This is a genomic window from Petrotoga sp. 9T1HF07.CasAA.8.2 (assembly GCF_002895585.1).
GTDB lineage: Bacteria > Thermotogota > Thermotogae > Petrotogales > Petrotogaceae > Petrotoga > Petrotoga mobilis.
Genome location: NZ_AZRI01000007.1, coordinates 1 through 42,565, shown reverse-complemented (window position 1 = coordinate 42,565; position 42,565 = coordinate 1). Strand labels below are relative to the sequence as shown.

Below are 42,565 nucleotides of genomic sequence, written 5' to 3'. Positions count from 1 at the left end.
TTCAAAAAAACCTTGGGGATGCATACTCCCACCTAGCTAAACTAGAAACGACATCAAGAAATTGGGAGAATGCAATCAAAGCCTATGAAGAAGCACTGAAGGTTGAAATTCTAGAGCGCTTCCCAGAAGAGTATGCAGGGGTTCAAAAAAATCTTGGGGATGCATACTCCTACCTAGCTAAACTAGAAACGACATCAAGAAATTGGGAGAATGCAATCAAAGCCTATGAAGAAGCACTGAAGGTTGAAATTCTAGAGCGCTTCCCAGAAGAGTATGCTGGGGTTCAAATAAATCTTGTAGATGCGTACATCAAGCTAGCCGATATTGAAACGAAATCAGAGAATTGGAGGATTGCAATCAAAGCCTATGAAGAAGCGCTAAACGTAGGAATTCTTGAGCAATTCCCAAAAGATTATGCAATGGTTCAAAAAAATCTTGTGGATGCATACATCAAACTTGCTGGGATAGAGGCAACAAAAGGGAATTGGGGGAATGTGGTCAAAGCCTATAATGGTGCTCTGAAAGTTGGGACTCTTAAACGATACACAGAAGAGTATGCAATCACACAGAAAAACCTTGGAGATGCGTACATCAAGCTTGTCGACGTTGTGACGACATCAGAGAATTCGAAGAATGCAATCAAAGCCTATGAGAAAACACTTAATTTTTATACTTTTGAGCAATTTCCAGAAGAGCATGCAATTGTGCAAAAAAATCTTGTGGATGCGTACATCAAGCTAGCCGATATTGAAACGAAATCAGAGAATTGGAAGAATGTAATTAAAGCCTATGAAGAAGCGCTGAAAGTACAGATTCTTGAGCGATTCCCAAAAGATTATGCAATGGTGTTAAAAAATCTTGCGGTTGCCTACAACAAACTCGCTGGGGTAGAGGCAATAAGAGAGAATTGGGGAAATGCAATCAAAGCCTATAAAGAAGCGCTGAAGGTTGGACCTCTTGAGCGTTTTCCAGAAGAGTATGCTATCACACAAAAAAATCTTGGAGATGCGTATTTCAAGCTTGCAGGAGTAGAGGAAACAAAGGAGAATTGGGAGAATACAGTCAAAGCCTATAAAGAAGCGCTGAAGGTTGGACCTCTTGAGCGTTTTCCAGAAGAGTATGCTATCACACAAAAAAATCTTAGAGATGCCTACATCAAGCTTTCTGATATTGAAAAGGAATCAGAGTATTGGAAGAATGTAATCAAAGCCCATGAAGAAGCACTTAAGGTGTATACTCCTCAACAGTATCAAGGAGATTATGCAACGGTTAAAGAAAACCTTGGGGATGCATATTCCCAACTAGCTAAACTAGAAGCCACATCAGAAAATTGGAAGAATGCACTCAAAGCATACAAGGAAGCACTTAAAATATTTAAAGAAGAAAAATTTCCTTGGGAAATAATTGATTTAATAGAGTCGAAAATTTCCAAAGTGCAGGAAATTTTATATGAAAAATAGTCTTAGTTTTAACTAAAATTCACATTTAGGGGCTGAAAACTAAAGAATACAATTACAGTTTACAAGGAAGCACAAAATATATAAAGATAAGCTTTTTTGGAGGTTAGAGCTATAGGACATGAGGAAAAAATTGTTGGAAAATAAAGGAAGTTGGAAGTACAACATAAGAGCTAAAAGAATTGTGTGTCTGTTAGAGAAAAACTCTTTGATGATTTATCGAAAAGCACTAGCATTCGTCCTTTTGAAGCACACATTTCAGCGGAAGGTGTAGAATCAGGAGTTAATCAATCTAATGTACATAAAATATATTTAGGTTATGAAAAACCTCAAAAAGGAGTCGTTGTTAAATTCAAACTACCTAACGGCGAGAAAAAATACATTAGGGGTGAATAGATGATTCTATTTCATTCATAATTTCACTAATATCTATTGGAGAGAAGTGTAATATCTCCTCTTTTATATTTTTAAAGGTATCGATAAAATATTTATTTTGGTTTCCGGTACTTATTTCTAGTGAACATTCTATTAGTGCAGCCATTAGATCAGATGTTTTCACGTATGCTCCATAATCATTTTCGAATGGAGCATATATGTATTTTTCGTATTTTTTAATTTTCTCTTTCATAGCAATTTTATTATTGTACCAGTCTTTAATGAAGTCTTTTTCTATTTCTCCAATTATCTCTTCTAAGCCTCGTACTTTTCTTTTAGTGGGGCTTATCACATCACCTGTAAATGCTTCAGGCAAATCATGTAGTATAGAAGCAATCATAATATCGTAAATTTCTTTCATTTGTAAATTAGCTTTTAGAGCTAAAAGATAAGAAATTAAAAAAACGAAAAAAGTATGTGAAGCTACGGAACTTTTAATATTTCTATGATTTTTGTTCCATCTTATCATAGTCACCAATCTTGTTGATATTTCTAACAATTCATTAGCTAATTCTTCTATCTCTTTTTTATCTTGTATATCCATTTTTTTTATTTTCGTTTGGTTTTTTATTTTAGGTTCAGTGTAGTATTCAGGAAAGACTCTTTCGTTAATACTTGCTTCTTTTTGAGCAACGAGAAGGTTTATCATTCTAACTTTTTTTTCTATTTCTTCATCAAAGGCATAATGAATTAATAGTTTTGATCTAATATCGCTATCAAAATAAGATTCTACTTCTTTGTAGGTTTTGTTAATCACTTCATCCCAAAGTTTTTTGCCTTTTTCTTCAATTTTGCTTTTGGTAGCCAATGATATGTCTGATAATCTTATTTTGGGAATTGCTTCATATATTTTGTTGTGAAGTATTTTTACCAAATTTTCCTTAGATTCTTCGGAGAATACAAATATACTTAAAAGAAGGTTGTTGTATATGTTGTCGGATTCGCTAAATCTTACAATTGCAGGATTGTTGTTCCATCTGTAGACTGTAAACAAATTAGAACTTTCTAAAAGAAAATTACCAATGTTCATTTAATCACCTTCTTAATTGATTCAATATTTCGCTTTTGTATTTCTTAATTATTTTAACACATTTTTTAATTTATGATTATTTGAATTGATGGTATAATTTATTTTGTGCTTAGAATAGTGAAATGAGAAAGGGGTTTATATGTGAAAAGTATTTTCATCGCTGGAATTTCCGGGTCAATTGGTCAACAGGCTATAGAAGTGTTAAATAGCGGGTGGTTTAAAGACAATTTTAAGATAGTAGGAGGATCTGTTTATAAGAGTTGGGATAAATTAAAAGAAGCCATCGATAAATACGATCTGATTAGTGCTGGGATAGTTGAAAATATTGAAAATATGCCCAAAACTTTTAATGGTTGTCTCATTTTTACTGGCGCAGATGCAGTTGAAAGGAGCATGGAGTTTTGTAATCCTGATTACTCTCTGATCGCTACTTCTGGTTTTTCTGGGGTTAAAAACACCTTAAAGGCTTTAGAAGTTTCCCAGCGGGTCTGTTTGGCGAATAAAGAATCGATTGTGTGTGGTGGAAATTATGTTTTGGATTATGCTAGCAATCTCAAAAAAGAGATAATCCCTGTTGATAGCGAACACAGTGCAATATTTCAACTTTTGATGGGTGAAACCTCGACTCCAGAGAAGATTATATTAACGGCTAGCGGTGGAGCTTTAAGAGATTACCCAGTTGAAACCCTTGAAAATGTTTCAGTGGAAGAAGTATTGAACCATCCCGTTTGGTCGATGGGGAAAAGAATAACTGTTGATTCTGCATCGATGGTAAATAAGTCTCTTGAATTATTTGAAGCTTTTCATTTATTCAAAATAAATAATATCGAGGTTGCCATCAACAGAAACAGTAGGATTCATTCTATGGTTCAATTTTCTGACGGAGTAATTAAGATGCATTACGGTGTAGCAGATATGAAAATTCCAATAGCTTTTTCGATTTCTTATCCTGAACGAAATTTTGTTTTTGAAAAACCTAATTTATTTTCAGAGAAGATATATTTTGAGGGAGTAGATTTCAATAGATTCCCCGCTTTAAAATTAGCTTATAGCATTCTTGGGAAGGCTCCATTACAAAATGCATTTAACGCCGCAGATGAGGTTGCAGTGGATAGTTTTTTAAAAGGTACAATTAAATTTGGAGATATTTATCGTGTGATATACAAAACGGTAAATGAGGTGCAAACCCAGTATTCTTTTGCAAATAACTTGAGTTTTAATGATTTTGATGATATACTTAAAGTGGATAAAATCAGTAGAAATATAGCGAAAAAATATATTATGGAGGTTATCGAATGACGGTTTTATTATCAATTATTTGGTTTTTGATTATCATATCCGTTATTGTAGTTGTGCATGAATTTGGGCATTTTATTTTTGCGAAAATTTTTAAGACGAGAGTTGAAGAATTCTCTATTGGATTTGGGCCTGCATTATTCAAGATTCCTGGTAAAGAAACCACATTTCGCTTCAATATCATTCCATTGGGTGGTTATGTTAGATTGGCTGGTGAGGAAGTATTAGAAGAAGGTTATACTGATACTGATCCTGCACTGTTTTACAACAAAAAACCTTTCCAGAAATTTTTGATAGCTTTTGCAGGGCCCTTGTTTTCTTTCCTTTTAGGTTATTTTCTTTTTGTTGGAATAGCTGGTGTTTATGGTTTTCCAGAGGTAATGGTTGAAAGATTAGGAAGGGACAGCGTTGCTCTCCAAGCTGGTCTTGAACCTGGTGATATCATTAAAAAAGCAAATGGTGATTATGTATTTAATCCATCTATTTTAGAGTTGGAAATACCTTCTGGGAACCCATTAGAGTTAACTGTTGTAAGAAATGGGGAAGAAATTATTGTTACTTTAATTCCAGAACTTACGAATGAAAGAGCAATTTTTACTTTATACGGTATTGAAGATACTGAATCGCTCAATCTGAAAAACAAAGAGATTATTTTACTAAATGGCGAAGAAGATTTATACACTGTTATGAGTCGAATGGAAAGTGGTGATCCAATAGAGTTGCAGTTAGAAGATGGAACTATTATTGAAGGTAAGTTCTCCCAATATTCATATTTTCCTCCTATGTATGAAACAGGTATCGTGTACTCTACTTTTTCAAACGTTATCGCAAAAGGTAACGATGTTTTCATGCAAGGAGATAAAATAATCGAAATTAATGGTGTATCCATTAATAACGGGTCTGATTTGCAAAATGCAATTTATCGAATTCAATTAAATTCAGACGAATTAATGTTCGCTGTTTCAGGTAAAGAAGTTATTAATGAATATAAACCTTTTATAGATAATACCCTTGAGTTGCTAGTAGAGAGAAATGGACAGATAATTCATATTAATCTATCCAAAAACGAATTTTTAGATTTTATCGTTCAACCTGGAGTTTTAGAGGCCCCATACGAGAACTGGCATCCAAAAGGTATTGAAGCTCTTACTGCCCCTATTCAATGGGCAAATAATTTGATCTCTTTAACTTTCAGATCTTTTGGGCAGTTATTCACTGGCAGACTGAGTGCCGATCAGATAGCAGGTCCTGTTGGAGCTGCTGCCATAATAGGGCAGGCTGCAATGGTTGGATTCGATGCTATTTTAAATTTAACCGCTTTGATAACTATTAGTTTAGGAGTTTTTAATTTGATCCCAATACCTGGATTAGATGGCGGTAGAATCGTTTTTTCTATCTATGAAATAATAACTAGAAAAAGGGTAAGTCCAAAAGTCGAGGCGATAGTCAATACTATTGGATTTTTGTTCTTGATATTTTTGATGATTTTTGTCACTTATAACGATATAATGAGATTTTTCTAATGAGGTGCTTTATTGATGTTCTCACAAAAAGTAGTTGACGTTGGTGGGGTTAAGATTGGTGGAAAGTACCCCATTGTTATCCAAAGTATGACGAATACAGATACCTCAAATGTTGAGAAAACTCTGCTTCAAATTGAACGATTGAAAAATTCTGGTGCTCAGATTGTAAGGGTATCAGTGAGAAGTAAAGATGACATTCAACCCTTTAGTGAGATCGTAAAAAAAGCTAAAATACCTTTGGTTGCAGATATTCATTTTGACTATAGGTTAGCAATAGAGTCTATTAAAGCAGGTGCTTCGAAAGTAAGAATAAACCCGGGCAATATTGGCTCAGATGTTAAAATACGTGAAATAGTTAAAGTCGCTAAGGATTATAACGTCCCAATAAGAGTAGGGTCTAATTCTGGTTCGATTGCTAAGGAATTTTCTGATTTACCAAGACATAAAGCATTGGCTGAAAGCGCTTTAAAAGAAGTTAGCTTGTTAGAAAAAGAAGGTTTTTACGATATCGTTGTTTCTGTCAAATCTGTTGATGCAAAAGAAACCTTCGAAGCCAATAAATATCTTGCGGGTTTGATACCTTATCCTTTTCATATCGGAGTTACTGAAGCTGGCGTTTTTGAGGATGCTGTTATATTGTCTTCAGCAGGCTTAGGTTCTTTACTTATAAACGACATAGGAGATACCATCAGAATATCTATCAGTGGTGATCCGCTCAGGGAAGTCGAATTAGCAAAAGATTTGTTAATAGCATTAGGTTTAAAAAAAGGGGTAAGAGTCATAGCCTGTCCTACCTGTGCAAGGACAGAGATCGATGTTGAAAGTTTAGCCTACGAGGTAAAAAGAATTTTAAAAGGCAAAGAGGTTAAAAAAAATATTACGATAGCGGTCATGGGGTGTGTTGTTAATGGTCCTGGTGAAGCTAAACATTCTGATATTGCTATAGTTGGTACCAAAAATGGATCAGCGGCTATTTTTCTTAAAGGGGAGCTTTATGGAACAATTAAGAGAAATGATATAAAAGAGAAGCTTTTTGAAGTTATAGAGGTTTTTCAGAATTCTTAACTGAAGAAGGGAATATTATGGAGATAGATCCTATTACTGGAAAGAAAACTGATAAAGAGATGAAAAAGAAGAAGATAAAAAAATCAAAAGATCACAATATTTCTACTTCTGAAGTAAGGGAAAAAGAAGGTTTTTTCGATGTACTGGTCGATACGAATTTAAAAATTTCCGAAAGTGAATTAAAGAGTATGATTGATAATATTCTTAAACTTGGGAATTACTTTGTGAAGTCTCCAACTCAAGCTAATTTAAGTGGATACAGAAATTCAATCAAAGATTTCCTAAAAAGATTGGAAAAACATTGGTATGTGATAAAAAACGATCTTGATTTTAAAAACTCAACACCTCAACTACATATGGTTGCAGAGGTAGTTGATGGCAAACTCATGGAATTGACTGATATGATTTTAAAAAGAGAGAAAAATACATTACTATATGCATCGAAAATCGAACAAATAAACGGATTGATTTTAGATTTGTACAAATAAAAAATGGTATAGAAGGTGCTCCTTTTGAGTAACTCATTCTTTTATGATACAATAGAAAAAATTGAATCAAAAATAGATACAATTAAAGCAAGCTCCATGTGTTTTGTTTGTGAAGATAATTTCATTTTGCATAATTTCAGAGATGAATTATTAAATTCAGTTTCAGCCTTTAATAAATTAGATACCTTAATTATAAAGCCTTTTGGTGGAAATATTAAGATAGAACAAGTTAGGGATGTGGAAGAGTTTTTACTGTATAAACCTAACTATGCAAAGGTGAAGGTTGTTTTTTTTGAGGATATAGATAGATTGAATATAGAAGCGGCAAACGCTGCACTCAAATTAATCGAAGAGCCTCCTGACTTTGCTTTGGTATTTAGCACTACTACGCGGTGGAATTATTTGCTCCCTACCCTTAAAAGTCGTTTTATAAGGTATGATCTTTCGATTCCTTCAACTCTAATTGAGAATGTTAATAGCAAGTATGAGGAAATAGCAATTTATTTTAATTTTTTTCAACATTATGATTTAGGAGTTTTATTATTTCTTATTGATGAAAATACAGATGTTTCTAGAATTAAAGATGAGGTAGAGAGGATAGTTAATTCTTCAGCTAATAATCTTGATGAATTATTAAACAATTTTAAATTGTCACTCGATTTGTCAGAAAACAAATTGAAATTTGCTCTTTCATATTATAAATTGTGGGATATATTAATAAATTCAAACGATAAAGAGTTCTTTTATCTGATAAAAAATATTGCCCAAATAAAAAATGATGTGGAAAATTTATCTTTTTTACGTAATATATCTGCTTTAGGCTCGATTTTGTTGAGAGATTCGATGGTGTTTTTGAATTCTTCCAAGTGGAAATATTTTTGGAATAATTCACTTGTTTATTTCTTTGGATTAAATGAACATTCCGTTAATCTAGAGCAAATTAAAGATACTCTCTCATATCTGAACAGGATGTCTACGATGAGATTAGCTAACTTTAATTTCGAAATGGAAATATTTACTCATTTTTTTAGAATTAAGGGATGTTTTAGTAGAACTATTAAATAATAACAATAGGAGTGAAATCTTTTGATAGATCTAAAAGCCGAAGTTTATGGGGTAGAATTAGAAAGATTAGGTTCCATCAACTACTTTAGTTATTTAGGGATGGAAAAAATCAATATATTTGACTATGTTTTGGTTCAAACAGAAAACGGAATAGAAGTTGGTAGGGTTGTGTTAGGACCTGTTACTATGAGGTTTGAAGAAATTGGTTATGAACCAAACTCAATAGTTAGAAAAGTTGGAGATGAAGACAAAAAACAAATAGAAGAAAATGTTGAAAAGGCTAAAGAAGTAGCACAATACGCAAAACAAATGGTTAGAGAATTAGGTTTAAAAATGAGAATTCTTGATGCCGATTTTACTTTTGATAGATCAAAATTAGTAATTTACTTTGGTTCCGATGTCAGAATAGATTTCAGAGAATTGGTAAAGATATTAGCAAAAAGGTACAAAACAAGAATTGAACTTAAACAGGTAGGAGCTAGAGATGAAGTAAAGAAGATTGGATCAATTGGTTTATGTGGGCAAGAAGCTTGTTGTAGTAGATTTTTGAGAGATTTTTCTTCTATAAAAATGGAACTTGCAAAGACGCAACAGATGATGATTAACACCGCTAAAATCTCAGGCAGATGCGGGAAACTTCTTTGTTGCTTAAAATATGAGAATGATTTTTATAAAGAGGTCCTTAAAAATGTGCCAAATGAGAATACTACAATAGAATACGAAGGAAAGCCAGCCAGAGTCGTAACGGTCAATGTGTTCTTAAAAGAAGTTTCATTGCAAGTAATAGAAGAAAATCAACCTATCATAATTAAAGTTCCTTTTTCCTATTTCAACAACGGTAATTCTTAAAATCAACTGCCTCCGTCTAACGACGAAGGTGGAAAGGCTATGAGAAGATGGTTAAGGTTATTTCAAAGAAAGGATGAATATGGATATTAAATATCCTGAAAGGAGTGAGAAAAACTACTGCATTCCTTTCGTTACTAAAATAGTTAGTCTGCTGCAGTAGTTTTTTGTGAACATATGAGAACGATTGCAATTGTATTCATAACTATCGGTATTTTGTTTGTAATCATTGGGTTGATGTTTGCGTTTAATATAAAACTCGGAAGACTTCCTGGAGATATAATAATAAAAAGAGAAAACTTTGTTTTATATATTCCCATTACAACAATGCTTATTGTAAGTGGAATAATCACATTGCTATCAATTATCATTCGAAGATTTTTCTAATATCTAATACTAGATCTAAATTCTTTGGAGGTGGATTCATTGAAAAAAAGTTTAAAAGAACTAAAAAGTTTGTCGTTAATCGCCAGAGGAGATATCCTGAAGATGACCACTGTAGCTAATTCTGGTCATCCTGCAGGGTCTATGTCTTCAATTGACATGTTTTTATCGGTTTTAAATAGGGCAAATATTTTCCCAGAGGATCCTTTCAACCCAGATAGAGATAGGATTGTGGTTAGTCACGGGCATACTTCCCCTGGTTTTTATACAGCTTTAGGGAGAATGGGCTTTATAGATATCGAAGAAGTTATTTCGGGATTCAGATATGCTGGAAGTATATTTGAAGGACATGTTACCCGCGGAATACCGGGTGTTGAGTGGTCAACAGGGAATTTAGGTCAAGGTTTATCTGCTGGGGTAGGAATGGCTTTGGCAGCTAAAAAGAGGAAAAAAGATTATAGAGTTTACGTTTTTAGTAGTGATGGAGAAAGTTCGAAAGGGCAGATTGCAGAAGCAAGGAGAACTGCTATAAAAGAAGGCCTAAATAACCTAATTGTTCTACTGGATTACAATGATATTCAAATATCCGGTAGAGCCAGAGATATATTATCAGTAAATATAGTTGGCGAATACAAAGCAGCTGGTTGGAACGTAATAGAAATTGATGGTCATGATTTTGAGCAGATCAATAAGGCGTTGGAAGTGGCCGAAAATGAACCATTAAGACCAACAGTGATTGTAGGCAAGACAATTATAGGGAAAGGTGTTTCTTTTATGGAAAACACTCCGACCTATCACGGTAAAGCGCTCACCAAGGAACAATTAAGTAAGGCTTTAGAAGAATTAGGTTTAGAGAACGATTTGGAAAAGTACATTGAAAGAAGAAAAAATATTACCTTAAATAGGGATAAGCTAAATTATCCAAATATTGAATTAAAGGTTGAAACGGGGCAACCTATAGTTTATGAGAAGGGGACAAAGGTTGCTAATCGTAACGCATTTGGGAACGCTATTGCTGATCTTGCAAAACTGAATAAGGATAACTTTCCAGTAGTCGCTATTGATTGTGATTTGAAACCATCCGTTAATTTGGGAAAGTTTGAAAAAGTCAATCCTGAAGGCTACATTCAAATTGGCATTGAGGAACATAACGCTGCTACGATTGGTGGAGCATTGTCTGTTAGTGGAGTATTAACTTTTTTCGCTGATTTTGGAGTATTTGGTTTAGATGAGGTATTTAATCAGCAAAGATTAAACGATATTAATCACACTAATTTAAAGACCGTTGTCACCCATTGTGGTATGGATGTTGGAGAAGATGGTAAGACCCATCATGAAGTCAATTATATTGGGATAGTCAGAAGCTTATACCATACTAAACTGATCGTACCTTGTGATGCAAATCAAACTGATAAAGCGATTAGGTACGCTGCAAAAGTTCCTGGTAACTTTGTGATTGCTATGGGAAGATCAAACCTTCCAATTTTGTTAGATGAAAAAGGCGACGTTTATTACGGTAACGATTATAACTTTGAGTATGGGAAGTTGGATATTTTTAGAAAAGGCAAAGACCTAACAGTATTCACATACGGAAGCTTTGCTCATTTAGCGGTTGAAGCAGCTGATAAGTTGAAAGAAGAAAATATTCAAATTACAGTAATTGGCGTACCGACTCCTTTGGATTTTGACCTTATACAGATTAAAGAATTTGTTGACAATACTATTGTGTTAACTTTAGAAGACCACAACGTAGAAAATGGTTTGTCAAATGAATTATCAAAAGCTATGATCAGAAATTCTTTGAAACCCTCTTATTTTGAACCTATGGGATTAAGAGACTATACACCGTCTGGAACAATCAATGATTTGCTAAAGATTTATGGATATGACGTAGAATCACTGGTAAAAAAGATGAAAGGATTAATTGAAAACAAATGAAATATGAAGATAATTTAAAATTGTCTTTGCAAGAGGAAGAAACGCTAAAAAGTGCAAAAAAGATTCTTCTTCTACCAGCATGTGTCAATGAAAAGTTGCTGTTTGAAGCGTTGTGTCATAAATCGTATGTTTTCGATAGCGAAAATATTCAAAGAAGACTGGATTCTAATGAAAGGTTAGAATTTCTCGGAGATGCCGTTTTGGAGTTAGTTATCTCCGAGTTTCTTTACAACAACTATTATCTTTCCGAAGGAGAAATGTCAAAGGCGAGGGCTATTATAGGGAGCGAAGTCATTTTGGCTGAAGTCGCTTTAAAACTAGGGTTAGATAATTTTATTTTTTTAAGTAAGGGGGAAGACAAACAAAGTGGTCGAAGAAAAAAGTCAATTTTATCCGATACTATGGAAGCAGTGTTTGCTTGTATTTATATAAGTTGTGGATATGAAAAGGTAAAGAAGTATATAATAAAAAACATGAAGGAATACATTGAAAATGCTGTTGAAGGCAATATTTTTCTTGATTATAAAACAAAGTTACAAGAACTAACTCAAGAAAAAACAAAAAAATTGCCTGAATATGTGTTATTAAGTGCTTCTGGGCCATCACATATGAAAAAATACAAGGTGGCTGTTAAACTAGATGATGAGATACTTGGCATAGGTGAAGGTTTTTCAAAGAAAATTGCCGAACAATTAGCAGCAAAAATTGCTTGTGAGAAGTTTTTGAACTCTATTGGTGGGAATGATGTCGTTGATTAAAGAGATTGAATTCGTTATTTTAAAGAATACCTCTTCGATATCATTAACAGGAAATTATTGTTTTCTGAACTGTAAACATTGTGGTGGGCACTATCTAAATAATATGGCCAGAATAAAAGATATAGAAGATTTAGTAAAAAATGGATTCACTTCTTTTTTAATTAGTGGTGGATTACTACCTGATGGGAAGGTTCCAATAGCAATTTTTGAAGATATACTATATAATCTAAAAACTAGATATAATTTGAAATATAATGTACATACTGGCTACGTGGATGAAAAAGACATCCAGATTTTAAAAAAGCTTGCAAATACCGTATCTTTTGATTTGGTTGGAGATCAGCAAACGGTAAAAGAGGTTTATGAGGAATTGGATTTTGAGAAGATTTGGTCTTCATTTGAGTTGCTTGTAAAGAATGATTTTGACGTTAAACCACATATTACTATAGGTTTGAATAAAGGTGAATTCTCTCATGAAATAAAAGCGATTGAAAAATTAAAAAAAATTCGAGATCGAATAGAGGAAATAATATTTCTCGTTTTTATACCCACCGTTGGGACTGAATTTTATTCTTATCAACCTCCAAAAGTGTCTGAAGTTGTTTCTTTTCTCTCAAAGGTAAGAAAAGATTTTCCACATAAAAAGTTAACTTTAGGCTGCATGCATCCTAAAGGGAAATATAGAGAAGAGCTACAAACCAACCTTTTAGGTATTGTAAATAAAATTGTTCAACCTATTGGCAAAGTTATCGAAAAAGCTGAAAGAGAAAATTACCGGATTAGTTATAGTTACGAATGTTGTGCTTTCCCTTCCAATGAGATGGGTGATAGGATGGGAAGCGGGACTAAGGGAGACTCAAAATAATATTTTAGTATCTTTAAACACAGTATGATAGATTTAGGCACTTTAGAAATAAAAAGATTTTCAAAAATAAGATTTTGATTTTAAAAGGGTTACAGGGCGGAGCCCTCCCCCACCCATCCGGGCGGGTTGCTGGGCGAAGGGGAGCTAAAGGAGATTGTATGTAAGTAAGAATGATAGATAATTGTGGAGGTTATAATTATAAGATGGAAATTTTACCTTCTTACATGAAGTTATACGAGTCAGGTGAACTTCATAAAAGACGTGATTATTTGATGAAACGATTAGAAAAATGTGATCTTTGCCCTCGGCAGTGTAAAGTAAATAGGTTAACAAATGTTGGAACTTGTAGGGTCGGGAACGAAATAAAAATTTCCGAGTATGTTCTTTATCCTGGAGAAGAGCCTGTATTGCAAGGAGAAAATGGTGCAGGTGGTATTTTCTTTAGCAATTGTACGATGAGGTGTGTCTATTGTCAGAATTTTAATTTTAGTCAACTGGGTTTCGGAAAGAACATTTCAACAATCGACTTAGCAGAAATTTTCTTAAAATTACAGAATGAAATGAAGGCTGCCAATTTAGATTTGGTAACAGCCACTCCATACTTACCTTTTATTTTTGACGCTTTAATATATGCAATAGAACGTGGATTTAGATTACCTATAGTGTGGAATACATCATCTTATGAAAGAATAGACACTTTAAAGATGATGGAGGATGTCGTTGATATATATTTAGCTGATATAAGGTATACTAGTAACATAGTTAGTAAAAGGTTTTCAGGAGTAAAGGATTACTGGAGTAATGTTCAAATAGCTGTTAAAGAGATGTATCGTCAGATTGGTGAAACTTTTATAGTAGATGAAAAGTCTAACATTTTGAAAAGAGGAATAATAATTCGTATTTTAGTTTTACCCAATCTAATAAACCAAGCGAAAGAAGCCTTAAAATTCTTAAAGTATGATGTTTCCGAAAAGGTACATGTCAGTTTAATGGACCAGTACGTTCCGGTTTATAAGGCAAAAAATCATGAAAAATTATCAAGGTATTTATACAAATCAGAATATCAGGAAGTAGTAGACTATTTGTATGAATTAGGATTTGAAAATGGTTGGATTCAGACTCACAATTTAAAAGAAGAGGATAAAGTAAAAGAAGTTTTTTCAACGTTACAATAAACCTTAGTAACCACCAGAGGGGTGATCTTATGATAGAAATAGAATTGATAAAGTACGTTCTTGATCAGTTACAAGATGGAGTGATGATCGTAGATGAAAGGGAAAAGATTTTTTACATAAACGACTCCGCCTGTAAGATTTTAGGGGTTGATAAAGAAAAAATAATAAGGCAAAATGTAGTTGAAAATGTTCCAAACACAAGATTGCATATTGTTTTAAGAACCGGGGAACCAGAATACGACAAATTACAAAGTTTAGGGGATAAGGTTATTTTAACTTCCCGCATCCCTATAAAAAATGATAATAATGAAACTATCGCAGTTGCCGCTGTCTTCAGAGATATCACCACATTACAAAAGTTAGCCGAAGAGATTACTAATCTAAGAGAAATGGAGGCGCTCTTAAGTTCCATAATTGATTCTACTTCCGATGCTATTTCCGTAGCTGATCAAGAAGGTCGTGTTACCATGGTCAACAGAGCTTATACAAGAATCACAGGGCTAACACCAAGGGAGGTCATTGGTAAACCTGCCACTATAGATTTAGCAGAAGGTGAAAGTTTACATATTCAATGTGCAAGAGAGAAAAAACCTATATACAATGTAAAAAAAAGATTGGCTACGAACAAAAAAGAAGTAGTAGCAAGCGTCACCCCACTTTTTGTTAAAAATGAGTTTAAGGGAAGCGTCGCCGTTATTCATGACATTTCCGAAATTCAAAGATTGATAAACGAATTAGAAGCTACAAAAAGGATGTTGAAAAAAGAAAGTGCCACACATACCTTTGATGATTTAGTCGTTAAATCTGAAATTATGAAAGATGTTGTTGCCCAAGCAAGTAAAGTAGCCTCAGTAGACGTCAACCTTTTATTAATAGGCGAATTTGGAGTAGGGAAAGAGGTACTAGCACAAGCTATTCACAACGCAAGTGCGAGGAAAGAGGGACCGTATCTCAAATTAAACTTTTCTTTGATCCCAAGAGAAAGACAAGAAGAATACCTTTTTGGGGAGAATAGTTATCTGGCACAAGCGAATGAAGGGACCCTTTTTTTGGAAAATATTGATCTCATGGATATAGAAATGCAAAGAAAACTTTTAGCTTTCCTTAAAGACAATGTTTTTGATACCAATTATTACGATTTTATTCCTGATGTTAGGTTCATTTTTGCAACTACTGAAGATTTAAAGATTCTTTCTGGTTTGGGTAAATTTTCTAAAGAGCTTTTATACAAAATTTCAGTAGTAAATATAGAAGTTCCACCGTTAAGAGAAAGAAAGGAAGACATTCCTGAACTTGCTCAGCAACTATTACATAATCTAAATAGAAAGTATGGAAGAATAGTTTATGGATTTACTGAAGATGCCTTGAAGAAATTGATGAATTATTCGTGGCCTGGGAACATAAGAGAGTTGGAAAACGTTATTGACCGGGCTATGTTGGCAATGGACAACAGCGATTCCATAGTTACTTCCACGCACATTCCCGATTTGATAGAAAAGGTTGAAGAAGTCACAGGAACGCTTAAGGAAATGACAGAAGATTTCGAAAAAAAGATAATTCTGGAAATCCTTGAAGCAAGTCACGGTAATAAAACAGAAGTTGCACGTAAACTAGGGTTAACTGTGAGAAATCTTTATTATAAGCTAGATAGGTATGGGATCAAGTAAAGATTTAAAATGAATAGGGGGATGAACATTGAAGTTTGAATTTCGTCTAGAGCGATTGAAAGACCTAAAAAAAATTTTAGAAGATAATGCAAGAATGGAATTGGGTAAAAAAAGTAAACAAAGGCAATTAGTTGAAGACGAAATCAAACAGATTAGCAATAAGATTGATACCTTTTCAGATGAATTTACAAAAGAAGTAAAAGATACCATATCGATTACTAAATTATCAAACATGATAGAGTATAAAAATCATTTAAATGAGCAATTATCACAACTACATTTAGTATTACATGAAAAACTGCAAGAAGAAGAAATTGCCCGACAAAATTATTTAAAGGCCAAGAACGAAAAAGATATCCTTCAAAAACTTAAAGATAAAAGATTTGACGAATTTAAAATTCAGGAAAAGAGGGCGAATATAAAAGAACTAGATGAAATTGCTAGATTAAACCATCAACCAAGGGAGGAGAATTATGAATAAGATCAAAGTTTTGTTTTTGTGTTCGAGAAATTCTGCAAGAAGTCAGATGGCTCAGGCATTTTTGAAAAAATACGGAAATGATAAATTTGAGGCTTACAGTGCAGGTTTAGAAGCAAGTGAAATTCATCCTTTGACCATAAAAGTCATGGAAGAAAAAGGAATATCTATGTCCGAGCAATACTCAAAAAGTTTGGATATATACTTGAACGATAGATTTGGTTTTTTAATAACCGTCTGTTCAAAAGCAGAAAAAGAATGTCCTTTTTTTCCGGGCGTTAGTATAAGATTATATTGGCCCTTTGACGATCCAGCCGCTGCCAAAGGTTCTGAAGAAGAACAATTAGAAGTATTTCGAAAGGTAAGGGATCAAATAGAAAAAAAGGTAATTGATTTCGTGGAGAATACTGATAAATACTCTAATATAAAAGATAATTTTCGAGTGTAAAAACCTTTTTGCATATACTTTATTTTTCAAAGAATTAACCTTCAGCTAAAGTTTGTTTGCTATAATAAATTCATAAAAAAATTAATAAAGAAAAAACCTCTTTCTGTATAATGCCGATAATAAGGTTCGGCAGTTTCTACCAAACAGCCGTAAACTGTTTGACTACAGTAAGAGGGGTCTGAGATATTGTATATCAACATCCTACCTCTCTACTGTATGAGAGGTAGGATTTTTTATTTCAACATTTTAAAAAAGGAGAGATAACTTTGAGTAAGAAAGTCCTTTTGATATCTGGAAGTCAATCAGATGAGATTTTTGTAAAAACTGCCATTGACCTCTTTGAAGAATGGAAGATAAGTTACGACTATAAGGTGTTTAGTGCTCACAGAAATTTGAAAGAGCTAACAAAATTTATCGAAGAACTTCCAAGTAACGAATATTGTGTCATAATAGCTGTTGCCGGCCTTTCTGCTGCCTTACCTGGTGTAATCGCTTCATTAACTAATCTCCCCGTTGTTGGTGTCCCCAGAGATGTAGGTCCTTTAAATGGAATAGATGCATTACTTTCTATGGTACAGATGCCTAGTGGGGTTCCTGTTGCAACCATGGGCATTGGAAGTAGTGGTATGAAAAATGCAGCATACTTTGCAAAAAGGTTGACAGAAGGTGAAAAAGATGGAAGATAAGAAAAATTTTGAGCTTTTATACGAAGGGAAAGCCAAAAAAGTATACAAGTTCGATGAGAAGAAATTGTTGATAGAATTCAAAGATGATGTGACAGCATTCAACGGATTAAAAAAAGATCAAATCCTTAACAAAGGAAAAATCAACAAAGAGATTTCCAAGTTCTTTTTTGAAATGCTGAATAATCAAGGTATAAATACCCATTACATCAACGATTACGATGAAAACTCTTTCGTTGCAAAATGGACAGATTTAATTCCTCTTGAGGTTATAATTAGAAATTACACTGCCGGTAGTTTTTGTAAGAGATATGGTGTGAAAAAAGGCTTGATATTTGATTACCCCTTAGTCGAATTTTCTTTGAAAAATGACGAGTTAGGGGATCCCATGATCTCAAAAGATGCTATCCTTCTTTTGAAAATTACCACAGAAAACGTATTGGATGAAATCGCTTCTATTTCTAAAAAAGTCAACAATATTTTAAGTGATTATTTAAAATCTAAAGGAATTATTTTGGTGGATTTTAAATTAGAGTTCGGAATCAGTAAAAACGATAACAAAGTTACGTTGATCGATGAGATCTCTCCTGATACGTGCCGTTTTTGGGACGCAAATACTATGGAATCTCTTGACAAAGATGTGTATAGGGAAAATAAAGGGGATCTTATCAACGCCTACGAAGTATTACTTGGGAGGTTAGATATATGATGATTAAAGAGGAGCAGAAAACCTTCCGATTTGAAGTAAAAGTAAAGTTAAGGGAAGGAATTTTAGACCCACAGGGAGCTACTACTTTCAAGGTTTTAAGAAGGCTAAATTACAACGTTGAAAGTGTAAGATTTGGAAAAAGTATAGAATTAGAAGTAAAAGAAGATAGCTACGAAGCAGCCAAAGATAAAGTCAGAGAAATAGCTTATAAAATTTTAACCAATCCAGTTTTAGAGGATTTTGAAATCGTCGATTTGAATAGGAAGTGAAGAGTGTGAAGAATGTGAATTCGTTAACGGCTGGAATTATAGTTTTTCCAGGTTCAAACTGCGATAGGGATGCAAATTTTGCTTTAACGATTAACGGTTTTGATACAAAATATATATGGCATGATTTCAATCAATTACTGGATTTCGATTTGGTTTTTATTCCAGGAGGGTTTTCCTATGGAGATTATTTAAGGGTTGGGGCGTTGGCAAGGTTTTCTCCCGTAATGAGCTCGGTAGAGAAGTATATATTGAACAAAAGAGGATTGGTTTTAGGGGTTTGTAATGGTTTTCAGATACTAACAGAAGCAGGGATATTACCCGGGGCATTAACCGTTAACACCTCTCATAGATTCATATGTAAAGATGTTGAAGTTGAAGTTGTAAATTATGATACACCGTTTATCAATGATGTTCAAAAAAAGATTTTAACTTTACCTATTGCCCACAAGGAAGGCCGATATATCAACGATAATAAGCTTGATCCTAAAAATATTGTATTAAAGTATAAAGAGAATCCCAACGGTTCATTTGACGATGTAGCAGGCATAATAAATGAAGAATACAATGTCTTTGGTTTAATGCCTCATCCGGAAAGAGCTTGTCATAGTGTATTAGGTAATGAGGATGGTAATTACATTTTTCAATCTATCAGGAGGTATTTGTCTAGTGCAGAATCAATTAACAATTAAAGAGATAGCATTGGAATTAGGTATTTCAAGAGAAGAATTTGATCTCATCGAAGAAAAGTTGGGGAGAATACCCAACGAATTTGAAACCTATCTTTTTTCTGCTCAATGGTCTGAACATTGTGGTTACAAACATTCTAAACATTACCTAAAAAAAATTAATGAATCTTATGAAAGCGAAAATGCAGGATACGTTCAGATTGGAGGAAAGGCCGTTGTTTTTAAGGTTGAAAGTCACAACCATCCTTCTGCAGTAGAACCTTATCAAGGAGCCGCTACTGGTATCGGTGGGATAGTTAGAGATATATTAGCTATGGGAGCAAGGCCCATAGCACTTTTAGATTCGTTGAAATTTGGAAATGTTTTTGATCCAAAGGTGAAGAACATTTTCGAAGGGGTTGTTTCAGGTATAAGCGATTATGGAAATTCCATCGGTGTCCCTACGGTTGGTGGAGAGACTTCATTCAATGAAATATATTCAACAAACCCTTTGATAAACGTGATGTGTGTCGGGGTTGCTAACAAAAATCATTTGGCATCTTCCCACGCTGATGGACCTGATAAACTTCTTGTATATGTAGGATCTAAAACCGGACGTGATGGAATCCATGGAGCCTCTTTTGCATCAAAAAAATTGAGTGGAAAAGATGACAGGCCCTCTGTTCAAGTTGGAGATCCCTTTACCGAAAAGAATCTAATCGAAGCGACACTTGAGATATTGAAAATAAAAGGGGTAAGAGCTTGTCAAGATATGGGTGCTGCCGGTGTTCTTAGCTCTACTTCTGAAATGGCTTATAAGGGTGGAGTTGGTTGTGAACTTTATTTAGATAATATACCCAAAAGGCAAGAAGATATAGAACCTTGGGAAATAATGCTTTCTGAGTCTCAAGAGAGGATGCTTTTTTTGGTTAATCCTGGTACAGAGAAAAAAGTAGAAGCCATCTGTAATAAGTACTTGATCGATTTTGCAGTTATAGGAAAAACAATTTCTACCCCTCATTACGTTGTGAAAGAAAATAGCGAAGGCAAGGTTCTTGCTGATCTTCCAATAGATATATTAGTTAACGCCCCTGAATATTATAGGAACAACACCATTCCTTCTACTTATATATTGAACAAAGCAAAAAAATACCCAAAGACAAAGATAAAGGATATAGATAAAATATTAAAGATATTACTGTCAAACCACAACATATCTAGTAAAAAATGGATATATCAACAGTACGATTATAAAGTTGAAACGAATACAATATTTATACCAGAACAAGCCGATAGTGCTGTACTTTGGTTAAAAAAAACTCAAAAGGCTATTGCTGTTACGATTGACAGCAACGAACTTTACACCTATTTAGATCCATTTGAGGGTACAAAGAACGTTGTATACGAAGCTGCGAGAAATCTAATCTCTGTTGGTGCAAAGCCTTTAGCTATCACAGACAACCTTAATTTTGGTGATCCTGATGATCCCGAAGTATCATGGCAATTTGAAAAAAGTATTGAAGGCTTGATTGAAGCTTCAAAAGAACTTTCTACCCCAGTGGTTAGTGGTAACGTCAGTTTTTACAATTCGTATCATGAAACATCGATTTTCCCTACCCCAGTTATTGGTATGATTGGGGAAATTAAAGATATAAAAAAAATAGTTAACCTAAAGTTCAAAGATTGTGGTGATGTAGTATATTTAATTGGAAAAACAGATATCAATGTTGATAAGATAGGTGGTAGTTTTTATTTAAAAGTTCTTGAAGGGTTTGTAGGTGGAGAGATAGACTTTGTAAATCCAATGTATGAAAGATATTTGCAAAACTTTATATTAGATCTAATAGATAAAGGTATTTTAAAAAGTGTGCATGATGTTTCAAAAGGCGGTTTGCTCACTGCTTTGGCGGTGTCCTGTATATTGAGTAATCGTGGTTTTAAAGGTATTTTAGATGCTTCCATAGAAGAACTTTTTGGAGAGAATCAGGGCAGGTTCATCGTGTCTGTTAGGAGTAAAGATTCCCGTATATTTGAAGATATTGCTAAATCATCTAATATCAACGTTAAAAAATTGGGAGAGATAAAATCCAGTGATGACGGTATCGATATCTGCAGTGCATATTTTGATTTAAAAGAATTGAAAAGTATCTATTTTGATAGTATCTCGAAAAGTGTGGAGGAATAATAGAATGTTGATGGAAAATTGTGGTTTGTTTGCCGCATATTCAAAGAGTCAAAAGTACAACGTAAGTGGCAGAATTGTGGAAGGTCTTTTGGCACTTCAACATAGAGGCCAAGAATCAGCCGGGATCTCGGTGTCAGATGGTACTAAAATTACAACTTATAAGGGTAAAGGCGTAGTCAATAGAGTTTTCGGGGGCGGTGTATCAAAAAAAATTAACGGTTATTTTGGGATCGGGCACGTAAGATATTCAACGAAAGGGGTCTCTAATTTCACAAATGCTCAACCGCTTACTATAAAGTATAAAAATGAATTTTTTTCCATAGCTCACAACGGTCAAATTGAAAATGGTCCTGAAATGAAAGAGAAATACGAAGAGCAAGGCTCCATATTTATGACAACTACAGATACGGAACTTTTTCCCCATCTTTTAGTTAAGAAGCTAAAAGGCTCTCCTTCAAGTTGGAAAAGTGAAGAAATAGGTAAGTTAATTGCTGAAAATATATCTCCTTCTTACTCACTACTTTTTCTTTTTACAGATAAAATCATTGCTTTTAGAGATCCTTTCGGATACAGACCGTTAAGTATTTGTGAAACTGAAAATGGAATTTATATAGCTTCGGAAGATAGTGCTTTCAAATTTTTTCCTCTTAGAAATGCTAAAATTAGAGAAATAAAGCCCGGTGAATTAATTGAAATAAAGGATGGAAAGATTAAAAGTCATTTAATATCTTCTAATAGTCCTAATAAGTTTTGCTTTTTTGAACACGTTTACTTCGCAAGACCCGATTCAAATATATTTGGTGATAACGTACACTTGATTCGTGAAAAGTTGGGAGAGTTGTGTGCAAAAGAGAATCCTGTGGATGCTGATATAGTTGTTCCGGTAATGGATAGCGGCTTTTCTGCTGCCTTAGGATATTCAAAAGCATCTGGTATTCCGTTAGAAATGGGGTTAATGAGAAACAAGTATGTTGGAAGAACTTTTATCGATCCAGATCTGCAAGAAAGAAAGTTGGGAGTCAGACGTAAACTTTTACCGATTAAAGAAGTTATAGACAACAAAAAAGTTATTTTAATTGATGATTCCATCGTAAGAGGAACAACGATGAAACATATAGTGAAGATGCTAAGGGAGAATGGAGCCAAACAAGTTCATATAAGAATAGCCTCTCCAATGGTTGTTAATACATGTCATTGGGGGGTTGATATTCCTACGAAAGAAGAATTAATTTGCGCAACTAAAACGGTCGAAGAAATTAGAAAAATTCTTAATGCAGATTCTCTTAATTTTATAACTTTATCGAATTTACTTACTTCTTTAGGTGAAAAGGGAAAAAATTACTGCTTTCACTGTTTTATAAAAGATTAAAATTTTTTAAATTATTGGGTAGCTGGGCGAAGGGGGGCTAACAAAGACTAAACAAGGCTTACATGAAAACCATGCAAACAATTAATAAAAAAATCTGCTTTTAAAAAGGGTCACAGGGCGGAGCCCTCCCCCAGCCAGTTTAAGGGAGCGCAGGTCCCTTCATAAAAAGGGTGGGATGCGGGGCGAAGGGGAGCAAATATCATAGAAGACACTATAACCAAAATTTGGGAGGTAATCCATGTTTTATAAAAACTCAGGTGTAGATATAGACAAAGCTAACGAATCAATTAAAGAAATCAGATCGTTTATTGGCTCCAATATAGGTGCATACGCAGGGATATTTCCTTTGAAAGATGAGCTATCTAATTATAAAAATCCTTTTTTAGTAGCTACTTCCGATGGAATAGGTACAAAGCTTCAATTGTTAAAAAAGTATGGAAGATGGGATATAGCTGCACAAGATTTGGTGGCTATGAATTTAAACGATTTGGTTTGCATGGGTGCAAAGCCTTTATTTTTTTTAGATTATTTCTCTACATCACACTTAAATAAGAATAATTTTGTCACTTTCATTCGGCAATTAAAAAATATTTTAGATGAATATGAGTGTGTTCTTTTAGGTGGAGAAACAGCCGAACTACCTGGTGTTTTTAAAAACAAGAGTGAAGATATCGCTGGTTTCGCCGTTGGAATAGTTGAAAAAGATAATATATTTGACTATTCAAAGGTAGAGCCAGGTGATAAGCTTATCGGTCTTTCTTCTTCTGGGATACATTCAAATGGCTATTCTTTGGTTAGAAAATTACTGGATGAAAGAAAAATTACCTTCACAGAAGAACTTTTAAACCCTACAAGAATATATGTTAAACAAACTTTAACGTTGATTAATTATATAAAAGGTGCTGCTCACATAACGGGCGGGGGAATAATCGATAACTTGCCCAGAATAATCCCTGATGGTTGTTGTGCAGAGATAAAGGTTAATTGGGAGATTCCTTCTGTCTTTGAAAGTATTAAACAGTCAGGTGTCTCTGATGAAGAAATGTTCAAAACCTTCAACATGGGTATCGGTATGATTTATGTTGTTTCTGAAGACAATCTTTCTGAAGTTACAAAAATATTGGAATCTGTTTTGAAGGAAGATTTTTTCATTATTGGAGAAGTGAAGAGGGCAAACGATTCAAACCAAAAAGTTAGGATCATTTAGTAAAAACGTTTTTAGGAGCGATATACTGTGAAAAAGATAGTAATTTTAGCCTCAGGTAACGGGACAAATTTTGAAGCTATATGTAAATATTTTTCGAAATCTGAAAAAATTAGTATAATTAAATTGATAACGGATAACAAGGAAGCTCAGGTAGTAGAAAGAGCAAAAATATTGGGAATAGATTATGAAATAATAGATTATAGTACTTTCAAATCAAAAAAAGAGTTCAATGATTATCTTTTTGATCGTTTGAAAGCTCTAGATTTTGATCTAATGGTACTAGCAGGATATATGAGAATATTACCAGTCTATATAGTTAGATATTATGTCGATAAAATAATAAACATTCATCCTTCTCTTTTGCCGAAATACCCTGGTTTACGTTCAATAGAAAGGGCATATAATAAGAAAGAAGAATACACAGGAATAACGATTCATTACGTTGAAGAGGAAGTTGATGGTGGGAGAATCATATTACAAAAAAAGTTAAAAGTAGACAAAAATTGGGACCTTGCAAAGTTACAGGAAGAAATTCATAAGTTAGAACATCAATATTATCCTCAAGTAATTGAGAATCTCTTGAGCAATTCCGATGAAGATAGCTAAAGATTGATGGGGCGATGAATAAAGTTTATAAAGGATAATTTATAAAAATGACATGGGAGGCATTAGAGTGATAAAAAGAGCATTGTTAAGTACTTACAAAAAAGAAAAAGTAGTCGATTTCGCGCAAACTCTTCAAGAACTTGGAATTGAAATTATTTCAACGGGTGGAACCGCTAAGAAACTTCAAGAGAACGGCATCGACGTTACCCCCGTTGAAGAAATCACCAATTTTCCTGAGATATTAAATGGAAGAGTTAAAACTTTGAATCCTTTTATACATGGAGGTATTCTTGCAAGAAGAGAGAATAAGCAAGATATGGAAACTCTTGAAAATTTAAAAATAGAGCCAATAGATCTCGTTTATGTTAATCTTTATCCATTTGTAGAAGTAGCTAACAAACGCGATGTTGACATGAATGAGTTGATTGAATTTATAGATATAGGCGGACCAACAATGATAAGATCTGCGGCGAAAAATTACAAAGATGTAATTGTAGTAGTAGATGAATCTGATTTGGAACAAATATCCACTAAATTAAAGACACCAGAAGAGTTAGATGAGAATTATAGATTGTACTTAGCTTCAAAAGCTTTTAATTTGACCGCCTTTTATGATAGTTGTATAAGTAATTATCTAAATGCTCAATTAACAAATAAGGATGATTTTCAAGAATTTTTAACGGTTCCATTTGAAAAAAGTTATGAAATGAGGTATGGTGAAAATCCTCATCAAAGTGCCATTTTTTATAAAAATACTTTAACTTCTGGGGCTATGACTTCATTTGAACAATTAAACGGGAAAGAGTTATCCTTTAACAATTTAAGAGACGCCGATTCCGCATGGAAAGCGGTGAATGAATTTGAAGATACAGCATGTTGTTGTTTAAAACACAGTTCTCCTTGCGGTATTGCTTTGGGAGATAGTGTTATAGAAGCATACCAGAAGGCTTATTCATGCGACCCTGTTTCAATATTTGGTGGAATAGTTGCTTTTAACAGGAAAATTGATGTTGAAACAGCACTTGAGCTAAAGAAAATATTTCTTGAGATAATAATGGCTCCAGAGTACGATGAAGAGGCTTTAGATATTTTAAAAGAGAAAAAGAATTTAAGAATTTTGAAGATGAATTCTAAGCCTATTGATACGTATGAATATGTATCAGTTGATGGAGGGATTCTCGTTCAAGAAGTTGATAAACGGGTTATAAACGAATTTGAGGTTGTAACAGAAACTAAAGTATCAGAAGAAATCAAAGAAGAACTTTTGTTTGCATGGAAGGCGGTAAAACACGTAAAATCAAATGCAATAGTGGTTTCAAAAAACAAGGCTACCACAGGCATAGGGGCTGGCCAACCCAACAGGATTTGGGCTGCTACGCAAGCTCTAGAAAGAAGTAAGGATAAAGGAGGGGACGTTTTAGCTTCAGATGCCTTTTTCCCTTTTAGCGATGTGGTAGAAAAGGCTGCAGAATATGGAATAAAAGCGATAATCCAACCTGGAGGATCAATCAGAGATGATGAGTCTATTCAGGCGTGTAACAAATATGGAATAGCTATGGTATTTTCGGGAATGAGGCACTTCAAACATATATAATTTGTTTAAATTTTTAGTATACAAAACACCCATTTTTTGGTATACTATTAATGGGTGATTAAAATGAATGTAAAAATAAAATCTCTTATTTTACTAGGAATTACAATGTTATCTTTTTATTTTTTAAGAGCGGATTTTGAAAATATTGCTCTTATAGATGCTTTGATGGTAATAGCATTAACCGCCATTTCTGATAATATAAGAATTTATTGGAATTACCATAATAGGTTAGTTTCTAACACCGTTGGTTTTGTATATGCTTTTATATTGGGGCCTCAATATATTTTAATTTCCTCTTTAGTCATTCTTTTCAGTAAGACCAAACATCGAGAAATAAGTAGGAAGTTATACAGGACACTCGTGTTCTCCGCAAGCTATTCATTAGCCGCTTTGATTTCTTATAGATTTAATCCGCTTCTTTCTATATTTTTATTTTTGACTATTTCAAAAATTATTAACAGCATTATAGTTGAAGATAGAAAAAATTTCAACATTTCTGTGTTTTTTTATGAATATCTTTATTTTTTGAGTCTTTTACCTTTTTCTTATTTGTATTTACAGTTTGAGTTTTCTCCTTATAAGTATCTGATAATTTCTTTGAGTTTGTTAATACTATTGCTTTTTTATCTGAATATTAAAGTTAGAAACGAAAAAAGCTATGAGATTTTGAGAACCCAAAGAATACGAAGATTAAACGATGTGATTGTTAATTTAAGTAATGTCATCAGGCAACTTTCCTTGAAAGTATCCTCAGAGAAAATTCTCGATCAAATAGCAGAAATAATACAGAAAAATATGGGTTATCGTTATGTTCTTATCAGTTTGTTTAACTATCAGAGTAATAAAGTTGAAAGAATAACACATCGGGGTCTTAAAGAAGAAATGTATGAAGAGATAAAAAATCAAGAGGTTCCTATATCTGAAGTTCTTAAATTTATGGATGAAAAGTATAATTATAAAGACACCTATTTTATTCCTCGCGCCAATAAAATAAGTGAAGCTTATACCTATCAACCTAGAGATGAAGTGAGTATAGATTATTTAGAAGATAATCAGAATATATGGGATCCTAATGATATATTATTATTGGCTTTGAGAGATGAAAGAAACAATATTATAGGGTATATATCTCTAGATTCACCAGAAAATAATTTAAGGCCTTCTAAAGAAGAGTTGAACATTTTATCCGGTTTCGCTCAGTTAGTTTCCCTGGCATTGGAGCATTCACAAAAATTCATGGAGATTAGAGACCAAGCCGAAAGAGATAGTTTAACGGGACTTTTTAACCATTCTAAATTATTTTCTGATTTGGAAAATTACGAAAAGGATAAAGAGAAGATTTGTGCTGTATTTATAGATTTGGATGATTTCAAGGATATAAACGACAAATATGGCCATAAATTTGGTGATGAGGTTCTTGTTAAATTTTCTCAATTAATATTGAATACTGTTAGAAATAAAGACAGGGTTTATAGATATGGTGGAGATGAATTTGTAATTTTATTTACTGGTATTTCAACAGAGATTGGTATAAAGATTATAGAAAGGCTCTATGACGCACTAAAAGCTTTTCAACCAAAGATCAGTTTTAGTGCGGGATTAAGTACTTGTGATGAAGTAATTAATAGTTATAAAGAGATCGTTGAAATTGCAGACAGAAAAATGTATCTATCAAAAAATCAAGGTAAAGGTAATTTGACGGTTTAGTAGATCTTTCTTTTGGTAGACATAAGACGAGGGTGGTTATTTTTTTTTTGTAACAGGAGGGAAAAAATAATGAAAGTATTAGTAGTAGGCAAAGGTGGTAGAGAACACGCAATCGCTTGGAAGTTATCTCAAAGTAAAGATATAGAAAAAGTGTTTGTGGCCCCTGGTAATGATGGTATATCAAGAGAAAATAAATGTGAATGTTTAAAAATAGAATCTATCAAAGAAATTTTGAATTTTGTTAAAAATAACAATATAGATATAACGATAGTTGGTTCGGAAGAGTATTTGGCTAATGGAATAGTCGATAAGTTTGAGGAGTCAAATTTAAAAATAATCGGTCCCAACCATAAAGCCGCTCAATTAGAAAGTAGTAAAATATTCGCAAAGAGTTTCATGAAAAGGCACAACGTTCAAACTGCATCTTTTAATACATTTATTGAGTTAAAAGATGCCCTTGAATATTCCAAAAAAGCTTCGTATCCATTGGTGATAAAAGCCGATGGTTTAGCGGCAGGTAAGGGTGTTTTTATATGTAATTCTTATAAAGATTCTACCCAAGCTCTTAATGAACTTATGAAAGAAGAAAAATTCGGTGAAGCTGGTAGAAAAATTGTTGTTGAGGAATATTTAAAAGGCTTTGAAGCCTCTGTTTTTTTGCTGATGGATGGTCAAAACTACAAATTTTTTAACGTCTCGAAAGATCATAAGAAGTTGCTAGAAAAAGATCAAGGCCCAAATACTGGAGGGATGGGAGCGATTACACCTCATCCTGATGTTGATGAAAAATTAACAAAGATAATATTTCAAAAAATCATAAACCCAACTATCAAAGGTTTAGAAGAAGAGGGTTTATTATATAAGGGATTCTTGTACATAGGTTTAATAATAAAAAAAGAAAACACCCTGAACGGGGTCAAGGATGAACCTTTTGTATTGGAATACAATGTGCGTTTAGGAGACCCAGAAGCCCAATCGATGCTTTATTTATTAAAATCTGATTTTAGTGATATCATAAACGACATAGAAGAAGAGAGAGTTAACACTACCAATATTGAGTTTTATGATGGCTTTTCTTTTTGTCTTGTGCTTAGTAGCGAAGGTTACCCTTTTTCCTATGCAAAAGGTGAAAGAATCACAATTAAACCTGAAATAACTTCGAAAGTCTTATATTCTGGTGTTAAAAAAGATGGTGAAGATTTACTTACCAACGGCGGTAGGGTATTATCGATAGTAAATAAAGCAAATACATTAGAAGAGGCACGAAATATTGTTTACGAAGAAGCAGAAAAAATTCATTTTAAGTCAAAGTATTATAGAAAGGATCTCTAGTGAGTGTTTAACCGCTTCTGTTAATTTTGTGACGGCTTAAGGACTCCTCGATCTTGAGATATCCTTTTTTCATAGCTTTTTTACTCACCTGAACGTTGAATTGATCGCCTTTGATTTTTTTCATCTTCTCCTCTATACTTTTTGAACGCTCAGAATCTTTTTTTAAGATTTTTTCAAGGACGTTTTTTACAGCGAGTTCGTTTTTAAATGGTTCCAATTGTTTCAGTAGTTCCAATCTTTCTTCTAGCGTTTTAGAAAAAATTTCAAAATTATCGTTCTCTAGCGAATCATCTAGCGTATTTTCCTTTTTGTTTATTTTACTTATTAATTCTTCTATTACGGTCTTTTGAGTATTCATTTAAAACCCACCTTTTCTCTTTCTTATGCTTTTAACGGCACTTAGCCTCCGTTCTCCATCCAACGTGTACTTTTTGAATTATACCACATTTAGCTTTACTACAAGAAAAAAGTCGAATATTTGTATTTAGAGACATTTAACAGAGATTAGAGGTCATTATAATCGATTATTTCACTTTTTTGATGTTTTCTTGTATAATATAAGTTGGAGGTATTTTTATTTGCCAAACGGAAAAGGAGAATTTATTATGGAAACCAAAGTTATCGAAGTGGATCCATTAAATATCGAAGAGGAAAAAATTAAAGAAGCAGCTCAAGCAATCAAAGAAGATAAAACAGTCGTCTTTCCTACTGAAACGGTTTACGGTTTGGGGGCAAATGGTCTTTCAGAAAATGCGGTGAGAAAGATTTTTGAAGCTAAAGGTAGACCTTACGACAATCCTTTGATACTCCATGTATCAAGCGTTAGATCTTTTTTAGAGTATACTTATATCTCTTATGCTCTTTTAGAAAAAATAGAAAGGTTATTACCAGGTCCGATTACTTTTGTATTGAAGAAACGGGAGGTTGTTCCAGATATTGTGACAGCTGGAAAAGACACCTTGGCTATTAGAATGCCAGCCCATCCTGTGGCTTTAAAATTGATAGAGTACGCTGAAGTACCAATTGCCGCACCAAGTGCTAATATTTCAGGTAAGCCTAGTCCAACAATGTCGGAACATGTTTTAAAGGATATGCTTGGGAAAGTTGACTATATAATTATTGGAGGTAAAGTAGAGTTTGGAGTAGAATCGACGATAATTGATTTAACTCAAGGAAAGATACCAATAATATTACGTCCAGGTCCCATTCCACCTGAGAAATTAAAAGAGATTTTTGGAGATATTATTATTCCTGATTTTGTATATGGAAAAATAGAACCGGACTATATAAAATCTCCGGGTATGAAATACAGGCATTACGCTCCTAACACCCCTGTTATTTTGGTTGAACATGATGATGCAAATACTATGGTAAAAAAGGTTTTAGAGGAAGTGAAAAGTTATAACAATCCTTTAGTTCTCTGCCTGAAAGAACATGTTGGATATTATAAAGATCATAATATTAATTTTGACACTATAGGTAGTGAATCAAATTACTATGAATTTGCGGTTAAACTTTTTGAAATGTTAAGAAAATACGATGAAAAAGTTGATGCCATGATTATCGAAGGTATAGAAGATAAAGGTATAGGTATAGCAGTTATGAATCGTCTAAGGAAGGCAGCCTACCACATATTATAAGAAGGGAAGGGGTAAAATTGGAACTTTTATTTGATGTGGGTAACTCTTATACAATGGTTGGGATACACGAAGATGGTAAGTTTTTGACTTGGAGAATTGGACCAAGTAGCTTTGAGTCGGAGGATGGTTTATTTGTTATTATTTCAAATTTATTAAATCGAGTAAATGTTGATTTAAACAAGATAACCTTGGCAGGCATTTCTTCTGTGGTTCCCAATGTAAACTTTATTTTAGAACAGATGCTAAAAAAATATTTTAATGTTGAAATTATTTTTGTTGGTACGAAGAACAAAATTAATAATATAGCATATTTAGTAGATTATCCCAAAGAAGTTGGAGCAGATAGAATATGTAACGTTATTGCATGTAAACAAGAATATGGTGACAACGTAATTGCTCTAGATTTTGGAACTGCTATAACCGTAGATGTCTTAGAAGGAGGGAATTTTGTTGGTGGTGCGATAATTCCTGGATTTAAGACCGCTATAGGTGCATTGTTTTCTAGAACCGCCCAACTTCCGAAGGTAGAGATAAAGATTCCTGAATACCATTTGGGGAAAAATACTATCGACAATATTCAAATAGGGGTAATAAAAACAACGTTATACGGAATAGAGAGACTGATAGACGAAATAAAAAGAGAAAGGAACAAAGATTTTGTCGTTGTAGCAACTGGTGGAGATATGAGTTTCCTTTCGAGTAAAACATCTTTTTTCAAGCATTACGACCCTTATTTAACACTAAAGGGAATATTATATTATTCAAAAGAAATAAAAAAATTGTGATAGGAGGCAACGATTTGAACTTCTTGGTTGTTAATCCTTGGATCTACGATTTTGCAGCATATGATTTTTGGCTTAAGCCCTTAGGGTTGTTATACATAAGTGAGGTACTAACTTATTTAGGTCACAGCGTAACTTTTATCGATCTGCTAAACAGGCATGATGATGATTTAATTTCAAAATATCCTCCAAAAGATAAAAAGTACGGAACTGGTAAGTTTTATAACGAAGGAGTTGAAAAGCCGGATATATTAAAGAATATTCCAAGAAAATTTAAAAGGTACGGATTACCTTTAAAATTGTTTGAAAGTAAATTAGAAGCAATAAAAAAACAGAACAAAGTTGATGCAATTTTGGTGGGAATCACTTTAACATACTGGTACTACGGTGGAGAAAAAACTATCGAAATTTTGAGAAATATCTTCCATTCAACTCCTATCTTTTTAGGTGGAATTTATTCCACGTTGTATACAAAGCATGCAGAAGATAATTTTTCCAAATTTGGAGTCAATATTTCTCCAGGAACAGGCATGTCTCCTTTAAAGACAGTTTTGGAAGCACTAAACGAAGATACCACAAAATTAGATAACTTCAACTGGTTTGAAGAAATCGATCTTACCTACGATTTTTATGATTCCTATCTTACTTACGTTGTTTTGGTTTCTTCAGTAGGTTGTCCCTTTCACTGTACGTATTGTGTAACTCCTAAGATGTGGAAATTTCAATATAGAAGTACAGACAAAATAATAAATAATATAGAGTGTATTCTTAAAAAAAGACCTTATGTAAAGGATATCGTTTTTTTTGACGATGCGTTTTTATTAAGAAAAGATATTAAAGAATTGCTGAAGTACCTTTCTAAATTTGAAGTTCGATATCATTTGCCCAATGGTATACATGCCCGACGTGTTGATGATGAAATAGCTTTGTTATTGAAAAAAGCAAATTTTAAAACGATAAAGCTGGGATACGAAAGCTATGATTTTAATATTCAAAAAGGGACAGGGTTTAAGGTAACTAATAACGATCTTGTAAAAGCGGTTACATGTCTGAAAAACGCTGGTTTTGATATGAACGATGTTTATGCTTACGTCTTGGTAAATCTACCATCTCAGAATAAGAATGATGTAATACAAGCTGTTGATTTCTGCCATTCGCTCGGAATAAAGGTGAATTTAAACGAATTTACTCCAATTCCTGGCACGGTTGAATACGAAGAACTTGTTAAAAAAAATGCTATATCTTCAAATATAGATCCTTTGCTTCTAAACAACACAATTATCCCTTATTGGTCGAGTTTTGGCCTCTCTATTGGTGATATCGAAGAAGTAAAAAGATATACCAAAGCCAAATATACCAATTAGATGAGATTATTTGGCATTAGAATGAATTAGAATTGATTATGCCCAAAAATCTTTAAATTCCTTGGGTTGACAAATTAGAATAAATTGACTATAATTATAGTCAAGGGGTGTGAGATATGTATTTAAAAGACTTTACTTTTTATAGCTTAGCCGAAGCGAAAGCAAAATTATCTCAAGTTGTTGATGAAGTTGAAAACAAAGACATTGTTATTACCAAGAATGGTGTACCAAAGGTTGTTTTATTAGATTATGATAAATTTGTTAAGCTCATGGAATTCGTCGATGAAGTGAGGGATATTTCTCTTTTTGAGATAGAAAACGTAGAGGAATATCATCGGATTAAGGACTTTTTTAAAGATTTTGATTACTGAGTTCATCATTCTTTTTGGTTGACTCTGCAGGTATGGCATAGACTCTTTTTTCCTTATGGGTTGGCTGCGAGGCGAAGGGCCGCTAACACAAGTTTTAGTGTTATTAAAGACAGAATAAATTAAAAGATGGAGGTGTACTTTAATGGCTCAAGTTGTATTAGAAAAGGTTAACAAGGTTTATCCAAACGGATTTCACGCAGTAAAGGATGTAGAATTTGAAATAGAGGATAAGGAGTTCCTTGTATTACTTGGACCTTCAGGATGTGGGAAAACTACTACTTTAAGGATGATTGCGGGATTAGAAGACATTACTGAAGGAACAATAAAAATAGACCAAAAAGTTGTAAATGATGTGGAACCAAAGGATAGAGATATTGCGATGGTTTTCCAAAATTATGCTCTTTATCCACATATGACTGTTTACGATAATATGGCTTTTGGATTGAAATTGAGGAAAACCCCTAAAGACGAAATTGAAAGGAGAGTTAGAAACGCCGCAAAAATTCTCGGGATCGATCATTTGCTAGATAGAAAACCAAAACAGTTATCAGGGGGACAAAGACAGAGGGTAGCAGTTGGTAGAGCCATAGTAAGGGATCCTAAAGTTTTCTTATTTGATGAACCTCTTTCAAACTTAGATGCAAAACTAAGGGTGCAGATGAGAGCCGAACTTAAGAAACTACAAAAAAGGTTGGAAGCTACTATTGCTTACGTTACACATGACCAAGTGGAAGCTATGACTATGGCTGACAAAATTGTTATAATGAATGAAGGATTAATTCAACAGGTTGGTGGACCTTTTGAGGTATACAATAACCCAGCTAACATTTTTGTTGCTGGATTTATTGGGACGCCTCCAATGAATTTCTTGAATGTAAAAGTAGCTAGAAATAACGGCATTTGGTTCAAATCAGAAGGAATATCTATAAAAGTACCAGATGATAAAGCTCCTTTACTTGAAAATTATATAGATAAGGATGTTATATTTGGTGTTAGACCAGAAGATATTTATGACAAGAATTTTTTCGAAGGTGCTGATGAAACTAATATTTTAAAAGCTCTCGTTGACGTTGTTGAACCTTTGGGGAGTGAGACTTTACTCCATTTAACGATTGCTGGACAATCTATGACTGCAAAGGTAAGTCCTCAAACGCGAGCAGAATCTGGACAGAATTTTGAAGTCGCAATTGATTTAAAAATGATACATGCATTCGATAAGGAGACCGAGCAAGCCATATTTTAATTTCTTTGAATCAATAAACCCTTTGTGCGTTTGTCACAAAGGGTTTTATCTAAAGACTTATTATTGATATTGGGGGGATTCTATTGGTCATTAAGTTAGTTTTTGGAGCTCTAGAAGGCGATAAAATCGATCTTCCTGTTCATTACAATAGACCTTTGCAAGGATTGTTTTACTATTTAATGTCAGATACTGTACCTAAGTACCACGATTTAGGAACAAGGTCTGAAGATAAGAAGTTGAAGCTTTTCACTTTTTCAAGGATTTACCCCTATAACTCTTTTAAAGTGGAGAATAGAAGGATGATTTTTAAAGGTTTATTCAATATTTACTTTGCTTCCCCAATTGATAAATTAGTAGAGGCGGTTTTACATTCTTTAAATGAACAAAATGTCGTGAGAATCGAAAAAAATTATTTTACTTTGAGGAAGTATGAAGTTATTCAAAATGAAGTGGATGAAGAAATGCTTGTTAAAACTTTATCGCCCATTACAGCATATTCAACTATCGTCCTACCAAACGGAAATCGTTATACTCATTATTTTTCTCCCTATTCATCAGATTTTAAAAAATTGATAGAAGAAAACCTCAAAAGAAAAGCTTCAGCATTAGGTATTGTAATAAAAAACAATAATTTTTATATTGAACCTTACGGTATAACGGAAAAAAATGAGAAATTACTTTTTTACAAAGATATTATCATAAAAGGATGGACTGGATATTTCATTTTAAAAGGTGATACTCAATTGTTGAAATTAGCGCTTAATTCAGGATTGGGAGCAAAAAATGCACAAGGTTTTGGAATGATCCTTTCTGTTGAAAAGAATTCTATAAGAGAAAGAAGTTTTCTGGAACTTGCAGAAGAAGGCTGAAATATAGGTAAATTGTAATTTAAATTAAAAGTTCGGGGGTGTAATTATTGAACAAAAAAAATATTTTATATGCACAATCAGGGGGAGTTACAAGTGTCATAAATGCTTCTGCATATGGACTGATAAGTAAGGCTTTAAAGGATCCACAAATTGATAAGATATATGTGGGAATAAATGGTATCACTGGAGTCCTTGAAGGGAAATTATTCGATTTAACAAAAGAATCTTTTGATAAAATAAATAATTTGAAAACCACACCTGCAAGTGCCTTTGGTACTTGCAGACATAGGTTAAAAGAAGGAGACGAAGAAGGTTTTCAAAAACTTTTTAAAACGTTTGAAGATTATAATATTAGTTATTTCTTTTATAACGGTGGTAACGATTCAATGGATACGGCCCATAAAATCGATGAGTATTCAAAAAAAATTGGTTATGATTTAAAAGTCATAGGTATTCCAAAAACAATAGATAACGATCTATACGGCACCGATCACTCTCCCGGTTATGGTTCTGCAGCAAAGTATTTGGCAATTTCAATGTTGGAAGCAAGTATAGATACGCGTAGTATGGCAAAAGATTCTACAAAAATTTTCATAATGGAGACAATGGGGAGACATGCAGGCTGGCTTACCGCAGCTACTTCGTTGGCAAAGTTGAATAGAGATTTTGGACCTCATATCATTTTGCTACCCGAAAGGATTTTTGAAGAAGATCATTTTATAGACAAAGTTCAAAAAGAAGTAAGTAAGAATGGTTACTGTACGATTGCTGTCTCTGAAGGTATTAGGTATAAAAGCGGGGCTTTTGTTTCTGATATGGGATACACCGATAGTTTTGGAAACAGGCAGTTGGGAGATGTAGGAAGAGTTGTTGCCAACATTATTTTAACAAGGTTAGGTTTGAAAGTACATGTGTCTATCCCGGATTATCTTCAAAGAAGTGCTGGACACATCGTTAGTAAGACTGATCAAACTGAAGCGATTATGGTGGGAGAAAAGGCCTTAGAATATGCTTTGAATGGTATCTCAGGATTCATGGTAGCGATTAATCGCCTCTCAAATAACCCTTACAAAATAGAATTTGGCAAAGTCCCTTTATTTGAAGTAGCGAATAATACCAAATATTTACCTGAAGAATATATTTCTGATGATGGTTACGGTCTGAATCAACATTTTATCGATTATGCTAAACCTTTAATTGAAGGAGAAAGTTATCCACCTTACGAAAATGGTATTCCTAAATACGTATCTTTCCCAATTGAATGATAAACATGAAGTAAGTGAGAGGGGGGCACCCTAAACAAAAAGCCGAGCAGTGCGCTCGGCATTTATTAGGGATTATTGATTTATGGTTTTTTGATATCTTGTGGGGCTATTGGTGGATTCTCTTTCAGCTGTTTTAATACTATTTCTATTGCCATATCTAGTTGAGGATCTTTTTTTTCTTTATAATCTTTTGGTGTAATGTCTATTTCAATGTCCGGATCGGTTCCATAATTTTCGACATCCCATCCAACGTCTTTGAACCAAAAGGCCATTTCTGGCTGGGTTGTTATAGTTTTATCAACAAGCGGGTTCCTGGGCCAGATTCCAATCACTCCCCCCCAAGTTCTCTTACCTATAAGTTTCCCTAGTTTCATCAATTTAAATGAATGACTAAAAATATCTCCATCTGAACCAGCAAACTCGTTCGTTATAGCAACCATTGGACCTCTAACGCTGTCATATTGATAGGCTTCGGCCTCTCTATATGGTGAGAGATCGTATCCTATAAACTTTCTATTCAATTTATCCAAAATCATTGAAGATACAAAGCCACCACTATTGACCCTTACATCGATTATGAGTCCGTCATATCTGACTTCGCTTAAAAAGTTTCTGTGAAATTCTGCGTATCCAGTGTAACCCATATCTGGGATATGAATGTATCCAATCCGTGAATTGGTTTTTTCGTGAACATAATTTTTATTTTGTTCTACCCATTCCCTATATCTTAGAGGAGTTTCATCTTTTAACGTTTTGACAATATACTTTCTCTTACGTTCAATATTATTACTGCTTGATACTACTATTTCAACATCTTCACCACAGTGATTTACCAAAAATTCATTGGGTATTTTATCCTTTATTTCAATGCCGTTTATCGATAATAGGTAATCCCCTTCTCTAATCTCGACACCTGGTCCAAGTAATGGTGATTTATTTTTTTCGTCCCATATGTCTCCCTTGACAATGTGACTAATCTTGTATAGATTTTTATCTTCATCCAGTATCAAATCTGCCCCTAAATATCCAATTTTATAAACTGGCTTGGGTTTGTATTCTCCTCCCATCTCGTAAGCATGTGATGACTTTAATTCTCCTTGCATCTCCCATATCAAATCAGAAAATTCTGTTCTTGTTGCTATTCTTTCAACTAGAGGATAATACTTTTCTAATATTTTATCCCATTCGATTTCTTCTAGTTTGTCTTTATCCCAAAAATAAAACTTTTGTAGACGCCAAGCTTCACAAAGCATTTGTCTCCATTCTAACAGTGGTTGAACTTCCACGTTGACCCTATTAAGATCTATCCAACCACATTTTCTGGAATATTTATTTTTACATTCTTTTTCTTGTTCTGGAGAAGGAGGGTTAGAAATTTTAAGAACTCTTAATTCATCGTCAATCCGTATGAGGATTTTCTCCTTATCCTCGGAAATTTGAAAATCTGAAATTTCCTCAAGATAAGTATTCTCTTCTTTTTCAATGAAATCGTAGTATTTCAAGGTTAATTTTTCATCTTCTTCGCTAAGCATATCTTCTTCATTTTCCAATACACCCTTTACGGGAGAAATTGTATAGAAAACCTTATCTTTTGCAGCTTGTATGTTTACATATCTTTCTTCGCTAATTGGGAATGGTAAAATTCTATCAGCTATGTTATCAAAATCAATGTCCACTTTTATTTCTTCTTTTTTCTCTTCTTCTTGTTCTTTTTTCATTATTTCCTGAAAAGGTGAAAAGATATCTTTTTTGAGTGTTATAAGATAAGGCTTAGTCCCTTTTGCGAATGCTAAATTCATTTGAAATCTATCTTCAATTGGATTGAATATTCGATAAGATAGAAAATAAAGATATTTTCCTTCTGGATCAAATACGGGGTTTACATCTATGAGAATAGGTTTTGTAACTTGATGTATCTCTCCTTTTTCCTTATCGAATATCATAATAGCTGCCTGTTTATTGTTTATGAACTTTGAATGAGCAATCCACCTACCATCTGGAGAGAAAGAATATCCATTAATGGGACCAATGGTACTTTTATCCACATCAATCTTCTTATGGTTTCTCAAATCAATCAAAATGAGTTCGTTTCTTTGATTGGTTAACAAAATTTCTTCATCTTTCGGAGAGGCAACGATATTCATAACCCTTCCTAAATCATATTCTTCTAGTTTATCTATTAAATTACCAGTTTTTAGATCATACACCTCGAGATGTTCATAATTATTTTCATCACTTATTGTTACTGCCTTTTCTTCATCTTTTAGATTTAGGTATGTGGTAAGTCTATATCTGACACTGTTTTCTTTTCCAAGTTGTTTAACCGGACCGTACCAGTTGTTGTAATAAAAGCTTTTGCCTCTATGAGTAGTTATTAAATTCTCAGCATTTTTAGAAATAGAGAAACCTTCAAAATACTGTGTCGGGTTAACGAATTTTCTGTTTCTTTGGGGTAAGGTACTGTAGTATTTTATATTTACCTTTTCTGATACGTTATTTGATACATTCAAGATATAAATATCCGAACCGGCATGATACACAATATTTTTTCCATCCGATTTTGGGTTTCTGACATAAAAATCCTTATGATGTGTATGCTTTTTTAGGTCTTTCCCTTCAACTGTGCAGGAGTATATGTTAGCAACATCGTCATGGTCTGAGATAAAGTAAATTCGGTCTTGGATCCATATTGGATTGGCAAAGTTAGATTTTAAGTCGATCAATTTTCTGAAGTTGTAGTTTCCTTCCAAGTCTATCAGTAATTCGCCGGCTGTTCCACCTCTGTATTTTTTCCATCGAGCCGGATCTCCGGTTTTTCTTCCCAAAACGACACCTTTTTCTTTACCAAATGAGATTTCAGTGGCTATTCCAAAATCCAATTGTTTGAATTTCCTCTTATCTTCAAGGTCCACTTCCCATAGGGATGTAATCCTTTTAAACGGTTGGGTATAATTTGATGAAAAGATTATCTTACCATCGTGCCAACAAAGTACTTTGCTGTTTGCACCTAAGTATGTTACTCTAATTGGTACACCTCCTGTGGATGGAATTATATATACATCTGGTACACCTTCGTCTCTTCCTGTAAAGGCTATCCATTTTCCATCTTCAGAAAAAGTAAGATCGGAGATTTCTCCAACATTTGTTGTTAATCTCCTGGCTACTCCCCCTGAAGAAGGAACTACCCAAATGTCATCTTCAGCCACAAAGGCTATTTGATCATTGTAAATAGTCGGAAATCTGTAGTAACCGTTGAACTCTTCACTCATGAATTCTTTCCCCCTTTTGTTATTATAAGTTTTCATATAGATAGTTGATTATTGAATTTTCAAACTCTTTCACCTTTTGAACATCAAAAGAAAAGTTGTTTTCCATTAAGCTAAAAATATAATATTTTCCACTTTTTGATTTGAAAATTCCACTGATGGCAGAATCGTAATACAAAGTTCCGGTTTTTGCATAAATTTCAAAATTGAAACGATTTTCAAGTGTACTTTTTTCGTATGGTGATGCTAAGTAATCAAACAAATTAGATTGATACTTTGAATATAGATAAAATAATGTATCAGATATCATCTTTGGAGATAACAAGTTGTACATAGATAATCCACAGCCATCTTTAATTACATAATTGGTCATGTCGTATCCTAAGGTTTCTTTGATTACTTTCTTAGAGTGATTTTCAGAATCTTCTATTTTCCCATTGCCATAAATAGCGCCAAGATTTCTAAAAATCTGTTCGGCTATCTGGTTATCGCTTGTTTCCAACATTTGTTGTATTATATTGATTAGTGGTGGAGAATGATTTGTATATAGAAGATTAGCGTTAAAAGGCACTTCATCATATCTTATTTCTCCCCAAAACTCAACACCTATTTCTTGTAAGAATAATGTTGTAAGAAAATTAATGTAATCCTTTATTTCATAATTTGTTTTATATTTAAAAGATTCATGACTTGTTTGCCAAATATTAATTGCCGAGATTTGTGGTTGTGGGTCATCCCACATCCAACCTCTACCAAAACCTTCTTCGGTCATGAAGGAATAATCGAAAATAATATCACCATATATCTTTTTTATTCCCCTATCCACCGTTGCCCTTTTTAGTATTTCTTTGTATTGTAAAGAAGTTAAAACGGGGTCTCCATATCCTTTTATATACAGATTTCCTCTGAAATGCGGTGATATTTCCCCTGTATGGTATATTTTAGTTTCGAATTTGTAATTATTCCCTAGACTTTCCAAGGCAACGAGGGCGGTAATTAATTTTGTGTTTGAGGCGGGAATGAATAATTTTTCTGAATTATAGTCGATAAGAACTTCACTGGTGCCAAGATCTCTCAATTCAAACCCAACAAATCCTTGAAAACTTTCCAATTTTGAAATGAGTTCATTTTGGATTTGAGGAGTTATGGGGGGTGTTTCTGAAGGCACTATAGGAGTAGGTTTTGTTTCAGGTTCAGCAATTTTTGAAGGTTCTATTATTTGTATTTTTGAGGAATCTTCATTATCTCTAGGGATTGGAACCCTACTCGAAATTGGAGCAGCTATGACAACTGTACTAACATTAAAAAAAACTAAAGTAAAGATTGTGAGACTCAAGACGGTCAAAAAATTACTAGATCTTAACTGATTTTTGGTTTTAATATTATTCACTCCTTTTCAGAATTTATTTTATAAGCTAAGGCTGTTTCAATTAACTTTCTGTAATTATTAATAACTTCTTTAAAATCATGATCTTTGAGCATCAGACCCATGCCTTTTGTAATGGATGTAAGAAATTCTAAGATGTATTTAGCTTCGATGTCCTTTCTTATTTGCCCTGCATTTTGAAATTCAGCGATCTTATCAGTGATTACCTTTCCAAATCGTTGATAGTAGTAATCGTTTATGATGGAAGTGATTTCAGGGTGTTCAAAAAGATCATCTATGGGGTACTCTTTCATCAGAGATTGAACATCGAAGTTTAGATTAGATAGATAGTCAAGAACTTCCTGGAAAGTGTTAAAATCATCAACGTATTTCTTAAAAGGGGTGAAGAAATCGTCCAATAAATTCTTAATAACAAAAATTATGAATTCATCCTTTTTTCCAAACTTTTTATAAACAGTCGATTTGCTGAGTTTGGCATCGTAGATAACCTTTTCATAATTGAAGTTAGTGATGCCGTGATTGAGTAGTTCCCCCTTTGCCAAATCGATTAATACTTCAATTTTATATTTTGTATTTTTCTTAGAAATTTTTTGCCTTTTAGCCATACATCTTCTCCAACTTATAAAATTTTTAAAAAAAGAGTGTAGTCTCTTTTCATATTAATATAGCTTCTTTTAATATTTCATCTTTTAACTCTTCTCTTATAGTTCTATCTGAAACAACATCAACTTTAACATTCAGTGGCCTTTCCATTTGTATTTCACCTTCTTTACTTTTTTGCCCTTTTAATTTCAACTTTGGGGATCAATTAATATTATAACATTCTTTGAGCATGAGAAGAAACTTTTAAATGGCTGTATAATAAAAATGGTTGATGAAATACTTGGAAAAGGGAAAAAAAAGATATCACTCCTCATAGAACAAAATAACAAAAAATAAAAAGAGAAAGAGGAGTGATATCATGAGTAACAAAATTATAGCACAAATACTGGGTATTGACAAAGGTTTCGCATTAGATCATATTAGATGTCCGTGAAAAAGATTGGTTAGATCATAATTCGATGTCTTTGAAATGATATCATATCCTTGACTCTTTTTGAAAGGAGACAAGGGAAAAATGGAGGCATTCGATAT

38 protein-coding genes, 1 pseudogene and 1 riboswitch are annotated in these 42,565 nt (G+C 33.4%); of the genes and pseudogenes, 34 read left to right on the top strand and 5 right to left on the bottom strand.

Translation table 11 applies throughout. From position 1 onward, the window contains the following. Nucleotides 1–1,460: pseudogene (locus X925_RS01210) on the top strand (tetratricopeptide repeat protein); the annotation flags it as partial. Nucleotides 1,461–1,643: 183 nt separating this feature from the next. After that, complete coding sequence (locus tag X925_RS01205; protein WP_012209721.1) at nucleotides 1,644–1,853, top strand: hypothetical protein; 210 nt, start codon at nucleotides 1,644–1,646, stop codon at nucleotides 1,851–1,853. Here X925_RS01205 and X925_RS01200 read toward each other — a convergent pair. Further along, nucleotides 1,840–2,922 (bottom strand): YfbR-like 5'-deoxynucleotidase, encoded by a 1,083-nt coding sequence (locus X925_RS01200; protein WP_121958911.1) that lies wholly within the window; start codon nucleotides 2,920–2,922, stop codon nucleotides 1,840–1,842. The two genes, X925_RS01205 and X925_RS01200, sit on opposite strands and share 14 nt — an antisense overlap. A 141-nt stretch (nucleotides 2,923–3,063) precedes the next feature. Between X925_RS01200 and X925_RS01195 the strand changes: the two genes are divergently transcribed. From X925_RS01195 to purD, 25 genes are all read left to right on the top strand, one after another. Then, complete coding sequence (locus X925_RS01195; RefSeq protein ID WP_121958910.1) at nucleotides 3,064–4,221, top strand: 1-deoxy-D-xylulose-5-phosphate reductoisomerase; 1,158 nt, start codon at nucleotides 3,064–3,066, stop codon at nucleotides 4,219–4,221. Continuing rightward, nucleotides 4,218–5,741 carry a site-2 protease family protein gene (locus tag X925_RS01190; protein ID WP_121958909.1) on the top strand — a complete coding sequence of 508 codons (1,524 nt, stop codon included), beginning with the start codon at nucleotides 4,218–4,220 and terminating at the stop codon, nucleotides 5,739–5,741. Before X925_RS01195 ends, X925_RS01190 begins: the two co-directional genes overlap by 4 nt. A gap of 15 nt (nucleotides 5,742–5,756) precedes the next feature. Continuing rightward, on the top strand, nucleotides 5,757–6,806 hold the full coding sequence (ispG, locus tag X925_RS01185; protein ID WP_121958908.1) for a flavodoxin-dependent (E)-4-hydroxy-3-methylbut-2-enyl-diphosphate synthase: 1,050 nt from the start codon (nucleotides 5,757–5,759) through the stop codon (nucleotides 6,804–6,806). A gap of 17 nt (nucleotides 6,807–6,823) precedes the next feature. Next, entirely contained in the window at nucleotides 6,824–7,294 is a 471-nt protein-coding gene (locus tag X925_RS01180) for a YaaR family protein (RefSeq protein WP_121958907.1), read from the top strand. A gap of 24 nt (nucleotides 7,295–7,318) precedes the next feature. Continuing rightward, entirely contained in the window at nucleotides 7,319–8,359 is a 1,041-nt protein-coding gene (locus tag X925_RS01175) for a hypothetical protein (protein ID WP_121958906.1), read from the top strand. A 21-nt stretch (nucleotides 8,360–8,380) separates the two neighbouring features. Continuing rightward, nucleotides 8,381–9,208: a regulatory iron-sulfur-containing complex subunit RicT gene (locus tag X925_RS01170; RefSeq protein WP_121958905.1), complete on the top strand. Its 828-nt coding sequence runs from the start codon at nucleotides 8,381–8,383 to the stop codon at nucleotides 9,206–9,208. 174 nt (nucleotides 9,209–9,382) lie between these two features. Continuing rightward, on the top strand, nucleotides 9,383–9,592 hold the full coding sequence (locus tag X925_RS01165; protein WP_121958904.1) for a DUF2905 domain-containing protein: 210 nt from the start codon (nucleotides 9,383–9,385) through the stop codon (nucleotides 9,590–9,592). Nucleotides 9,593–9,631: 39 nt separating this feature from the next. After that, on the top strand, nucleotides 9,632–11,527 hold the full coding sequence (locus X925_RS01160) for a transketolase (RefSeq protein WP_121958903.1): 1,896 nt from the start codon (nucleotides 9,632–9,634) through the stop codon (nucleotides 11,525–11,527). After that, entirely contained in the window at nucleotides 11,524–12,285 is a 762-nt protein-coding gene (rnc, locus tag X925_RS01155) for a ribonuclease III (RefSeq protein WP_121958902.1), read from the top strand. Before X925_RS01160 ends, rnc begins: the two co-directional genes overlap by 4 nt. Further along, nucleotides 12,272–13,150 (top strand): radical SAM protein, encoded by an 879-nt coding sequence (locus tag X925_RS01150; RefSeq protein WP_121958901.1) that lies wholly within the window; start codon nucleotides 12,272–12,274, stop codon nucleotides 13,148–13,150. Before rnc ends, X925_RS01150 begins: the two co-directional genes overlap by 14 nt. 203 nt (nucleotides 13,151–13,353) lie before the next feature. Next, a complete protein-coding gene (locus X925_RS01145; protein ID WP_121958900.1) occupies nucleotides 13,354–14,325 on the top strand; it encodes a radical SAM protein in 972 nt (323 codons plus the stop codon). 29 nt (nucleotides 14,326–14,354) lie between these two features. Continuing rightward, a complete protein-coding gene (locus tag X925_RS01140) occupies nucleotides 14,355–15,992 on the top strand; it encodes a sigma-54-dependent Fis family transcriptional regulator (RefSeq protein ID WP_121958899.1) in 1,638 nt (545 codons plus the stop codon). Nucleotides 15,993–16,020: 28 nt separating this feature from the next. Next, a complete protein-coding gene (gene fliJ, locus X925_RS01135) occupies nucleotides 16,021–16,473 on the top strand; it encodes a flagellar export protein FliJ (protein ID WP_012209736.1) in 453 nt (150 codons plus the stop codon). Then, nucleotides 16,466–16,918, top strand: coding sequence for an arsenate reductase ArsC (locus X925_RS01130; protein WP_012209737.1), 453 nt, complete (start codon nucleotides 16,466–16,468; stop codon nucleotides 16,916–16,918). The genes fliJ and X925_RS01130 overlap by 8 nt, the downstream gene beginning before the upstream one ends. Nucleotides 16,919–17,001: 83 nt before the next feature. After that, nucleotides 17,002–17,103, top strand: a riboswitch (purine riboswitch). An 81-nt stretch (nucleotides 17,104–17,184) separates the two neighbouring features. After that, the gene (locus X925_RS01125) at nucleotides 17,185–17,604 is read left to right on the top strand and encodes an AIR carboxylase family protein (RefSeq protein ID WP_012209738.1); all 420 of its coding nucleotides are present in this window, start codon (nucleotides 17,185–17,187) and stop codon (nucleotides 17,602–17,604) included. Beyond that, nucleotides 17,594–18,310: a phosphoribosylaminoimidazolesuccinocarboxamide synthase gene (purC, locus tag X925_RS01120; RefSeq protein ID WP_121515449.1), complete on the top strand. Its 717-nt coding sequence runs from the start codon at nucleotides 17,594–17,596 to the stop codon at nucleotides 18,308–18,310. Before X925_RS01125 ends, purC begins: the two co-directional genes overlap by 11 nt. Next, on the top strand, nucleotides 18,307–18,579 hold the full coding sequence (gene purS, locus X925_RS01115; RefSeq protein WP_012209740.1) for a phosphoribosylformylglycinamidine synthase subunit PurS: 273 nt from the start codon (nucleotides 18,307–18,309) through the stop codon (nucleotides 18,577–18,579). Before purC ends, purS begins: the two co-directional genes overlap by 4 nt. Before the next feature lie 14 nt (nucleotides 18,580–18,593). After that, entirely contained in the window at nucleotides 18,594–19,268 is a 675-nt protein-coding gene (purQ, locus tag X925_RS01110) for a phosphoribosylformylglycinamidine synthase subunit PurQ (protein WP_041534454.1), read from the top strand. Continuing rightward, nucleotides 19,246–21,429 (top strand): phosphoribosylformylglycinamidine synthase subunit PurL, encoded by a 2,184-nt coding sequence (gene purL / locus X925_RS01105; RefSeq protein WP_012209742.1) that lies wholly within the window; start codon nucleotides 19,246–19,248, stop codon nucleotides 21,427–21,429. The genes purQ and purL overlap by 23 nt, the downstream gene beginning before the upstream one ends. A 4-nt stretch (nucleotides 21,430–21,433) precedes the next feature. Then, a complete protein-coding gene (gene purF, locus X925_RS01100) occupies nucleotides 21,434–22,798 on the top strand; it encodes an amidophosphoribosyltransferase (protein ID WP_121958898.1) in 1,365 nt (454 codons plus the stop codon). A 238-nt stretch (nucleotides 22,799–23,036) separates the two neighbouring features. Beyond that, nucleotides 23,037–24,005: a phosphoribosylformylglycinamidine cyclo-ligase gene (purM, locus tag X925_RS01095; protein ID WP_121958897.1), complete on the top strand. Its 969-nt coding sequence runs from the start codon at nucleotides 23,037–23,039 to the stop codon at nucleotides 24,003–24,005. A 27-nt stretch (nucleotides 24,006–24,032) separates the two neighbouring features. Then, nucleotides 24,033–24,611: a phosphoribosylglycinamide formyltransferase gene (gene purN, locus X925_RS01090; protein WP_121958896.1), complete on the top strand. Its 579-nt coding sequence runs from the start codon at nucleotides 24,033–24,035 to the stop codon at nucleotides 24,609–24,611. Nucleotides 24,612–24,678: 67 nt separating this feature from the next. Further along, on the top strand, nucleotides 24,679–26,205 hold the full coding sequence (gene purH, locus X925_RS01085) for a bifunctional phosphoribosylaminoimidazolecarboxamide formyltransferase/IMP cyclohydrolase (protein WP_121958895.1): 1,527 nt from the start codon (nucleotides 24,679–24,681) through the stop codon (nucleotides 26,203–26,205). 63 nt (nucleotides 26,206–26,268) lie between these two features. Continuing rightward, nucleotides 26,269–27,912 carry a sensor domain-containing diguanylate cyclase gene (locus X925_RS01080; protein WP_121958894.1) on the top strand — a complete coding sequence of 548 codons (1,644 nt, stop codon included), beginning with the start codon at nucleotides 26,269–26,271 and terminating at the stop codon, nucleotides 27,910–27,912. A gap of 69 nt (nucleotides 27,913–27,981) precedes the next feature. Continuing rightward, nucleotides 27,982–29,244, top strand: coding sequence for a phosphoribosylamine--glycine ligase (purD, locus tag X925_RS01075; protein WP_121958893.1), 1,263 nt, complete (start codon nucleotides 27,982–27,984; stop codon nucleotides 29,242–29,244). A gap of 7 nt (nucleotides 29,245–29,251) precedes the next feature. Here purD and X925_RS01070 read toward each other — a convergent pair whose 3' ends face one another. Next, nucleotides 29,252–29,602 (bottom strand): hypothetical protein, encoded by a 351-nt coding sequence (locus X925_RS01070; protein ID WP_121958892.1) that lies wholly within the window; start codon nucleotides 29,600–29,602, stop codon nucleotides 29,252–29,254. A 247-nt stretch (nucleotides 29,603–29,849) separates the two neighbouring features. Here X925_RS01070 and X925_RS01065 point away from each other — a divergent pair, with 247 nt between their 5' ends. The 7 genes from X925_RS01065 to X925_RS01035 all read left to right on the top strand — a co-directional run bounded on the left by X925_RS01065 (nucleotide 29,850) and on the right by X925_RS01035 (nucleotide 36,778). Further along, nucleotides 29,850–30,884, top strand: a complete 1,035-nt coding sequence (locus tag X925_RS01065; protein WP_121958912.1) for an L-threonylcarbamoyladenylate synthase — start codon at nucleotides 29,850–29,852, stop codon at nucleotides 30,882–30,884. A gap of 17 nt (nucleotides 30,885–30,901) precedes the next feature. Continuing rightward, nucleotides 30,902–31,669 carry a type III pantothenate kinase gene (locus tag X925_RS01060; RefSeq protein WP_103064855.1) on the top strand — a complete coding sequence of 256 codons (768 nt, stop codon included), beginning with the start codon at nucleotides 30,902–30,904 and terminating at the stop codon, nucleotides 31,667–31,669. Nucleotides 31,670–31,683: 14 nt separating this feature from the next. After that, nucleotides 31,684–33,030, top strand: coding sequence for a radical SAM protein (locus tag X925_RS01055; RefSeq protein ID WP_121958891.1), 1,347 nt, complete (start codon nucleotides 31,684–31,686; stop codon nucleotides 33,028–33,030). A 116-nt stretch (nucleotides 33,031–33,146) separates the two neighbouring features. Continuing rightward, a complete protein-coding gene (locus X925_RS01050) occupies nucleotides 33,147–33,401 on the top strand; it encodes a type II toxin-antitoxin system Phd/YefM family antitoxin (RefSeq protein WP_012209557.1) in 255 nt (84 codons plus the stop codon). Nucleotides 33,402–33,543: 142 nt separating this feature from the next. Continuing rightward, nucleotides 33,544–34,644, top strand: a complete 1,101-nt coding sequence (locus X925_RS01045; protein WP_103064838.1) for an ABC transporter ATP-binding protein — start codon at nucleotides 33,544–33,546, stop codon at nucleotides 34,642–34,644. 83 nt (nucleotides 34,645–34,727) lie between these two features. Beyond that, a complete protein-coding gene (gene cas6, locus X925_RS01040) occupies nucleotides 34,728–35,513 on the top strand; it encodes a CRISPR-associated endoribonuclease Cas6 (RefSeq protein ID WP_121958890.1) in 786 nt (261 codons plus the stop codon). A 47-nt stretch (nucleotides 35,514–35,560) separates the two neighbouring features. Beyond that, nucleotides 35,561–36,778, top strand: a complete 1,218-nt coding sequence (locus X925_RS01035; protein WP_121958889.1) for a 6-phosphofructokinase — start codon at nucleotides 35,561–35,563, stop codon at nucleotides 36,776–36,778. A gap of 80 nt (nucleotides 36,779–36,858) precedes the next feature. On the opposite strand, the gene X925_RS01030 is transcribed toward X925_RS01035, so the two are convergent. From X925_RS01030 to X925_RS01020, 3 genes are read right to left on the bottom strand one after another with little or no spacing between them, the layout of a single operon-like run. Continuing rightward, nucleotides 36,859–40,047 carry a S41 family peptidase gene (locus X925_RS01030; RefSeq protein ID WP_121958888.1) on the bottom strand — a complete coding sequence of 1,063 codons (3,189 nt, stop codon included), beginning with the start codon at nucleotides 40,045–40,047 and terminating at the stop codon, nucleotides 36,859–36,861. A gap of 22 nt (nucleotides 40,048–40,069) precedes the next feature. Then, the gene (locus tag X925_RS01025) at nucleotides 40,070–41,434 is read right to left on the bottom strand and encodes a D-alanyl-D-alanine carboxypeptidase/D-alanyl-D-alanine-endopeptidase (RefSeq protein WP_121958887.1); all 1,365 of its coding nucleotides are present in this window, start codon (nucleotides 41,432–41,434) and stop codon (nucleotides 40,070–40,072) included. Then, nucleotides 41,431–42,036, bottom strand: coding sequence for a TetR/AcrR family transcriptional regulator (locus tag X925_RS01020; protein ID WP_103067433.1), 606 nt, complete (start codon nucleotides 42,034–42,036; stop codon nucleotides 41,431–41,433). The genes X925_RS01025 and X925_RS01020 overlap by 4 nt, the downstream gene beginning before the upstream one ends. Nucleotides 42,037–42,565: the final 529 nt, after the last annotated feature.

Excerpts from the sequence above, each read along its gene's own strand:
- X925_RS01080 (WP_121958894.1), top strand. The coding sequence starts at position 26,269 with ATGAATGTAAAAATAAAATCTCTTATTTTACTAGGAATTACAATGTTA.
- purD (WP_121958893.1), top strand. The coding sequence starts at position 27,982 with ATGAAAGTATTAGTAGTAGGCAAAGGTGGTAGAGAACACGCAATCGCT.
- X925_RS01130 (WP_012209737.1), top strand. The coding sequence starts at position 16,466 with ATGAATAAGATCAAAGTTTTGTTTTTGTGTTCGAGAAATTCTGCAAGA.
- X925_RS01145 (WP_121958900.1), top strand. The coding sequence starts at position 13,354 with ATGGAAATTTTACCTTCTTACATGAAGTTATACGAGTCAGGTGAACTT.
- X925_RS01045 (WP_103064838.1), top strand. The coding sequence starts at position 33,544 with ATGGCTCAAGTTGTATTAGAAAAGGTTAACAAGGTTTATCCAAACGGA.
- X925_RS01165 (WP_121958904.1), top strand. The coding sequence starts at position 9,383 with ATGAGAACGATTGCAATTGTATTCATAACTATCGGTATTTTGTTTGTA.
- purM (WP_121958897.1), top strand. The coding sequence starts at position 23,037 with ATGTTTTATAAAAACTCAGGTGTAGATATAGACAAAGCTAACGAATCA.
- X925_RS01180 (WP_121958907.1), top strand. The coding sequence starts at position 6,824 with ATGGAGATAGATCCTATTACTGGAAAGAAAACTGATAAAGAGATGAAA.
- X925_RS01150 (WP_121958901.1), top strand. The coding sequence starts at position 12,272 with ATGTCGTTGATTAAAGAGATTGAATTCGTTATTTTAAAGAATACCTCT.
- X925_RS01065 (WP_121958912.1), top strand. The coding sequence starts at position 29,850 with ATGGAAACCAAAGTTATCGAAGTGGATCCATTAAATATCGAAGAGGAA.
- X925_RS01030 (WP_121958888.1), bottom strand. The coding sequence starts at position 40,047 with ATGAGTGAAGAGTTCAACGGTTACTACAGATTTCCGACTATTTACAAT.
- ispG (WP_121958908.1), top strand. The coding sequence starts at position 5,757 with ATGTTCTCACAAAAAGTAGTTGACGTTGGTGGGGTTAAGATTGGTGGA.
- purC (WP_121515449.1), top strand. The coding sequence starts at position 17,594 with ATGGAAGATAAGAAAAATTTTGAGCTTTTATACGAAGGGAAAGCCAAA.
- X925_RS01020 (WP_103067433.1), bottom strand. The coding sequence starts at position 42,036 with ATGGCTAAAAGGCAAAAAATTTCTAAGAAAAATACAAAATATAAAATT.
- X925_RS01190 (WP_121958909.1), top strand. The coding sequence starts at position 4,218 with ATGACGGTTTTATTATCAATTATTTGGTTTTTGATTATCATATCCGTT.
- purS (WP_012209740.1), top strand. The coding sequence starts at position 18,307 with ATGATGATTAAAGAGGAGCAGAAAACCTTCCGATTTGAAGTAAAAGTA.
- X925_RS01140 (WP_121958899.1), top strand. The coding sequence starts at position 14,355 with ATGATAGAAATAGAATTGATAAAGTACGTTCTTGATCAGTTACAAGAT.
- X925_RS01070 (WP_121958892.1), bottom strand. The coding sequence starts at position 29,602 with ATGAATACTCAAAAGACCGTAATAGAAGAATTAATAAGTAAAATAAAC.
- X925_RS01050 (WP_012209557.1), top strand. The coding sequence starts at position 33,147 with ATGTATTTAAAAGACTTTACTTTTTATAGCTTAGCCGAAGCGAAAGCA.
- X925_RS01200 (WP_121958911.1), bottom strand. The coding sequence starts at position 2,922 with ATGAACATTGGTAATTTTCTTTTAGAAAGTTCTAATTTGTTTACAGTC.
- rnc (WP_121958902.1), top strand. The coding sequence starts at position 11,524 with ATGAAATATGAAGATAATTTAAAATTGTCTTTGCAAGAGGAAGAAACG.
- purF (WP_121958898.1), top strand. The coding sequence starts at position 21,434 with ATGTTGATGGAAAATTGTGGTTTGTTTGCCGCATATTCAAAGAGTCAA.